Source organism: Streptomyces sp. NPDC052682, assembly GCF_040678435.1.
Lineage (GTDB): Bacteria > Actinomycetota > Actinomycetes > Streptomycetales > Streptomycetaceae > Streptomyces.
In genome coordinates this window covers 1-56,372 of record NZ_JBFATS010000029.1, presented here as the reverse complement: position 1 = coordinate 56,372, position 56,372 = coordinate 1, and the positions used below count along the sequence as shown (strand labels likewise).

Genomic DNA, 56,372 nt, shown 5'->3' with positions numbered 1-56,372 from the left:
CGAGAACGGCGAGCTGCGCGGACTGGTCACCGACCGGGACTGGTCGTGCGCGTGGTGTGCGCGGGCGGGAACATCGAGGACCGCAGCGTCGCCGACGCGTGCAGCAAGCAGCTGGTCAGCCTCTCCCCGGACGACGACATCAGCCGGGCGGTCCAGCTCATGCGCCAGCACGCCGTGCGGCGCCTGCCGGTAATAGAAGAGGGCCGGCCGGTCGGCATCGTCTCCCTAGGGGATCTGGCTGTCGAACGCGACACCGACTCCGCCCTGGTCGACATCAGGGCCTCCGAACCCAACGAGTAACCAGGTCCCTTCGCCGGACCCGCTCACCACGGCGTCAAACTGGCACACTGCGACCGGCAGCCCATTTGTGCGTTCGTGAATCAGGTTTGCCTGGGCAAGCTGGCCACGGAGACGGTATCGCTGCACCCGTACGCCTCCGCGTGCGGGCCGGGCCTGCCACCCGGTCCGGCCCTGTACGGCCGGAGACCCGCAGACGCGATGCCCCCGTTCCGCGCGTGATCGTGGCCATCAGGGACTCCGTGCAGCGCCGCGGCTACCCGCCGTCGATGCGCGAGATCGGCCAGGCGGTCGGCATCTCCAGCACCTCTTCGGTGGCCCACCAGCTGATGGCACTGGAGCGCAAGGGTTTCCTGCGCCGCGACCCGCACCACCCGCGCGTACGAGGTGCGCGGATCCGACCAGGCCGCCTCCGTGCAGCCCACGGACACCACGGGCAAGCCGGCCGCGTCGTACGTCCCGCTGGTCGGCCGGATCGCCGCCGGTGGCCCGATCCTCGCGGAGGAGTCCGTCGAGGACGTCTTCCCGCTCCCCCGCCAGCTCGTCGGCGACGGTGAGCTGTTCGTCCTGAAGGTCGTCGGCGACTCGATGATCGAGGCCGCGATCTGCGACGGCGAAGCCACCGTGAAGCGTTTCAAGCGCAAGGACGGCCACGTCTGGCTCCTCCCGCATATCTCCGCGTACGAGCCGCGAGAAGGACCCTCTTGGCGGTGCGGCGGATGCTCCCGAGGTGAGTTGAACCAGTCGAAGATTGACTCCATGGAGTCGTCGGCGGCCAGGATGCAGCAGACGGAGATCTGCAGAAGCTGTACCAGAAGTCGGGGAACTCGACGCCGCGCTGCTCGAAGTTGACCGAGCGCCGTCGCGCCAGTTAGTCATGACGACGTCACGGCGCTCCCAGGCCACTTCGTCGGGTGCACATCGGGGGTGGTGTGGATGCACCCGATACGCAGTCCCTTGGTCACCTGCTGCCCCTTCCTGGGCAGAAGCACCCAGCGGTCAAGGGAGGCGCGATCAGGCCAGAATGCCCTCCGTAAGCAGCATCCGAGCTTCGGTATCAAAGGCCGGTTGTCAGTGCTTGCTGTCACCATGGGCGGTTGCGCGGTCATTTCGCTTCGAGGGGGAGGCTTGTATGCCTTGGGTACGGCCGTACGTCCGCTCTGACGGCACGCCGGTTAAGGGGCACTCGCGGTGGGCCCCGGGTGCACGACGAGAAGTCACGATCTTCGCTCTTTTCGCGTTAGCCGTGGTCGGGTTCGGCAACGGGAACGCCTCGGCGGGTAGCACAGGGAACGGTACGGCTCCGCGTCCGCAGTCGACGGTGCAGTATCCGATCCGGTTCGATGACACCCCAACGCTGCCCATCCAGAAGCCGCGGCCCACAGTGTCGTACCCGATCCGGTTCCCCTCTGCGGAGGGGCAGCGATGACGCGGCGGCGTACGCGGCGGCCCAGCAAGCGGCAGCAGCAGCGGGACGCGCTGCTCGTGGGCTTTGTCATGGTGGCGGCCGCGGTGATCGGCCTTGTGGTGATGGTGGTCAACTGGCTGCTGGCGCACCGGTGGGTGCTCGTGGTCGCCCTGGTGCTCGCCGTACTGGCCGGCGTCGGCTGGCTCTGCAACCGTCAGCAGCAGGCCCGGTGGGAGGCCGTCCGCGCCCAGGGCCTGCGTTATGGGCTGTCCCAGCTGGACGCGCTGCACCACTCAGCCTTTGAGGAAGCAATACGGGACCTGATGCGCCGCGACGGCTGCCGGGACGCTCAGCGGGTCGGCGGCGGGGGCGACCTGGGCGCGGATGTGAAAGCCACGGACCCCTTCGGGCGGCGCTGGGTTATCCAGTGCAAACACCGCCGCAGCGGCGCCCGCGGCTCAGCGGTGGGCACGCCGGATCTGCAGGTCCTCAACGGGACCGCACGGCCCGTGCACGGGGCGGACGTCGCAGTGATCGTGACGAACGGCAGGGTGACCGCGCCAGCCCTGGCGTTCGCCAAGCAGCAGCGGCTGTACGTGGTGGACCGGCAGACCCTGGGCGTGTGGGCATCGAACTCCCGGCCGCTGTGGGAGCTGCTGCGAGCGGTCCCTCCGCCCCGCAAACCGACCGCTCTGTCCTGAACCACAGCACATCGCCAAATGGCAACCGCTGCGCAGGGGCCCGTCTTCGACAGGCCCCTGCGCCCTGTCTGCATGTCATGCCCAAAGGGCGGCGCGGCTGCCCGTCCGCTTGGACCAGGCGAGACGGCACTGGGCCTGGTTATGTGCGTGACTGCGGGAGCCATTTCGATGTGACTGTGGGAGTCACCATCTGACCGAGTTTGCGAGGTCAGTTCGTTTTTGACGTCACTTGAGGGCTTGCGGTGTGACTGTGAGGTGTGCTTCTCCCGCTTGGGCCTCGTGGGTGACTCGCAGTCGAAGGTCGAGTTGTACGCGGCGATCCGCCGGGATCACCGGATCGTTCCAGACTCGGGCAAGCACCGACCGCTACTCATGCTCGGACAAGCGGATCCCGCTACTCCGAGGCGTCTGCCAGGTCGACGGAGGGCTCTTGTCCACGCTGGAAGGCACGGCCGAAGTGTTGCCCGGAGCTGCCGACGGGCAGGAGGTCCGGGCGTTTGGCCACGCGACCGTCTCCGGAGGAACGCCTACGCACGCGCCTGCCGATCCACGGACCGAGGAATCCGGCGACCCAGCGCACCTCGGCTGACGCGGCACGCAAGTATCGTGCCCGACCCACCGGCAGGGCGGGCAACGGGTGCGTCCAGGAGTCGTCGGTGTCCGGCAGGTTGAGCGAGTGAGCGAGCGCCGCCGCGATCCGCTGGTGGCCGAGAGGGCTCGAGTGGAGGCGGTCCTGACTCCACAGGCGTGGATCCGTGGCCACCGGATACAGGGTGACGTCGGCGACGACGACACCATGCCGGTGCGCCGCCGCGCGAACGCGGTGGTTCAGCGCCTCAAGACGCGGCCGGAGCGGACGGGCCAGTGGAGTGACGCGCGCGATGTCGGGAAAGGTGAGCGTCGCCACGCGCGCCCCCTGGCCGGTGAGTGCGGCGAACATCGCCTCCAGATGCGCGGCCACCTCATCCGGATCGAAGCGGGGGCGCAGCATGTCGTTGACTCCGGCCACGACCGTCGCGAAGTCCGGCCGCAGCGCAAGCGCCGCGGGCAACTGCTCCGCGTGGACCTGCCCGGCCAGACGGCCCCGTACGGCGAGATTGGCGTACCGGAGCTGCGGGCTGTGGCGAGCCAGGTGCTCGGCGAGCCGGTCCGCCCACCCGCGCAGGCCTGTCACATCGTCGCCGTCGCCGACCCCTTCGGTGTGGCTGTCCCCCAGGGCCACGAACCGCAGATAGCGGGTCTCAGTGCCTGACATGAGCGGCTGGCTCCTTGTTGCGATCAACGGAAGAGCCACCACTCTAGTCAATTTGTTGAGTAATTTTCTTGGCGCGCTGGTCGAGCCTGCGCAACGCCATGTCGCCCCACTGGAGGTTCTCCCGCTCGAACGCCATCCCGCGCAGCAGAGTGAGGTACGGGCCGATACGCTCGGCCTCGGCGAAGTACGCCTCCTCCGAGCGGCCGCCCAGCAGTCGTTGCCGGATTCTCTCGTAGCGGGCCAGCTTGGCCGTGGCCCATTCCATGCGTTCGACGACGGCGGCGCGTACTGCCTCGATGTCGCCGGCGTCCACGCACTGCACCTTGACCAGCAGTTCGTCCCTGATGACCGCGGGCCGACCCGGGGGCTCGGCCGTGTAGGCGCGCACCGCCTCCCGCCCAGCCTCCGTCAGGGAGAACAGCCGTTTGTTGGGACGACGCCGCTGCTCGACGAGGCGAGCGGTGACCAGCCCCTCGGCCTCCATGCGCTCCAGCTCCCGATAGAGCTGCTGAGGCGTCGCCGTCCAGAAGTTCGCGACCGTCGCGTCGAAGCCTTTTGCGAGGTCGTAGCCGGACGCCTCGCCCTCCAGCAGCGCGGTCATCACCGCGTATCGCAATGCCATGGGAGCAAGGTACGGCCCAGCCAGCGTTCAGTGATGAGCACCTCCGAAGCGCCGCACCCTCGACAAGCGCCGGAGTCGCCCCTACCCTCCTTCACACATATGCAACTTGTTGAGTATAGAGGTTGATCATGCATCCCTTCCGCAAGGCCGTCGAGAACGGTGACCTGGACGCCGTGGCCGCCCTTCTGGCCGACGACGTCGTCTTCACCAGCCCGGTCGCCTTCAAGCCGTACCCGGGCAAGGCGATCACCACCGCGATCCTGCGCGCTGTGACACAGGTCTTCGAGAACTTCACCTACGTCCGGGAGATCGCGAACCCCGACGGCCGCGACCACGCGTTCGTCTTCACCGCGAGCGTCGCCGGAAAGAAGCTCCAGGGCTGCGACTTCCTCCACTTCGACGAGGACGGCAAGATCGACGACTTCACGGTGATGGTGCGCCCGCTGTCGGCCGCCCACGCGCTGTCCGAGGCCATGGGCGCCCAGTTCGAGAAGATCGCCCGAGAGGCCGCCGAGCAGTGAGCCCCACGACCGACGCGGTGGTATCGGTGCGGGACGCCTGACTGACCGCCACCATCCAGCATGCGGACGACGCACCACTGTCCGTATTCGAGCCGTCCTGCACACGCTCACGGCATCGGGGTAGGCCGAAGACCGAGAACACGCCTTGGCCCGGTTTTCCCTGTTCCTCTTGCGGTCGGTGAGCCGTGTCAGGTAGTTCGTCGTGCCGTACTTGCCCGGCAGTCCGGTGGCCTGCGCATCCTTGATGTGATCGGCAACCTCCAACTAGCGCTCCAGCAGCCAGGTGATGGCGGGATGAAAATGGGGTAAGTCTCTCGCCACACGCCCGCTGCCGGCGGGCACTTGACGCGGGGGGCATCGTGATCACAGGCCTGGTGCTGGGCGCCGTCGTACTCTGCGCGTTCACCCTGGTACTCAGACGCGAGATCCGTTCCGCCCGTGGTGCGATGGCCCAGGAGCGGGTGATGCGTGCGCTCGCGTCGCGTCCGGGCTGGGAGCTGGAGGACCGGAGACGGCCCACCGGCGGCGAGGTGATGCTGCACTTTCCGTGGCTGGCGGCGGACCGGGGCACCGTCGTCAAGGGTGCGGTCGGCGCGTACCCGGTCACGGTCGTCAAACTGTCCAAGATCGACACCAGGCGCGGAGAACACTGGCTGGCTGTGTTCTATGACCTGCCGGACAGCCATCCCTCCCTCAGCCTGCAGCGCGCCTGGAGCGTGGCTCATCTGCGCCTTCACGTGCCACCTGACCGGTATCTGCCGATGAGCGGTGACGTGGAGGCCCTGAGCGGCAGGCTCACCGGCACCCCGTTGCTCGAGCGGCTGACGGAACTGGGCGCTCCCGCGGTGTCGCTCCACGAGAGGCAGGCGTGTTTCCTGTACTACCCGCTGCCCCGGATCACCGACCTCGAAGAGCTGGTCACCGCGCTGGCGGACCTGCTGCCGACGCTGACAGACCTGGCCGGTAGCTCGCCCTCGGACGGCGTCCCCAGCTCCTGACCCGACGGTCAGCCAGCTCCCGATGGCCGACGCCATCCGCAACCGACTCGACGCCCAGGCCCCGGACGTCACCCTCAAGTTCAGTCGCGCGTCTGTGGGAGCCGTTGGCAGCGATCAACATGGGGATGCCGAGCAACCTCTGGCCTGGTCTCAGGGCCGCGCATGATACGTCCCTCCGAGGATGTCGCCCGCGCTGGTGGGCTCGTCGATCCAGGGGGACCCTCGGCGAGCGCGGTGGTCCACTCCCTCGCCGACGTTCCAGCACTCGTGGGCGTCGACGGCGATACGGATGCCGTCGCCGACCGCGGCACCAGCGATACGCAGCCACCGGATGCCGTCGCCCAGGCCGACGCCGACCTGCAGCTTGATCTGAGTCAAGACATGAGTAAAGGCGACAACGAGGGTACGCCCCGGGATACTCAGGCAAGCCCTCGCGCTCCAAGGGAAAGCTTGCGACGGGGCAGCCGCGCCGGCGTCCGAGCCAGCCGTCGGCCTTCAAAGCCTGCACCGCCCCCTCCAGGTGCTCCCGATCCCGGCGCTCGCGATCGGCCGGGGCCGGCCGTCTGGTCATGATGGGCTGCCGGCCACGAACCGCGTCAGCAGCCGCAAGCGGCGGCGTTCCGGCCGTCGCGTACTCCGGCACAACGGCCTTCGTCTCACCGTGAGGAGTCGAGTGCCTTCCAGAAGGCATAGTGGTGGTCGGCCGCGAAGTCGGTCCGGCCGATGTGGCCGGCCGCGAGCCGCTGCACGTACGAGCCGCTGGTCGTGAAGCGTTTCCACGTGGGCATGCTGTACCTGTTCGCCTGCCCTGTGCTCGCGAACCGGCTCCAGTAGGCGGTCACCGTGTCCGAAAGCCCGGCTTGCGCGGTGTTGAGCGGCTCGAACAGGTCGTTGTCGAACAGATAGGCCAGGTCGATCATGTGGCCGGTGCCGAGCGGGAAACTCGCAGGCCGCGGCACGTTCTTGAAGTACGGGGCCTGGGCCTCGGCGAAGTCGTAGGCATAGACGGGGGTGTAGCGGGCCAGCGCGCGCTGGGTGTCGAGCGCCGCGGTCGACCACTCCCAGTCGGTCAGCACGGCCGACAGCGCCGCCCCGGGCGCCGGGTAGCTCGCGACGGGGTACTCGGCCAGGACCGCGGGAGCGTCCTTGCCGAACTGCTCGATGACCTTCTCGGTGTAGCCTTCGGCGGTCAGCGGCCGCCCTGTCATGATCTCGTCGAGTCCGGCCAGTCCGCTCATCTCGTCGTGAGTGGAGCCGTGCAGCACCGGTACCCGGGCGAACCGTCCGGCAGTGATCGCCCGTGCCGGGGCCTCGGGCAGCACCGTGCCGTCCACCACGGGCCGGTAGCCGTTGTGCCCGGAGAGGGATGCCTTGGTGAGCTCGGTGGTGGACCTGCGCCGCAGGCAGGAGTCGGCGGTGCGGGGATCCTCGCAGCCCGCGGCTTCGGCGACGGCCAGGCCGTTTGTCTCCGCCTGCTCGCGGGTGAACGAGCCGTCCGGTCCGACGCAGCCCGCGCTCTGGACGATCGCCTTGGCGAAGAGCCCGCGGGCTGCGGGCGAGACCAGCTGGGCGCAGACGCTGTAGCCGCCGCCCGACTGCCCCATGATCGTGACATTGCGGGGGTCGCCGCCGAAGGCGCCGGCGTTGCGGTTGACCCATTTCAGCGCGGCCTGCTGGTCGAGAAGGCCGAGATTGGCCGGTGCGCGCAGGCCGGGCGCGGTGAGGAAGCCGAACGCGCCGAGCCGGTAGTTGGTCTCCCCGCTTCCCAGTGCAGGCTGGAGAGCCCGTGGCGTGGCGCGGTGTGCGGCGGGAGGGCTACCGCGCAGGTCGACGGGAGGGCCGGCGGTCTCAGTCGGCATTGGCCGGTTCCGGCAGGGTGCGTATGCCGGGGGTGAGGAGCACCAGGAACTGGGGGAGGATGAAGCCGGCCGCGCACAGCCACAGGGTCTGACGGGCGCCGATCACTCCGATGAGCGCGCCTCCCAGGACCGCGCCGATCGGTGTCGCGCCCCACATCAGGCAGCGCATGGTGGCGTTGACCCGGCCGTGCAGGTGCTGCGGCAGCACCGCGAGGCGGTAGCTGAACTGGGCCACGTTGAACACGCTGCTGAACAGTTCGAAGATGCCGGCGCGAGAACGAAGAACGCCATCGCCCAGCCGTTGCCGGTGCAGGGGATGACCGCAATGGCGGGGACCGACAGCGCCGACGCCCACCACATCGTGCGGCCGGTGCCGATCCGGCCCACCACGCGCGCGGCCGCCATCGCGCCGAGGGTCCCGCCGACGGACACGCCGATGAGCAACAGGCCGTAGACCCCCGGGGAGATGCCCAGCTCGCGGATCATGAACACGATGCTGATGGCGTTCCAGGCGCCGAAGAACAGCATGGTGAGCGCGCCGTTCATGGCTGTCAGCCGGACGATCCGGTTGCCGGCCACACAGCGCAGGCCCTCGGCGATCTGCACCCGCAGCTTCTCGTGCCCGGTCCGCTCCGGCTGTTCCTCGGTGGCGCGGATCCGGCCGAGCAGCAGTCCGGAGAGCAGATAGCTGACTCCGTCGACGAGGAGGGCGAACGGTGCGGTGAAGGCCTGCACCAGCAGGCCGCCCAGGCCGGGTCCGCCCAGTTTGGCGACCTGGTAGACGCTCTCCAGCGCCCCGGCACCGCGGGTGAGTTCCTCGTCGGACAAGAAGACGGCCCGATGCCGATGACGGCCGCCACACAGAACATCTGACCGATGGTGAGCGTGTCGAAGGCCCAGGCGAGCGGAACGGAGAGCAGTGCCAGGCCGCGCACCACATCACTGACCACCTGAATGGGCCGGCGCCGCATACGGTCGACCCACACCCCCACGGGAAGCCCGAAGAAGACGAACGCCATCATTTCCACGGCGTTGAGCAGGCCGATCTGGAAGGGATTGGCATCCAGCGCCACAAGGGCCGCGACGGGCAATGCGATAAGAGTGACCTGGGTACCGACCTGACTAATGGTGTCGGCGCCGAGCAGGAACAGAAAATCGCGGTTTCGAGAAAGCCGGGAAGTCTGCTTTTCGTCGAACTCGTTCCCGCCCCGCACCGGACTTCCCCACCGGATGGCGTTCCTCGGGCTGGTCGGGGTCCAGCTGGACGAAGGCACCGCCGGCCCGCCAGACGGCCAGCATGGTGGTGACCAGCAGGGCCGAGAGGGCAGCCGGATGCCGACGACCACGTCGTGGGACACACCGTGCGCCGACAGGACCCGGGCCCAGTGCACGGCCCGGTCGTGGGCCTGCGTGAACGTCAGCCGCTCGGTGGCGCAGCGCAGCGCCTCGCAGTCCGGGTGGGCGCGCACCGTCGCCTCGAACAGCTCCCATCACCGTGGCGGGCGCGTCCGGATCCGCCGCCGCGGCCGCGGGTCCCCGGCCGAGCGCCAAGACCTCGTCCCGCTCGCGCTCGCAGAGCAATTTGACCTCTGCGACGGGTGCGTTGGGTTCCCGGCACAGGTGCCGCAGCAGGGTGGCGTAGGTGGTTGCCAGCCGCTCCACCGAGGGGCGCGAGAACCGGGCGGTGCTGTAGGTGAACTTCGGTAGAGGTGCTTGTCGAAGGCCGGTGCGCGACCGCCGTCGGTTCCACGTGGCCGACGGTCGGCCATCTGATCGCGGCGTTCGGGATCGTGGCAGTCTGCCAGGGTTCGTACGGCTCGGGCAGATCGCGGCACGGAGTGCTCTATGCGGAGTGCTCGTGCTTGGACTCCCGTGCAAGGCCCGTCACGAAACGGCTCAGCCGGTAGGTGGTCGGCACCGCCAGGCGTCCGCACAGGGTGTCGATCCGGATCATCGCCCCGTCGACTCCTGCTTCCCGAAGACGGCGCAACCTCGTACGCATCTCCGCCTGGTCCGAAGTCTCGAGGACCACTTCCCACTGTCCCGCGTCCGGCGCGGTGCGCGCAGCAAGCCGCTGCCGCGCCTCCTCTTGCCGCCGCCTTCTTCTCCCCTGCCCTGGCACCTGCCCAGAATCACTGACCGGCGTCGGAACGGCAAGGCAAGGGGACCGACCACGCACACGTTCGACCGTTGGAGACGTCCCGTGCCCTCAGCCGGAAGGGGTGTGCTCGGTGAACTTGATCGTGCAACCGGACGAAGCCGGCGGCGAATGGCTGGATCGAGTGGCGGCAGTACGCCGCGAGCTCACCGAGCACGGGCCGCCGCAAAGTCCCGAGAGCGGCCCGGACTTCGCCACCGTCCCGCTGCCTGAGCGCGACGCTGATCAGGTACGTGACCTCCCGGACGGCATCGCCGAGCTGGTGACCGAACCGTCGCAGCGGTTCCTTCCCCGGTTGGCCGACGCGGGTTTCACCGCGGCCATAGTGGGCGCTCTGGCCGAGGGGACCGCCGACCCGTCCGGCGGTCGGCCCCGGCTGGGCGCCTACCGGCTGCCCGATCCGCGCCCGACGCCGGACTTCAGGGAGTTCCGGCCGTTCTGCTGATTCGGGGGTTGGTGAGGCCCACTGCGGCCGCCGCTCCCCCGGATCACCGCGGGCGCCGCCACAACCGTCTCAGGCCTTGGTGCCACAGCCCGGTCGCGGCTGGCCGCCGCGTGGCCGCGCGGAGGTACGCGATGCTCTGCAGGACGCGCGGTCCGACGTCGGAGGCGCTCGGCGCCAGCTCATGCTCGGCTTCGCACAGGAAGGTGACCGCTTCTTCCCTCCGCCCAGCAGCGACCAACGCCGTAGCCAGTCCGACACCGGCGAGGGCACGGCCACGTCGGTCCGCGAGCTCCTCCCACACGGCAACGGCCTCTCGGTGGGCGTCCACCGCTTCGGTCGTCCGCCGGGTCCGCACGAGGGCGTCACCCACGTCCTGCAAGATCTCCGCAAGGAGAAACAGCCGTCCGTCGCGGCGGCAGCGAGTAGCCGCGTCGCCGAGCACGCGGACACCTTCCTCCGCCCGCCCCCGCTCGACAAGGCTGGTGCCCCACAGGGCCAGCGCCTCCACCGGATGCGCGCAGGGACCTTCGCGCTCCTCCACGATGTCACGGAGTGTGGCCTCCACCTCGGCGCGCCCACCCTGCTGGTCCGCGGCTGCGGCGAGTGCTTCCACCCCGTGGAGTTCGGCGCGTACGTGCTCCACACCGGACGCGGCCAGAACGCTCGCCCGGTGCGCCGTCTTCCACAGCACCGTCAGAGCCACGGCCTCGTTTCCCGGTGCTCCGAGGTCCCTCTGCAGCGTTGCGGCTTGCCGTAGAGCCGAGCAGGCTTCCAGGAAACGATGGGCACGGGCCAGCGCGACACCCTGGTGGTACAAAGACGCGGCCCACGGGACTTGGTATTCCGCCCTTACCGGGCCCCGGGTCATCAGGTCGTACCACTGGCCGTCCTCCACGTAGATGGCGCTCGCGGCCTCGTGGGCGGCAGCGGCTTGGGTGTGGAGGTGGGCAGCGCACTGAACGGCGGCGCGCCGGTCGTACGCGGTGGCGAGGGAATACCGGTAGGCCAGGGGATCTCGCATCTCGCGGTACGCGCGGCCGTGGGCATCGGTCCGGCGCTCCTCGGGCGGACACCGGATCAGCCTCTCGTAGACCGCCACGGCTTGTGCGAACGCGGCATCGGCTTCCGCGAAGCGGCCGAGTCGTCCGAGGATCTCGCCGCACCCGAGCAGGGCCCACGCCAGAGCGTCGCGGTCGCCGAGCGTCCGGGCAACGGTGACACAGCGGTCGGCCAGGGCGAGTGTCTCGTACGGGCGATCCTCGTGGGCCAGGTGCTGCAGGACGCAGCGGGCGGCGGCAAGAGTGCGGCGGTCGGTGGGGTCGGCCGCACCCACGAGCACGGCCACCAGGTTCTCCCGGTCCTTGGTCAGCGGCAGGTTCGCGTCCTCTGTTCCGGCCGGGCCGGCCTGACGTTGTGAAGCCTGGTTCTCCCTGCACATGGCGAGCAGGGCGGCGTCACGTTCATAGGTGTCCAGGAGGCGGGAGACCGCGAGCGCTTGGAAGCCGTCGTTCCCGGGTTCGTCGTGCTGCAGCAGGCAGTGCCGGATCAGCGGGTGCATCACGTACCGGATCTCACCGTCCGCGCCCTTTGCGGGTTTGATGAGACCGGCCCGGACGAACTGGGGGACCCGGGCAGGCAGCGCGGTCAACGTTCCGCCCCACGCGGTCAGCTGGAGACTGCCGTGATCAGGGCCGGGGTGCCGCGCCATGCGCACGGCCATGCGGAGGTCGGACTCCGGCAGGCAGGAGAGGACCAAGTCGACGCTCGCCCGGACCGCGGCATGGGCCCTGCCCTGCGCGTCGACCGCAGCGCGGACACGGCTGCGGGCTGCTGCGTGCGGGGCCGCGCGGCTGTCCAGTGCCGCGGCTCCTGCGGCCAGTTCCGCGGCCAGTGGAATACCGTCGCAGAGCCGGGCCAGGGCAGCTACGTCCTTCGGCCCCGGTACGGTCAGCCCGTTGCGCGCCGCTACAGCAGTGATCAACTCCTCCGTACGCGGGGGCGACAGCGCGGTCAGCTCGACGGCGGTCAGAGAGCCGACGGCGGCCGGTCGGCCGCGCGTGGTCACGAGCAGCCGACCGGTCCCGGGCGGCAGCAACCGCTCCGCAGACGCCACTTCTTCGACGTCGTCCAGGATGAGCAGGACCTGGCGGCCGGCCGCGCTCTGCCGGGTCAGCCACCTGCGCAGGACGGCGGACTTCTCCTGCTCGGTCAGCTCCGTACCGTCGTGCAGGAGCCGCATGGCCCGTACCAGCGCACTCGCGGCCTGGCCCGTCGTCATGCGCCCCTCGCCACAACTGTCCCGTGCCTGGAGCAACAGGGCCCCGCCGGTGAACCAGCCAGGGCGTGCGACAGCGAGGCGGGCGACGGCGCGAGCCAGGGCCGTCTTGCCCACGCCGCCCGGGCCGTGCAGCAGACAGCCCGGAGCCGTCGCGTCCGGCGCCAGGAGCTCCAGCAGCATCGTCGTTTCCCCGGTACGCCCGACGAGGTCGTCCTCCGGCGTCGCTCGCCCAGGCCCAAGGACGTGCACCTGCGGCTCCCACCAGCGTCCCCTCACGCCCCTCGCCCCCTCGTCGTCACCGGCCGGGCAGCCGCTTGGCTAGGCCGGCTGTCGCGGTGGCCGGTGGCTCACCCGAAACGGTGTGCCGCCGTCGTCCACGACCATGCTGTACGTCTCGCCCTGGCTGACCACCTCCAGCTCCAGGTGCCAGTCGACGCACTGACTGCCGGTGTAGGCCATCACCTGGAACACCTCTGGTTCGCTCTGTGTCACCACATACGGGAAGTCGGGCGAGCCCTGCGGCACGAGTCGCGGCTCGCCGGCGTCGAGGTCTGCGAGGAACCTCCGGCATGACACCGGCCACTGCGGCGCGCCCGGCTCGAGGTCCAGGGCGGGATACCGGCCGTCCACGACCACGTCGAGCCGCCGCAGCAGGACCGCATGCGGCACGAGCGCCTCGACGCTCACCGTCACCTGAGCGCCGTGCACCTGGCGTGCCGCGCCGTCCTGCCCTGGGAGGCTGAGTCCCTGGTGGGTGCAGACCGCTTGGACAGCGACCGGGGACGCACCGCCCAGGACCAGTTCCTTGCCCTTGCCGATGCCCGACGTGACCAGCGCTTGCACTGCTCCGGCGATCGCCGCGGTCAGCCCCGCGGCCACGGCCGCCCAGCCGAGGGCGGACAGCTCCGGCACCCACAGCAGCAACGCGACGGCACCCGCGGCGAGACCGCCCAGCAGGGCGAGACGCACCGCAAGTTTCCTTCTACGACGGCCGGTTGGCCGGGAGTCCCCAAGCAGCACGTGGCCAGCCTGACACGGGACGGACCTTCAGCTCCACACCGCCGGAGGCGAGAGGAACCCCGGCCGTCGCACGGCCGGGGTTCCTCGAAGCGGTGCGCCCGTCAGGCCGCACCACGTCAGGTCACCGTGGATCGGGGAAGGTCAGCGCTGCAGGGTGAGGACACCCGGCCGCCACGGCAGTCGGTTGTAGTCGCCGCCCGCGGTGGGGGACTTGCCCTGGTAGAGGAACTGCAGGTTGCAGGGGTCGATGGTCATGGTCTGGTCGGGGTTGGTGCGGACCAGGTCACCGTGGCTGATGTCGTTGGTCCAGGTGGCACCGCTGTTGGCCTTGCCCGCGAAGGGGTTGCTCTCGGTGGCGGCCTGCGGGGTCCACGGGCCGTTCAGGCTGGAGGCGGTGAACGAGCGGAAGTAGCGCTGCTCGGTCGCGCCGCGCGCCTCGACGATCATGAGGTACTGGTTCTGGCCCTGGACCTTGTAGACCTGCGGCGCCTCGAACAGGTTCTTCGCCGTGTCGGTCATGACCGTCGTGTAGGACGAGCCGAAGTTGCCCGGGAAGTTGCCGATCGGCATGCTCGCCCGGTAGATGCTGCCGTTGTCACCGGCGAAGAACAGGTACATGTTCTTGTCGTCGGCGATCAGGGTCTGGTCGATCGGGCCGGTGCCGGAGTTGGGGATGCTGCCGGTGAACAGCGGCTGCGGCGCGGACCAGCCGTTGGGGTTGGTGGGGTCGCTCGACGTGCGGTAGATGAAGGGCCACTGACCCCACTGGTAGGCCAGCACCCAGATGTTCTTGGGCGCGAAGTAGAACAGCGTGGGCGCGACCGCGGACTGGCTCATGCCGGTCTGGCCGGCCGACGCCATGTCCGACCAGTTCGTGAAGGGACTGAACGCCATCGAGCCGTACGACGAGCCCGCGAAGTTCGACGCGTAGACCAGGTGCTTGCCGTTGTACGTGACGGTGGTGAAGTCCTTCAGCGAGTACCACCCGTTCGCCGGCTGCGCCAGCGGGCCGGTCGAGCTCCACCGGTACGTCGACGGAAGAGCACACGTGCCGCCCGGCGCGGACAGGCCGGTCCACTTCTGGTTGCCGGCGCCGTTGCACCTCCCGATCTGCACCGCTGTGCCGTTGGCCGTCCCGGCGCCCGCGACCTCCAGGCACAGCCCGGACTCCACGCCGACGACCGTGCCGTCGGAGTTGACCCGCCACTGCTGGTTGGCGCCGCCGGAGCAGGACCAGATCTGCACCCGGGTACCGGGCGTGGTGGCGTGGCCCGGGACATCCAGGCACTTGTTGCCGTACACGGTCAGCTGGTTGCTGTCCGTCCAGGTCCACTGCTGGTTGGTCCCGCCATGGCAGTCCCAGATCTGCAGGGATGTGCCGTCGGTCTGGTCGGCGCCCGGCACATCGAGACACCGGTTCGAGCCGACACCGCGCAAGGCGCCGGTGGTGGCCGCCTGGGCCGGGGTCGCGACGAGCATCGCCGCCAACGAGACCAGGACCGTCACCGCGGCGGCGAGCACCGCAGACGGATGTCTGCGGCTGAAACTTCCTCTGCGCATGGGGACCTTCCTCAACCTTGAGTTAGGCGGCTTGCGCGCGCCATGTTGACGAGTTCATGACATGCACATGCGACCGCAGCTCCTTGTGCGGCAAGAGACATGTTCGCGATATCGAACAGGGTTCGGAATTCGGGCAATCTGAATGATAGGGAGCCGATGAACGGCGTCAATCCCTCTCGCAAGTATCGCCGTGAATGCCGAAAGATTTCGTCGAGCCTACGAGATCAAACAGTGCACGGAGGCCTCTCGCCCGGAGCAGATCACGCCCGCCGTCCGCTGCACGGGGATTTCGAATCTTTCGGGACCGGAACGGAAACTTTTGCGTGCGGGGAGTATTGACGGCGACTCGGCGTACCTCAATCATCCCTGTCTGAGAAGCGGCCACAGTTCGAGATGTCGAACCACATCGGCCTTCCCGCGGTGCCCGGCGCTTGCGTGCTGCCCGGGTTCCGGCTCGCCCCGTCCGTCTGCCGAGCAGGGAGCGGACGGAAGCATTCCCGCGCTTCAGGTCCGCCGTGATGTCTATCTTGGAGGCACAGTCATGGGCTCGTATGCCCTTGTCAGACCCGTTGTCCGCCGGAAGAGGATCCGCGGCCTGGTGTGGGCGGCGGTCGTCGGCGTCCTCGCCACGGTCGTCGCACTGCTCGCGCCGCCGTCCGCACAGGCCGCCGAGACCACGCTCGGCGCCGCGGCGGCGCAGAGCGGCCGCTACTTCGGCACCGCCATCGCCTCGGGCAGGCTGGGCGACTCGGCGTACACGTCGATCGCGAGCCGGGAGTTCAACTCGGTGACGGCCGAGAACGAGATGAAGATCGACGCCACCGAACCGCAGCGGGGCCAGTTCAACTTCGCCGCCGGCGACCGCGTCTACAACTGGGCGGTGCAGAACGGCAAGAAGGTACGCGGCCACACCCTGGCCTGGCACTCCCAGCAGCCCGGCTGGATGCAGAGCCTCAGCGGCAGCGCGCTGCGCCAGGCGATGATCGACCACATCAACGGCGTGATGGCCCACTACAAGGGCAAGATCGCCCAGTGGGACGTGGTGAACGAGGCCTTCGCCGACGGCAGTTCGGGAGCCCGGCGCGACTCCAACCTGCAGCGCACCGGCAACGACTGGATCGAGGTCGCCTTCCGCACCGCGCGTGCCGCGGACCCGGCCGCCAAGCTCTGCTACAACGACTACAACATCGAGAACTGGACCTGGGCCAAGACCCAGGCCGTGTACGCCATGGTCCGGGACTTCAAGCAGCGTGGCGTGCCGATCGACTGCGTCGGCTTCCAGTCGCACTTCAACAACGACAGCCCGTACAACAGCAACTTCCGCACCACCCTGCAGAGCTTCGCCGCCCTCGGCGTCGATGTGGCCATCACCGAACTCGACATCCAGGGCGCCTCGGCCACGACCTACGCCAACGTGACCAACGACTGCCTGGCCGTGCCGCGCTGCCTCGGCATCACCGTCTGGGGTGTGCGCGACACCGACTCCTGGCGAGCGGAGCAGACCCCGCTGCTGTTCAACGGCAACGGCAGCAAGAAGCCCGCGTACACCGCCGTCCTCAACGCACTCAACGGCGGCACCTCCACGCCGCCTGCGGACTCCGGGCAGATCAAGGGCGTCGGATCGGGCCGCTGCCTGGATGTGCCCGGCGCCGGCACCACCGACGGAACGCAGCTCCAGCTGTGGGACTGCCACAACGGCACCAACCAGCAGTGGACGTACACCGCGGCCGGTGAGCTCAGGGTCTACGGCAACAAGTGCCTGGACGCCGCCGGCACCGGCGACGGCGCCAAGGTCCAGATCTACAGCTGCTGGGGCGGCGACAACCAGAAGTGGCGCCTCAACTCCGACGGCACCATCGTCGGCGTGCAGTCCGGCCGCTGCCTCGACGCCGTCGCGGGCGGTACCGCCAACGGCACCCTCATCCAGCTCTACTCCTGCTCGAACGGCAGCAACCAACGCTGGACCCGCACCTGATAAGCCCCCCACAGACGAAAGGGTGAATCGATGACGGCACACGGTCCGGCTTCCCCCGTCCCTCGCCGACGACATCGCTTATGGTCCCGGGTCGCCGCCCTGGTGGCGCTGACCCTGGCGATCGGCATGCTCGCCGTCGCGCATCCGGCGCCCGCCCAGGCGGCGACGGTGGACACCAACGCCTGGTACGTCCTGGTCAACCGCAACAGCGGCAAGGCGCTGGACGTCTCCGGCGCCTCCACCGCCGACGGCGCGCGGGTCAGCCAGTGGACGCGCAACGACCAAGCCAACCAGCAGTGGCAGTTCGTGGACTCCGGCGGCGGCTTCTACCGCCTCAAGGCCCGGCATTCGGGCAAGGTTCTCGACGTGGCCGGCGGCTCGACCGCGGACGGTGCCGCGATCCAGCAGTGGGCCGACTCCAACGGCGCCAACCAGCAGTTCCGCCTGGCCGACTCCGACGCCGGCCACGTCCGGCTCATCAACCGCGCCAGCGGCAAGGCGGTGGAGGTGCAGGGCGCCTCGACCGCCGACGGCGGCAACGTCGTCCAGTACACCGACTGGGGCGGCGCCAACCAGCAATGGCAGTTGGTCAAGCTGTCGTCAGGTGGTGGCGGCGGCGGATGCGGCAGCGCCCCGACTCTGACGAGCGGTACGCACACGATCCAGAGCGGCGGCAAGACCCGCAGCTTCATCCTCAGAGTTCCCGCCAACTACGACAACAGCCACCGCTACCGGCTGATCTTCGCGTTCCACTGGCGGGGCGGAACAGCGAACGACGTCGCCTCGGGCGGCACGAGCGGGAGCGCCTGGTCCTACTACGGCCAACAGGAACAGTCAAACAACAGCGCGATCCTCGTCGCCCCCCAGGGCCTCGGCAACGGCTGGGCCAATGCGGGCGGTGAGGACGTCACGTTCGTCGACGACATGATCCGGCGCATCGAGAGCAGCCTGTGTGTCAACCCGGCACAGCGGTTCGCCACGGGATTCAGCTGGGGCGGCGGTATGAGCTACGCACTCGCGTGCAGCCGGGCGAACGTGTTCCGGGCCGTCGCGGTCATGTCCGGTGCTGAGATCAGCGGCTGCAGCGGCGGCACCCAGCCCATCGCCTACTTCGGGATCCACGGCGTCAGCGACTCCGTCCTCAACATCGCGCAAGGACGCTCCCTGCGCGACAGGTTCGTCCGCAACAACGGCTGCGCCTCCCAGAGCCCGCGCGAGCCCGCGCCGGGCAGCCGGACGCACATCACCACGACCTACTCGGGCTGCCGTGCCGGATACCCGGTCCAGTGGGCCGCGTTCGACGGAGGCCACACACCCGGTCCGGTCGACGGCTCCCCCGGCGAGAGCGGCGTCGCCACCTGGACCAAAACAGAGATCTGGAGGTTCTTCGCACAGTTCCAGTGACACGCCCGCGGCACGCAGTGGAGCCAGGACGATCCTGGCTCCACGTCGCCGACGGTCCCTCCGCGTTCGGGAGGCGCTGTTGCGGGGCGGGAGCAGACCCTAGGCCGCATCCACGTCGGCGTACAGCAGATGGTGATCCGAGTACGGGGTCGGGACCACGCGGTGCCCGAGCGCGGCCACGTCGCGCAGGAAGACGTAGTCGAACTTGCTCTGCCAGTCGGTGGTCGGACGGCAGGCGCCGATCCGCGCGGGACGGCACTGCGGGTCCGCGTCCGCGGCCAGGGCCCACATGCCGGCCAGTTCGGGGGCGTCCGGGACGGCGTTGAAGTCGCCGAGCACGATCGCACGGCCGTGGCGGGCGACGTCCGCGGCCAGTACACCGACCTGCTCCGCCCGGAACTCCTCCTGACGCCGTTGCGCGAGATGGGTGTTGAAGACCCGTACGGAGTGACCGCCCACCATGGTGGTGACCGACATGTACCCACGGTCCTCGGATCCGCCGTCGGGGTACTCCACCGTCTCACGGTCCGTCATCGGCGCCAGCGACAGAACCGCCTGGCCGAAGGCGCCCGGACTCCACGGCGCTCCCCCACAGCGGCGCCAGCTCTCCAGGACCGTCCCGTACTCGACGCGGTACACCAGCCCGTACAGGCGCTTCAGATAGTCCCGGATCCTCTCGACATCCCGCACGCACGCTTCCTGCACGCCGATGACCTGGGGGGCGTACCGGGCGATCTCAGCTGCCCGGTCGACGTTGTTCACCTCGCACGGATTGCACAGGTTCCACGTCATGACCCGGTTCGCCACCGCATGCCGGACGTCCTCGACGGGCAGGGCCCCGGCGGCAGGCACGCCGCTCGGCGCGCTGGGGCCGACGAGCACCGCGCAGGCCACGGCCATGGCGCCCGCGAGCAGCCGCGCATGCCTTGCGAACACCATCGCCTCCTCACCGTGGACACAGGTGGCACCCGACGTCTTCGCCCCCGAGGTTATGCCACGGGGTGGCCGGCGCCGGGCGGCCCGCCCAGGGGTATCCCTGGCCGTGGTCGGTGTACCGATGGCCGGCCGGCATCCCGGGGAGGGTGCGCTGCCCGGGCCGCCGCTGCAGTCTGTTCCGTACCCTGGCGGCATGCGCATGCGCCCCACCCTGGTCTGGACCCCTGCCGAGGATGCGCCGCCGGGCAGCACGGACCTGACACCGGTCGCCGACGCGCTGAGCGCCGGCAACGTGCTGGTGCTCAGCGGGGCCGGCATCTCCACGGAATCGGGCATCCCCGACTACCGGGGCGAGGGCGGCAGCCTGAGCCGGCACACGCCGATGACCTATCAGGAGTTCATCGCCGGCGCGCGGGCCAGGCGCCGGTACTGGGCGCGCAGCCACCTCGGCTGGCGCACCTTCGGCCGTGCCGTGCCCAACGCCGGGCACCGCGCCGTGGCCGCGTTCGGGCGGCAGGGCCTGCTCGCGGGTGTGATCACGCAGAACGTCGACGGCCTGCACCAGGCCGCCGGCAGTGAGGGCGTCGTGGAACTCCACGGAAGCCTGGAACGGGTCGTCTGCCTGTCCTGCGGCGCCACCGGCCCGCGCCGTGAACTGGCCCGGCGCCTGGAGGAGGCGAATGCGGGCTTCGAGCCGGTGGCCGCGGGGATCAACCCGGACGGTGACGCCGACCTCACCGACGAACAGGTCGCGGACTTCCGTGTCGTGCCCTGCGAGGCCTGCGGGGGCATCCTCAAACCGGACGTGGTGTTCTTCGGGGAGGCCGTTCCGCCCGGGCGGGTCGAGCACTGCCGTTCACTGGTGCGTGCGGCGGACTCGGTGCTGGTCCTCGGCTCGTCGTTGACGGTGATGTCCGGCCTCCGGTTCGTCCGCCAGGCGGCCGAGGCCGGGAAGCCGGTGCTGATCGTCAACCTGGCCCCCACCCGGGGTGACCGGCACGCCGTCACCCGGGTGGCACTCCCCCTGGGAACGGCCCTGACGACCGTGGCCGGCCGACTGGGCATCCCGGTCGACGGCCGGGCGAACCCGTGAGCGCCCACCAGGACCGACAGCGCCGCGGCGACGAAGCCGCCCGTCACCTAGGGGCCCACACGCCAGGGCGTCCGCCGCCGTGCGGGCGGAAAATGCCTCGCGCCGCGGCCGGGAGGGGCCGAGACTCGTGTCATGGCTGACATGGAGGCGTTCCGGGACGCGGTCACCGCGTGGGCGGCGGGTGGTCCCGCGGACCCCGCGTACGCGTCGGCCGCGCGGCTGCCCGTCCGGGCGGCCGTTCTGCTCGAAGGGCCGAGCGACGTCGCGGCGGTCGACGCGCTGGCCAGGAGCCGCGGACGGGACCTCGCGGCGGAAGGGGTGTGCGTCCTGGCGATCGGCGGTGCGATGAGCGTCGGGCGGTATGCCCGGCTCCTCGGTCCGACCGGTCTGGGCCTTGCCCTGACGGGCCTGTGCGACGAGGCGGAGCGTCCGTACTACGCCCGCGGCTTCGCACGGGCCGGTGCGGCACGGCAGGACTTCTTCGTCTGCGCCGCGGATCTGGAGGACGAGCTCATCCGCGCCCTGGGCGTGCCACGGGTGGAGGAGCTCGTCCGGGAAGAGGGCGACCTGCGCGCCCTGCAGACGTTCCTGCGCCAGCCCGCGCAGCAGGGCCGCACCCCGCAGAGGCAGTTCAGGCGCTTCTTCGGGACGCAGAAGGGCCGCAAGATCCACTACGGCCGTGTCCTGGTCGAGGCCCTCGCTCCCGATCGCGTGCCCGCGCCGCTCGCCGGCCTGCTCGCCGGCGTCTGAGCGGGCGCGGCGACTGCCGAACCCGCCCGTGGACGCCGTCGGCGGCCGCTCAGGTGGACAGGCCGGTCAGGGAGAGGAACTCGGCCCGGGAGCGGGCGTCCTCGCGGAGGGTTCCGAGCAGGGTGGAGGTGAGGGTGCTGGAGCCGGTGGCCTGGACGCCTCGCAAGGTCATGCAGGTGTGTTCGGCCTCGATGACCACGCCGACGCCCTTGGGCTCCAGCTGAGCCTGCAGCCAGTCGGCGACCTGCTTGGTGAGGCGCTCCTGGACCTGTGGCCGGCAGGCGAAGTACTCCACGACGCGGGCCAGTTTGGACAGGCCGAGGATGCGGTGGCCCGGCAGGTAGCCGACGTGGGCGGTGCCGACGAAGGGCAGCAGGTGGTGCTCGCACACCGAGCGCACCGGGATGCTGCGGGCCAGCACCAGCTCGTCGTACCCCTCGTCGTTGGGGAAGGTCGTCAGGTCGAACGCGCGGGGGGTGAACAGTTCGGCGTAGGCGCGTGCCATGCGGCCGGGGGTACCGCGCAGGCTCTCCGTGGCGGTGTCGATGCCGAGCGCCGCGAGGAACCGGGCGGCGGCGTTCTCGGCTTCGTCGAGGTCGATGCCGTCGGTGTCGTGGACGACGCGCAGGGGGGCGGGGAGCGGGGTCTGCGGCCGGGGGATGCGCGCGGCACCAGGTGTGCCGGCGCTCGGCGTCGCGGGATCGGTGAACGGTGCGGCGAGGTCCATGACGTGACTCCTTGCGGGGTGGGTGAGGGCGGCGGACGGCAGCGGCGCGTGGTGGCTCAGGAGGTGGTGGCCGCGGGTGGGGCGGGGGCCGGTTCCAGACGGACGCAGCAGTGGCCGGGGCTGGGAGCCAGGCACGCCTGGCGGCTGCTGTCGCCGAGTCCTTCGAGGACGCCGCGGAGCAGATGGAGGTTCATGCCGCACACCGTCTGCGTGTGCTCGCGGGCGAGCGCGTGGAAGGGGCAGTTGCCCAGCACGATCGCGGCGCCGTCGTGGCGGGGCTCGAACCCGTACCGCTCCAGCAGGCCGAACACGTCCGTGCCGCCCTGCCCGGCGAGCCGGGCGCCGAAGTGGTGCGCCCTTCGGTGCAGGACGGCGCGGACCGGCTCGCCGGTGGCCTCCGCCTCCTCCAGGGCCTGGGCGAAGAGCCGTCCGGCCAGCTCGTAGCGCCGTTCGGGCAGCAGGACGGCGACCTGCTTGGCGGAGCGCTTGTACAGCTTGGCCGGCCTGCCCGCTCCCGGACCGGTGCGGCCGCTGCGCCGCTCGTAGACGACGTCCAGCAGTGACTCGTCGGCCAGCCGGTCCAGGTGGAAGGCCGCGGTCTGGCGCGCCAGCCCGAGGGCCGCGGCGGCTTCGTCGCGGCTCACCGGTCCCGGCTGGCGTACGACGTGGTCGTAGAGCCTCCTGCGGGTCGGCTCGTCCAGAGCCGCCACGGCGGAGACGTCGGAGTGGGGTGCTTCCTTCGGGTGGTCCACGAACACCAGTGTAAAACCCACAGGCGTTGACTAAAGAAGGTTCACGCACTTCTATTGTCAGTAAGAGTTGTCGATAGAAAGAAAGGGCGCGTCATGTCCACCGCACCCACCACCACCCCCTCCACCGCACCCCGGCGGGGCGCGCTCGCCGATCCCGGCTACCAGGCGTTCGTGATCCTGCGCACCGGGTTCACCGTGGCGCCGGTCCTGTTCGGGCTGGACAAGTTCACCAACCTGCTCGTGGACTGGCCCGGCTACCTCGCGCCGTGGATCGACGACGTCCTGCCGGGCAGCGCCCAGACGGTCATGTACGTCGTCGGTGTCATCGAGGTCGTCGCGGGCCTGACCGTCGCGCTCGCGCCGCGCTTCGGGGCCTGGCTGGTGGCCGGATGGCTGGCCGGCATCATCGTCAACCTGCTGACCATCCCCGGCCACTACGACATCGCCCTGCGCGACTTCGGACTCCTGCTCGGCGCGGTGGCCCTCGCGCGGCTGGCCCAGCGCTACCACACCGAGCGGCATCCGGGCTGACCGCCGACGGCGCAACGGCACAAGGCGACAAGGCGGGTGGGCACGGGAAGGCCCACCCGCCTTTTCAGGCAAATATCTCTTTTTCCTTGACAAGTCACCCCTTTCGGGCACTCAATGGAAATATCTAGACAACTAGATACATCCATGCGGGGGGCGGAGCGAAGGTAGACGGCATGTCTCGGTCGATCACCGGCGGACAGCTGGTCGTGAGGATGCTCGAGTCGTTGGGCATCCGGACGGTCTTCGGGGTGCCGGGCGGCCAGACGCTCGCCGTCACCGACGCGATTCTGGCCTCGCCGGTGATGGAGTTCGTCACCGCGCGGCACGAGAACGCCGCCGCGGTCATGGCGGACGCCTACGGGCGGCTGACCGGCACTCCCGGGGTCTGCCTCGCCACGACCGGTCCCGGCGCGACCAACCTGCTCACCGGCGTCGGCGGCGCGCTGCGGGACTCCAGCCCCGTGCTCGTCCTGACCTGCAACAACGCCGGTGAGAACATCCACCGGGACGACGCGCAGAACGCCGACCACGTCGAGCTGTTCGGCCCGCTGACCAAGTTCAGCCGCCTGGTGGCCCACGCCGGCGCCCTGCGGCAGGCGGTGGAGGAGGCGTATCTCAACGCCATGTCCGGCAACCCGGGGCCCGCCCACCTCGACTTCGCCCGGGACACGATCGAGGGGCCCGTGGCCGACGCCGACGCGGCCGTGCCCGAGGGCGAGCACCCGATGTGCCGGTGGGTGGTCCAGCGGCCCCGCGCCGACGCCGGGGCGCTGGCCGAGGTGGCCGCCCGGCTCGCGCAGGCGGAGCGTCCGGTGCTGTGGCTCGGCAACGGCTGCAACCGCTCCGGCGCCGGCGAGGCCGCCCTCGCGCTGGCCGAGTCCCTGCGGATCCCGGTGATCACCACGTTCAACGGCATCGGCACCGTGCCCACCACCCACCCCCTGGTCTTCGGGGCGCTCAGCCGGATGGGCACGCGGCTGTCCAGCCGTGTCATGGCCGACGCCGACCTGGTGCTCGCGGTCGGCAACAGCCTCAACGCCGTCTCCACGGGCCGGTGGCGGATGGAGTTGCCGCAGGTGATCCAGATCGATGTGGACCCCGCCATGCTGGGCCGCTACTACGGCCGCCGGACGACCGGGATCGTGGCGGACGCCCGGACCACGCTGGAGGAGCTGCACGCGCTGCTGGCCGACCGCGCCGGCGAACTGGCCGCGACCCGGTCCGCGTGGACGGACGGGCTGCGGCGGGCCGAGGAGCAGTGGTGGCGGGAGCCGGAGGCCGGCGGGACGGCAACGGGCGGGGACGGCCTGTCGCCCGCGGAGGTGGTACGGCGGCTGCGCACGGCCGCGCCCGACGACACCCTGCTCATCCCGGACGCGGGCAACCCGGGGGTGTGGTCCTACCTGTGGCAGATCCGGCGCGCGGGCAGCTACATCAAGCCGGTCGGGTTCGGGAACATGGGCTTCGCCGTGCCCGCCGCCGTCGCGGCCGTCGTGGCCGACCCCGAACGCCCGGTGCTGGCCCTGGTCGGGGACGGTTCGCTGGGCATGAGCCTGGCCGAGCTGGAGACCCTGGTGCGGGTCGGCGGACGGGTCGCCGTCGTCGTCCTCAACGACGCCGGGTACGGCAACATCCGCCAGGAGCAGATCGTCCACTACGGCAACCGGACCGTCGGCGTGGACTTCGGCCCCTGCGACTACGCCCTGGTCGCCCGCGGACTGGGCCTGCCCGCCGAACGGACCACCGGCCTGGAGGAGCTCGCCAAGCGCGTCGGGGAAACCCTGGACGGCCGCTCCCCCGCCCTCTTCGACGTCCCCATCGACCAAAGCGTCAACGCCTGGACCTATCCCGCCTTCCGCCCCTACGAACCGGAAGAGGGCTGATCATGACCGACGGGACCGCCCACGACGCCGCCGCACCCGGGGCGCTGAGCGGCGTCAGGGTGCTGGACCTGTCGCGGTTCATCGCCGGGCCGCTGTGCTGCCAGATCCTCGGCGACATGGGCGCGGAGGTCGTCAAGATCGAGCGGCCCAGCGGCGAGGACGCCCGCAAGCACGCGCCGTTCCACCGGCAGCAGAGCGTCTACACGATGGTCTACAACCGCAACAAGTACGGGGCGACGCTGGACACCCGGCGGCCCGAGGCGCTGGCGCTGCTGGAGGATCTGGTCCGGCGCAGCGACATCGTGGTCGAGAACTACCGTCCCGGGACGATGGAGGCGATGGGCCTGCCCTACCGGCGGCTGGCGGAGCTGCGTGCCGACGTCATCCTGGTGTCCATCTCCGGCTTCGGGCAGACCGGGCCGCTGGCGCGCCGCGCCCTCTTCGACGCCATCGCGCAGGCCACGTCGGGACTGATGAGCCTCACCGGTCCCCCGGACGGCGACCCCACCCTGACGGGCACGTACATCGCCGACTACATCGCCGGGTTCCACGGCGCGATGGGCGCGCTGCTCGCGCTGCTGCACCGGGAGCGCACCGGGCAGGGACAGCACGTGGACGTGGCGTCCCTGGACGCGCTGTTCGCCTCCCTGGGGACCCGGCCCAGCGCGTACGCCATGCTGGGTGAGCATCCCCGCCGCAACGGCTCCCGCGACCTGCTGACCGGGCCGGCCAACCTCTTCCCCGCCACCGACGGGTACGTCTACATTCACGCCGGCACCGACCCGCTGTTCCCGAGGCTGTGCCGGGCGATCGGCCGCCAGGATCTGGCGGACAGCGAGCGGTACTCCTCGGTCCCGGGCCGCATGGCGCACATCGAGGAGCTCGAGGAGGCCGTCGCCGCCTGGACCAAGAGCCGCACCTGCGAGGAGATAGCGCAGACCCTCGGGGCGGCCGGGATCCCCTTCGGGAAGGTCAGCGACATCCCCGAGGTCGTGGAGTCGGAGCAGATCAGGGCGCGGGAGATGATGCTCGACGTCGAGCACCCCGCACTGGGCACGCTCCGGCTGCCCGGCATCCCGATCAAGATGACCGCCTCCCCCGGGTCGGTGCGCAAGGCCCCGCCCCTGGTGGGCGAGGACAACGAGCACGTCTACGGACGGCTGCTGGGACGCTCCCCGCAGGAGATCGCCCGCCTGAAGTCCCTGGGGGTGATCTGAGTGACCACGCCGGCGCACCGCCCCACCGGCCTGCGCATCGCCCCCTCCGCTCTCGCCCTGGCCGGGGAGGGCCGCGTGTTCGACCTGTCCTCCGGCTGGTGGCCCGGTATGCCGCTGGCCCCCGGTCACCCGCCGTTCCAGGTCCTCACCTTCCGCACCCCCGCAGGCGAGCGCGCCCAGGGTCCGCACGGGGACCTGGAGTGGCTCGGGGACAACACCTCGCGGTTCGGCTTCATCTCCGAACTGCTGTCGTTCTGCGCGCACTCCGGCACCCACATCGACGCCCTGGCGCACATCACGTCCGGGGAGAACGACGAGTGGTACGGCGGCTACTCCGCGCACGAGTACCTCGGCGACCACGGCCCCCTCACCCACGACGCCTCGACGCTGCCGCCCCTGCTGGGCCGGGGGGTCCTCGTGGACGCGCCCGGTGCCCTGGGGCTCGAGACACTGCGGGCCCGTCAGCACATCGACGAGGACCTGATCTCCCTGACGCTGGACAAGCAAGGCGTGGCGCTCCGGGAAGGCGACGTGGTGCTGCTGCGCACCGGAACGATGAAGCACTGGCCCGACACCCGGGCGATGACCGCGGTCGAGGGAGCCGGGCTCGACCTGGACGGTGCCCGCCTGCTGGCCCGGTACCGGCCGGCCGCCGTCGGCAGTGACACCGCGGCCGTGGAGGTCGCCCCCTCCGGTGTCGCGGGGGAACCCCAGCCGGTGCACCGCCTGCTGATCCGCGACCTCGGCATCCCGCTCATGGAGTGGGTCCATCTCGAGGAGCTCGCCGCCGCGGCGGTCCACGAGTTCCTGCTGCTGTGCCTGCCCCTGCCCATCACCGGCGCGACCGGTTCGCCCGTACGGCCGGTCGCGATCGCCTGACCCCCCACCCGTCCGTCGCAGGAGACGCGCCATCATGAACAGCACACGCGGACGACGCCTTCGCCACTCGGTCCTCGCCCTTCCGGTCGCGGCGGTCCTCGCCGCGGGCAGCGCCTGCGCGGGAACCGGATCCTCCGCACAGCACACCTCCGGTGCCGGGGCCGCTACGGACGCCCGCAACGCCGCGGCGGCCGGTCCGCGCGCCGACCAGTGGGACGACCTGCACCGCGCGGCCACCACCGAGTCGCCCGCCAAGTACCAGGGCCCGAACCAGCCGGTCACCGCGCCCAAGAACGTGAAGGTCGCCGCCATCACCTGCCTGAGCATCCTCAGCGGCTGCGTGTCCCCCGCCACCGGTGCCCAGGAGGCGGCGAAGAAACTCGGCTGGCAGGTCAGGGTCTTCGACGGTGGCGGTACGCCCGACAAGCAGAACGCCCAGATGCTCAACGCCCTTTCGTGGGGCGCCGACATCATCCTCAACATCGCCATCGACCCCAACGCGGTCCAGGACGGGCTCAGGGCGGCGAAGCGGGCCGGTGTGCCGGTGGGTGCCGGATCCAACGGTCTCGACTCCCCCAACCCGCCCGTCAAGCCGACCGGGAACAACCTCGGCTACGCCTTCGACGTCGGCCCCGACTACGCCGCTCTCGGCAAGAAGGCCGCGCAGTGGGTGGAAGCCGACTCCGAGGGCAAGGCCAACATCGTCGTCTACTCCGACAAGGAGTTCCCCTCCGTGCTGGCCCTGCAGAAGGGGCTGCTGGACGAGCTGAAGAAGTGCAAGGACTGCACGGTGCAGCCGCTTCGCTACTTCACGGGCAACCAGGTGGCCCAGGTGCTGCCGCAGTCGGTCGTCAGCTACCTGCGGTCGAACCCCGACGTCGACTACGTGTTCATCCCCTACGACCCGGCGGCGGCAGCGGTGGTGCCGGCGATCGCCCAGGCCGGACTCGGCGACCGGGTGCGTCTGATCAGCGTGCTCGGCAGCCAGGAGAACCTGAACTTCGTCCGCGAGTCGCGGGTCCAGGTGGCGGACGCCGCCTACGACAACCGGTACATGGGCTACGCGATGCTCGACCAGACGGCCCGGCTGCTGACCAAGAAGCCGCTGGCCCAGCCGCACGGCGAGAACCTGCCCTTCGTCGTGCTGGACAAGGACAACGTGCCCGAGTCGGGCGCCGACTGGCACGCCTCCTTCGACTACCCGGGCACCTTCGACGGGCTGTGGAAGTGAGGTGCGATGACTGCCGCGCTGCACGGCGTCACCAAGCGGTTCGGGACCTTCACGGCCCTGAGCGAGGTCTCCCTGACCGTCGAGGACGGTGAGATCCACGCCCTGCTGGGCGCCAACGGCAGCGGCAAGTCGACCTTGGTGCGCGTGATGACGGGCGTGTACGTCCCCGACGGCGGGCGGATCCTGATCGACGAGCGGGACGTCACCGGCGGGTGGAGCCCGGCCGCCGCCGCGGCGGCCGGGGTGCGGGTCGTCCACCAGGAGGCCCCGCTGGTGGACCGCCTGTCGATCGCCGAGAACGTGGCGCTGTTCGCCGGTTACCCGCGCGGCGCGCTCGGCCGGATCGCCTGGCGCCGGCTGCGGGGCGACACGCAGCGGCTGCTCGACGACCTGTCGATCGGGCGGGGCAGCCGGGAGCTGGCCGGGCGCCTCACCGGTGCCGAGCGGGCCATGCTCACCGTGGAGCTCGCCGTGCGCACCGCCGGCGAGAACCTGCGGCTGCTGGTCCTCGACGAGGCCACCGCGGCCCTGCCCGAGGCCGAGGCCGAGCCGTTCCTGCGGCACGTGCGGGGCATCGCCGACCGCGGCCTGCCGGTGCTGGCCGTCACCCACCGGCTCGCCGAACTCGCCTACGCGGACCGGGTCAGTGTCCTCGACGCCGGCCGGGTGATGATCGAGGGACCGGCCGCCAAGGTGGAGCGCTCCGAGATCGTACGGGTCATGCGGGGCACCGCGCCGGCGGCCCGTTCGCGGGGCGGCACGGGCGCCGGGACGGGGGCCGGCGCCGCCCGGGACGCGGGCGGGATCAGCGCGCTGTGGCGGCGCGAGGCCGGCGGCCGCGACGGCGTGTCCCCGCCGACGGCCGGCCCCGTGCTGCGCGTGCGGGACCTGCGCGGGCACGATGTCGACGGCTGCGACCTCAGCCTCGCGCCGGGCGAGATCGTCGGCGTCATCGGGGTGCGCGGCAGCGGCCTGGAGGAGCTGCCGCGCCTGCTCACCGGTGCCGAACAGCGCCTCGGCGGCACCCTCGAGGTCGCCGGCCACCGGCTGCCCGGCACGCTGCCGCCGCGGGTGGCCATCCGCCACGGCGTGGTGTTCCTGCCCGCGGACCGGCTGCGGGAGGGCGGTATCCACACCCTTCCGGTCACCGACAACCTGATCCTGCCGCAGGCACGGACGTTCTGGCACCGGCGGGCCGAGATGCGCACGGCGATCCGGCAGGTCATCTCCTACCTGGACGTGCGGCCCACCGACCCGGCCACCGTCTTCGGCCGGCTCTCCGGCGGCAACCAGCAGAAGGTCATCCTGGGCCGGCTGCTGCGCATGCGGCCCCGCGTCCTGGTGCTGGCCGACCCCACCTACGGCGTCGACCCCGCCGCGCGCGAGGTGATGTTCGGCGCCATCCGTGACGCCGGGGCGAGCGGCATCGCCGTGCTGATGACCTCCACCGAACCGGAGCAGATGGCGGGCCTGTGCGACCGGGTCCTGGTGCTGCGCGACGGGCGCGTCGCCGAGGAGATCTCCGGGCCCGCCATGACCGCCGAGAACCTCATGACGAAGGCCATGTGATGAGCGACAAGACCATCCGGCACATCGACGCCCCCGCCTCCGGCCGCACCCCGCGTGCACGCCTCACCCCCGGCCGGCTGCTGTCCTGGGTGAGCGGTTACGAGACGCTCGTCCTGCTGGCCGTGCTCATCGTGGCCTTCTCCCTTGCCTCGGACCGGTTCCTGACGGCCGACAACCTGCAGAACGTGGCGCTGGTGCAGGCCGTCACGGCGACCATGACCCTGGCCGTGCTGATGCCGTTGATCATCGGCGAGTTCGACCTGTCCGTCGGGTATCTCATCGGGTTCCTGGTGATGCTCGAAGCCGTCGTGGCCCAGCACACCTCCAATCCGGCGCTGATCATCGCCGCGGGCCCGGTGGTCGGCCTGCTCGTCGGTCTCGTCAACGGCGTCCTGACGGTCTACTTCAAGATCAGCTCGTTCATCGCCACGCTGGGCGTCGGCATCCTGCTCAGCGGGGCGACGCAGGGCATCAGCAACGGCAAGGTCATCTTCGAGAACATCCCGTCCTCCGTGACGACCCTGGCGTCCGAGGACTTCCTGGGCCTGTCGCTGGCGGTGTGGCTGACCCTGCTGCTCGCCCTGGTCCTGTTCTACGTACTGGAGCACACCCCGCACGGCCGCTTCTGGTACGCCATCGGCGGCTCGGAGCGCGTGGCCTATCTCGCCGGTGTCCGGACCAACCGGATGCGGATGACCGCTTTCGCCGCCGCGGGGCTGATCGTGGGCTTCGCCGCCAACTTCGCGCTGGCGCAAGCCGGTTCGGCCAACCCGGGCTATGGTCCGGAGCTGCTGCTGCCCGCCTACGCCGCCGCGTTCCTCGGGGTGTCCACCTACCGGCCCGGCTACTACAACGTGCTGGGCGCGCTGGTGGCGATCATCCTGCTGGCCATCGGGTTCAACGGGCTGAGCCTGCTGGGCGTGCCGTTCTGGGTGCAGCCCATCTTCAACGGAAGCGTACTGATCATCGCCGTCCTGGTCGCGCGGCAGGAGACCCGCCAGGTGCGGACCGGATGACGACGGACGAGGAGGACGGGATGCGGTCACAGACGGCGGGACAGGACCCGGCGACCGTCCGCGCACTGGGCGAGGTCCTCGCCGGGGCCCGCCTGGTGGATCTCAGCCGGACCCTGGAAGAGGGCATGCCGACCTATCCCACCCATGCCAAGTACTTCCAGAACCGGTGGCTGGCGATGGGCGACGTCGCGCGCATGCACCAGCTGGTGCTCGGCGAGCACACCGGCACCCACGTCGACAGCCCCTGCCACTTCCCCCTCCAGGGCCCGCACGCCGGGGTGAGCGTGGCGGAACTGCCCCTCAGCGCGCTCACGGGACGCTGTGCGACCATCCCCCTGGATCCGCCGCCCGGGCCCGACGAGCTGATCGGCCCGCGGGCCGTGCGCGACTGGGAGGCACGTCACGGGCCGCTGCGGGCCGGGGACGTCGTGCTGCTGGACTTCCAGTGGGCCCGCACCCGCTGGGGCCTGCACGAGGAGGGCTTCGCCCATCTGGAGAGCTGGCCGGGCATCGCGCGCGAGACGGCCGAGCTGCTGCGCGAGCGGTCCGTGCGGGCCGTGGGGACCGACTGCGTCAGCCTCGACAGCGGCGACGGCGGGCGCGGCGAACTGCCCGCCCACTACGTGCTGCTGTCCGCCGGCGTGCTCATCATCGAGAACCTGGCCAACCTCGACCGGCTGCCCCCGCTGTCGTTCTTCCTGGCGTTCCCGCTGCGCATCGCGCACGGTACCGGCTCGCCGCTGCGCGCGGTGGCCGTCGTCTCCGGAGCACAGCGATGAGCGGGCATCCCGCGGCGGTGCCGGGCCGCAACCTCACCGACCCGTCCCGCGCCGTGCACGACGAGGACCTCGAGGCGGGCCTGAAACCGCCGGTGTACGAAGAGATCGTCATTCCCGAGGAGTTCGGGCCGGTCGAGGTGGTGGTGGACGACCTGAAGGTCAGGCGTTTCGCGTTCACGCAGGACGATCACGGCGACTGGTACCTGCGTTCCGGGCCCGACGGCCCGCGCATCGGTCACGCCGGGCTGCTCGCCAACGACCTGCTGCAGCTGTTCACCCTCCACTACGCGGCGAGCCAGGTGGTGGGGCTGCACACCGAGGAGGAGCTCTGGTTCGACCGGCCCGTGCGGGTGGGGCAGCGGGTGCGGCTCGCCGGGCGCTACGTGGACAAGTACGAGCGCCGGGGGCAGGGCTACGTCGTCATGGAGGCCGACGCCCGGGACGAGGACGGCCGCACCCTGGTCCGCCACCGCGGGGTGGAGATCATGCGGACCGCGCCGGCCGAGGTGGCGGGCCGCGGCTCGGCCGGTGGCGGCGGCGGCGGCCGCAGGGTCAGCGACGCGTACGACACCTCCCTGCCGCTCGCTCAGCGGCTGGGCGCAGGGAGCCTGCCCGGGACGGGGCTGGAGCCGCTGCGCAAGGAGATCACCTTCGAGCAGATGGCGGTGTTCTCCCGGATCGGGGAGTTCGTCACCAACATCCACGACAGCCTGGGCACCGCACGGGCCGCAGGGCTCGCGGTGCCGATCGTGCAGGGACAGCAACTGGTGTGCTATCTGGCCGAGTTGCTCACCCGGGTGTTCGGTGCGGAGTGGTTGTGGACCGGCTGGCTGCGGGTGAAGTTCCTGCGGCCGGTGAGCGCCTTCGACACCATCGAGGCCGCCGGGGCGGTGCGCGAGGTGGAGCGGGACGGCTCGCGGACCCGCATCGGCCTGGACGTGTGGGTGCGCCGCGGCGACGCGAGCCTCGCCGCGGTCGGCTGGGCGCGCGGCGAGGTCCCCACCGACAGGCCGGTGCGTGGCATCCTGCCGTTCGCGGACCAGGGGTGACCAGGCGCGCGAACCATGACAGAGGGAGGCACCGCATGGCACGACTGCCGATGTACGAGGTGATCTACCGCGACCTCGACAGGCAGCTGTCCTGCGGCACGCTCCAGCCCGGTGACCGGCTGCCGTCCGAGGGCGAGATGGCGGAGCACTACGGCGTCAGCAGGATGACGGTCCGGCAGGCCGTGGGGCGGCTGACCGACGAACGCCGGCTGGTCCGCCGCCGCGGCGCGGGCACCTTTGTCGCCGACCATCCCGCCACGTACCGCAAGGTCCACACGCTCGGGCCGTTCAGCGAGGACATCGGCCGCGGGGACGCCGCCGTCGACACCCAGGTCCGCGTCCGGCAGGTCACCGACGCACCGGACGAGGTCGGCGACAGGCTCGGGCTCAGGCCCCGGCAGAAGGTGATACGGCTGCTGCGGGTCCGCGTCGTCGACGGCCGGCCGGCCGCCATCCAGGACTCCTGGATCCCGTACGGCATCGCCCCCGCCCTCGCCGACGAGGACCTGCTCGGCGGGTCCCTGTACCGGACCCTGGCCGACCGTTTCGGCGTCCGGCTGACCTGGGCCGAGCAGGAGGTGTCGGCCGCCGCGGCCAGCGCCGAACAGGCCGCGCTGCTGCAGGTGCCGCCGGGCACGCCGCTCATCGCCATCACCCGGCTCACCCACGGTGAGGGGGCCGGGCCGGTGGAGTTCGCGCACAGCTGGAGCCGGCCCGAGTTCCCCCTGCTGATCCGGCTCGAGAGGTGAGGGGCGATGGCGAGCGACGACGTCGTGTGTGCCGTCGATGTCGGCACCTCGGCCGTCCGGGCCGCCCTGGTGAGCGCCGAGGGCCGGCGACTGTGTCACGCCCGCGAGGAGCGAGGCCCCGACGAGGGCGCCGAGACCTTCGACGCCGAACTCCTGTGGGACGGCCTGTGCCGCGTCCTGCGCCGGATCACCTCGCAGGCACCCGCGCGCTGCCGCCCGCGGTGCCTCGCCGTCGCCGGACACGTCGGCCAGGTTTTGGTCGACGAGCGGTGCCGTCCGCTCGGCAGGGCCGGGGGGTGGGCCGACTCCCGCGGTGTCCGCGAGGTCGCGGCCCGGTGGCCCGACGCGGCCGCCGCCCTCCGCCCGGCCGGCCGGCCCGCCGTGACGGGCGGAGCGGTGCCCTTGCTGCACTGGCTGAAGGACAACGAGCCGTCACTGCACCGGCGGGTCAGGTGGGTGCTGTCCCCCAAGGACTTTCTCGTCCTGCGTCTCACCGGCACGGCCGCCACGGACGTGACCAGCGCGGCGTACACCCTCGGCAGCGACGTCACCCGCCGCGTCTGGGACCCCGACCTGCTCGCCGTCGGGGGCAAGGGCCCCGAGCACTTCCCCCCGCAGCACGCGGCGACCGACGTCGTCGGCACGGTCACCCGGGCCGCCGCCGGCGCCACGGGTCTGCCGTCCGGCCTGCCGGTGGCCGCCGGAGGTCCCGACGGCACGGTCGGCGCCGCCGCCGTGGCGGGCTCCGCCCCCGGCGCCGTCGTGGACGTGGCAGGCACCACCGACGTCCTGACCCGGGTGATCACCTCCCCCGGTCAGCGTCCTGCGGCGGCGGTGCTCAACCCCTTCCTCGTCGCGGGCCTGTGGACCTGCGGCGGGGCGACCGGGATGACGGGCGGAGCCGTGGCGCACTGGGCCCGCCTGCTGGGGCTCGGCGACGCCGCCACCGCCCTGGAACGGCTGGGTCCCCAGATGCGCGCCCTGCCGCCGGGCAGCGCCGGGCTGTCGATGTCGCCGCTGCTGACCGGCAGCCGCTTCCCCGACTGGAACCAGCAGGAGCGGGGCGGGCTCTGGGGCCTCGGCGAACACCACGGCGCCGCCCACATCCTGCGCGCCGCGCAGGAGTCCGCCGCCTACGTCGTACGCCAGGCCGTGGACACCCTCCTGGCCGGTGAGGCTCCCGGCCCGCCCGTCCTGCTGACCGGCGGGCCGTCCCGCTCCCTGGACGTGGCGCAGTTGCGGGCGGACGTGCTCGGCCGGCCCGTGCACACCAGCGCGGAGGCCGACGCCAGCCTGCACGGTGCGGCGCTGCTCGCGCTGGTCGCCGCGGGGCTGGAGCCCGACCTGCCGACGGCTCAGGCGCGCACGCGCCCTGCTGTGCGCCGCTTCGCCCCGCGGGCGGCACTGACCGCGCGCTACGACACGCTCTACCGGCAGTGGCAGCAGACCAAGGGCTGATGCCCCGGTCGTCCTGGTCCGCCTTCCGGCGTGCCGGTCAGTGGCGGTTCTCGAACGCGCGCCGTACGGCGGCGCCCTCGTCCTCCACCAGTCCGGCCGGGTCCGGCAGTTCGAGCACGCCGGCACAGTGCCCGCACAGCATCGCCCCGCCCGCGTCCGGCTCGGCCGGCCTGCTTCCGCAGGCCTTGCACATTCCCTCGTCCTGGCCGCCGTCGCCGATCTTCCGCTGCTCTTCCATCGGTGCCCTTCCTCCCGCTGCGCGATGCCGGTGTCCGCGTCGTTCGTGCCGGCCGGGTGCCCTGGAAGGGGGACGGCCTATCAGGCCCGCTGAGTGCGGGATCGCGTGCACGGTGCGCCAGGGCGGCATTCGCACGCTCAGGCCAGGGCGTTCACCACGGTCGTGAACAGGCCGGGCAGGTGTGTGGCGGCGGGCACGATGCGGGGTGCCAGTGCGGGCCGCTGACAGGCCCTGAGCAGGGCGCCTGTCAGGAGGCGGTGGCGTCGGGTGGCGCGGCGCCAGTCGGTCTCGTAGCGGCTCACCGTGCCGCGCCGTACGTTGGCGACGAGGGCGCGGGCGCCGGCGAGGGCCAGGAAGACGCCTTCGCCGGTCAGCGCGTCGATGTATCCGGCGGCGTCGCCGACCAGCAGGACCCGTCCGTGGACGCGGGCCCGGGCCTTCTGCCGCAGGGGCCCCGCGCCCCGCACGCTGGTGACGGCCGCCTGCGGCGGAAGGCGGGCCGACAGTTCCGGGAAGCCGGCCAACTGGGTGGTGAAGGGCGCTTTCACGGCCGTCAGCAGGGCGACACCGACGAGTTCGGGGCCGAGGGGCGTGACGTACGCCTCCGCGTGCGTGCCCCAGTGCACCTCGACACAGGAGGACCAGGGGGGCACCGCGTAGTGCCGGCGCAGCCCGTAGCGCGGGGTGCCGCCGGTCGCCGCGTGCAGGCCGAGGGAGCGGCGCAGCGGTGAGTGCAGGCCGTCCGCGGCGACCAGCCATCGGGCGCGCAGGCCGGTGCCGGGGACGGTCACGCCCGTGGCGTCCTGCCGTACGTCCGTCACCCGTAGAGGCAGGACGGGTACGCCCGCGTCCAGGACGGCCCGGTGCAGGGCGCCGTGCAGGTCGGTGCGGCGCGCGCCGAGGCCAGGGCCGTGCGTGAACTCGGCGTGTGCCCGGCGGGGTCCCTGGATGTAGCGGATGCCGGTGATGACATGGCCCGGGACCCGCAGGCCGAGGCCGGTCAGAGCGCGCACGGCACCGGGCATCAGCCCTTCGCCGCACGCCTTGTCGACCGGTGCCGGGCGCGGTTCGGCCACCACGGCGTCCAGACCGGCACGGGCGGCGTACAGCGCGGTCGCGAGGCCGGCGGGTCCGCCGCCGGCGATCAGCAGGTCGGGGCGGCCGGTCACGCGGGCACCGCCTGGGTGAGCGCGGTGTTCTCGCAGCGCAGCCGGACCCTGAGCAGCAGCGCGTTGGCGAGGGAGAACACCGCTGCCGTCAGCCACGCGCAGTGCACCAGAGGCAGGGCGGCCACCTCCACGAAGACCGCGAGGTAGTTCGGGTGCCGCAGGAAGCGGTAGGGGCCGCCGCGTACCAGGCGCGCTCCGGGTACCACGATGACCCGGGTGTTCCAGTAGGGGCCCAGGGCGGTGATGCACCACCAGCGCAGGGCCTGGGCCAGGGCGACGAGGACCAGCATGGGCCAGCCGAGCGGCGGCAGGAACGGCCGGCCGGCCAGGACGGGTTCGCACAGGCAGCACACGAGCAGGGCGGTGTGCAGGGCGACCATGAAGGGGTAGTGGCCGCGGCCGGACTCCACTCCGGCGCGGGCGAGCGTCCAGGCCGCGTTGCGCCGGGCCACGACGAGTTCGGCGACCCGTTCGGCGGCGACGAGCAGGACGAGGAGCGTGTACCAGGTCATGAGGTCTCCTCACCACCGCAGCAGGACGAGTTCGGAGCAGAATCCGGGGCCCATGGCCATCAGGAGGCCCCAGGTGCCGGGCTCGGGCCGCTCGGACTCCCGCAGGCTCTCCAGGATGTGCAGGACGGACACGGACGACATGTTTCCCGCCCGCGCCAGTGAGCACCGGGCGGCGTCCAGGCGGTCGCCGGGCAGGCCGAGCGTGTCGGTCACGGCGGCGAGGATGCCGGGGCCGCCCGGGTGACAGACCCAGATGCCGATGTCCTCGGTGCTCAGGCCGTGCTCCGCGAGGAAGGCACGCAGGTGCCGGCCGAGGTGCCGGCGCACGATGCCGGGCAGGCCGGCGTCGATGACGACACGGAATCCGGTCGCCGCGATGTCCCAGCCCAGGAGCTGTTCGGTCCCTGGATACAGGTGGCTGCGCGTGGCGACCACCGAGGGTCCGGCCGCCCCCGGCCGGGCGCGGTCACCGTCACCGGCGCCGCCTGTGCCTGTGCCTGTGCCTGTGTCTGTGTCTGTGTCTGTGCTCGTGCCTGTGCCGCTGCCGCTGCCGCCGCCGCGTGCGACGAGCGCCGCCGCGCCGTCGCCGAACAGCGCGCCGGCGACGAGGTTGGCGCGGGAGTCGTCGCGCTGCTGGAGGGTCAGCGAGCACAGCTCCACGGTGAGCAGCACGGCCGTGTGGTCGGGGTGCCCGAGCAGGTAGTCGTGGACCCGGGCGAGTCCGGCCGCGCCCGCCGCGCAGCCCAGGCCGAACACCGGAAGCCTCTTGACGTCCGGGCGCAGGCCCACGCGCCCGGCCAGCCGGGCGTCGAGCGACGGGGCGGCGACGCCGGTGATGGAGGCGCACAGCAGCAGGTCGACGTCGGCCGCCCGGAGTCCCGCCTGGTCCAGTGCCCCGGTGAGGGCCTCCTCGGCCAGGTCGAGGCCCACCGCCATCCAGGCGTCGTTGCTGCGGCCGAAGTCGCCGAGGGCGGCGTAGCTCTCGATCGGCAGGGAGAGATGCCGGCTGCGCACCCCGGCCGACGCGTGCAGGCGGCGCAGGACGGTGCGGTCCGCCCCCGGGGGCAGGCACAGGTCGCCGATCGCTTCGGTCAGTTCCTCCTGGGCGTAGCGGTGCGGCGGCAGCGCGGTGCGCACGGCGACGACCGTGGTCACCTCGGCGGGCTCGGCGGTGCGGCGCGCTCGGTCGGGCGGGGACGCGGCGGCGTCGATCGTGGGGACACGCATGTCGGTGATGCCTTCCTCGCATCGGGCGACCGGCTACCGTGCCCCCGTGTCCCTCCACCCGTCTGGAGTTCTCCCGCGCACGCCCCGCCCTGTCCGTGCGTTGCTGCGTTCCTGCCATCCGGAGCCGGCGCTCGCCGTGACGGTCTTCGTCACCGCCCTGGCCGTGGCGGCGGGCCGTGGGGTGCCGGGGTCGGCCGTGGTGGCCGCGGCCGTGCTGGCCGGTCAGCTGTCCGTCGGCTGGTGCAACGACGCGGCCGACGCCTGGCGCGACACGGCCTGTGAGCGCCGGGACAAGCCGGTGGCCCGGGGGGAGGTACCGGCCCGGGCCGTGGCGGTCGCGGCCGGGGCGGCGCTGGGGACGTGCGTGCCGCTGTCCCTGCTGAGCGGCGCCGCAGCGGGCGCGGCACACCTGGTGGGTGTGGCGGCCGGCTGGGCGTACAACCTGCGGCTGAAACACACGGTCCTCTCGCCGTTGCCGTACGCGGTGGGTTTCGGTTCGCTGCCGGCCTTCGTCACCCTCGGTCTGCCGTCGCCGTCCTGGCCCGCGTGGTGGGCGGTCACGGCGGCCGTTCTGCTGGGCGTGGGGGCGCATCTGGCCAACGTCCTTCCCGACATCGAGGGCGATCTCGCGACGGGGGTGCGCGGGCTGCCTCAGCGGCTGGGCCCGTCGGCCTGCCGCCGGCTGGCCCCGGTGACGATGCTGGCGGCCGTCGGCGTGGTCACCGCCGGTCCTTCGGGCGCGGCGGGCAGCGGCACCCGGGTCCTGGCCGGCGTGGCCGGGGCCGTCGCGGTCGCGGGGACCGCCGCGCCGTCGCTCGTCCCGGGCCGGTGGCCGTTCCGGGCCGCCCTCGTGGTGGCCGGCCTGGCGGTGACGGAGCTTGTGCTGCAGGGCTCCGGCATGGCGTGAGGCAGCCGGTCCCCGCGGGGGGCGGAGCGTGCGCCGGGGGCTGGTCCGGTGACGTTCCGGCGCGCCCTGTGGTGTGCGCCGGGCCCGCGGCCGCCGCAGGGGTGCTCCCCGGCGGGCGCGTCCGCGGGCCGTGGCGGTGCGGCGTACGTCCGGCGGTGCTTCCGGGACGTCGCGCGGCCGGCAGGCCCCGGCCGGGTCAGGGCCGGCGGGACGGGTGCCGGCGCCGGATGCGGTGGTGGAGGACGAGTGCGACAGGTGCCGCCGTGAAGACGGAGGAGTACGTGCCGACGGCCAGGCCGACGAGCAGGGCCAGCGCGAAGTCGGTGAGGGAGGATCCGCCGAGCACGGCGAGGGCGGTGAGGATGAAGGCGGCGCCCATGCCGGTGTTCACCGTGCGGGGCAGGGTCTGCAAAATCGCCTGCCCGGTCACAGCGGGCAGCGGCGTCCCGGGGGACCTGCGGGCCAGTTCCCTGACACGGTCGAAGAGGACGACGGAGTCGTTGACCGAGTAGCCGATGACGGTGAGCAGGGCGGCCAGGAACACCCCGTCGACGGGCTTGCCGAGCCAGGCGAAGACGCCGACGAGGATCACCACGTCGTGGGCGAGGGCGACGACCGCGGCGGTGCCGAGCACCCACCGGAAGCGTGCCGTGAGGTAGACCAGCTGTGCGCCGAGGGCCACGGCGAGCGCGATCAGGGCTCCCCGGCGCAGCTCCTCGCCCAGGCTGGGGCCGATCAGTTCGTCGCGGACCTGGTGCGCTCCGCCGGCCAGGTCGCGCACGGTGCCGGTGACCCGCGCCTCCTCGGCGTCGGTGAGCCGGTCCGTGCGGACGGTCAGGCCGGTGTCCCCGGAGGACTGCACGACGGCCCGGGGGAATCCGGCGTCGGCGAGGGCGGTACGGGCCCGGTCGGCGCTGACGGGGCCGGCGGTGGCGTACTCGATGAGACGGCCCCCCGTGAACTCCACCCCGAGGTCGACGCCGCGTACGGCGATGCCCGAGCCGGCCAGGAGAAACACGAGGGCGGAGGTGGCCAGCCAGCGGCGTGGGCGGCGCATCAGGCGGGGTTCGCGCCGGGCCAGGCGGGCGCGGACGGCCCCCGTGGTGGCGATGCCCGTGAGGCGGGGGCGGCGGCGCAGCCGGGCGCGGCCGAGCGCGGACTCGGCGAGTACGCGGGTGATCACCAGGGCGCTGAACATGGAGGCGAGCACGCCGATGCCGAGGGTGACGCCGAAGCCCCGCACGGGCCCGGAGGCGAGGAAGAACAGCAGGGCGGCGGCGATCAGCGTGGTGATGTTGGAGTCGGCGATCGCGCTGAGGGCGTTGCGGAACCCGGCCGCCAGCGCGGAGCGCGTGCTGGGGCGGCGGCGGGCCGCGTACTCCTCGCGGGCCCGTTCGAAGACCAGCACGTTGGCGTCCACGGCCATGCCGATCGCGAGGACGAACCCGGCCAGGCCCGGCAGGGTCAGGGTGGCGCCGAGCGCGGCCAGGGCGGCGTAGGAGACGAGGCCGTAGCAGGCCAGGGCGACGACGGCGAGTGCGCCCGCCAGCCGGTAGACGGCGATGATGAACAGCGAGGTCAGCGCGGTGCCGATGGCCGCGGCCCAGGCGCTGGCGGTGATGGCCCGCGCGCCCAGGGTGGGGCCGACGGTGCGCTGTTCGACGGTCTCGACCGGTACGGGCAGGGCGCCGCCGTTGATGAGCAGGGCGAGTTCGCGGGCCTCCTCGGGACCGAAGGAGCCGGTGATGCGGGTGGCGCCGTCCTGGATGCCGGTCCGGCAGGGGACGGACGGGTCGACCTGCGGGGAGGAGATGACCTTGTCGTCGAGGACGATGGCGACCCGCCGCGCCGGGGAGCCGGCCGGGTGGCAGGCGGCCTGACCGGTCAGCCGGGCCCAGCCGTCGCGGCCGGCGCCCTCGAAGTCGACGGTGACGTGCCATCCGGCGCCGTCCTGCTGGTCGAGGCGGGCTGCGGCCTCTTTCACGTGCTCGCCGGTCAGGGCCGCGGCGCCGAGACGCAGCGGCGTGCCGGACTCGTCGGGCAGCACCCTCTCCCCGGAACGCTCGGGCAGGGGGCGGGCGGTGCCGGCGGCGCCGCCGGTGGTGCCGAGGACCGGGTGGAAGGTGAGCTGCGCGGTACGGCCGAGGACGTCGGCGGCCTTCCTCGGGTCCTGCACACCGGGCAGTTCGACGAGGATCCGGTGGTCACCGGAGCGGACCAGGGTGGGTTCGGCGACACCCAGGGCGTCGATGCGGCCCCGCAGCACCTCCAGTGTGCGGTCGGTGGCCTCGCGGCCGGCGTCGGTGGTGGGGGTGGAGCGGGTCTGCAGCACGATCTGGGTGCCGCCGCGCAGGTCGAGTCCGAGGCGGACCGGCACGGTGACGGCGATGTACAGCGATACGGCGATCACGGCGAGGGCGAGCAGCGCTCTCACGCGCTGAGAACGGGTCAACGGGGCCTCCGGCAGGCACACCCCGGCCACGGCGGCGGCCGGAAAGGCCGCAGCAGGGCGGGGGGGACGGGTGGGCGGACAGGGGTCAGCTGCTGGAGGTCGCGGGAGGTGCCCGCCCACGGTCCTGGGGTGATGCGGGGCCGGGGCGCGGGAGGTGCCCGGTCGGTGCCGGGAGCGGCGCCCGAGCGGGCGGGGTGAGGAGCGTGTCGTGGGGGCCGGTGGCCAGGTGTCCGCGCGGTGCGGGCTGCTCGCTGTGCGGGGCCGGGCGGGTGGCCGCCTGATCACCGCAGGCGGTGTGCCCGTCGGCGGCTCGCGGCCAGCCGGCCGACTGCGGGGCGGTCGCGGCTCGCGGCACGCCAGCCCGCTGCCGGGCGGCCGCAGCTCGCGGCACGCCAGCCCGCTGCCGGGCGGTCACAGCTCGCGGCACGCCAGCCCGCTGCCGGGCGGTCACAGCTCGCGGCACGCCAGCCCGCTGCCGGGCGGTCACAGCTCGCGGCCCGCCGGCCGGCTGCCGGGCGGTCGCCGTCGTGAGCCTCGGCTCGCCCGTCGTGCCGTGCGGCGGACCGGCGATGCCGAGGGCTGTCAGCAGCACCAGGACAACAGCCGCCGGCACCGCGACGGCCAGGCGCCGCAGACGGCTGGGGCCGGGGGCGGTGCGCGCGGGGCGGGGGCGGTGCGCGCGGGGCGCGGGCATGCGCCGTCCCCCTCTCGTCAGGGTGTCAAGTGCCGGGCGGTCCCGGCGCCGGCCGGGAGGTCAGGGTTCGATCAGGCCGACGCGAATGGCGTACCGGGTCAGGTCCAGGCGGTCTCGCAGGCCGAGTTTCTGCAGCAGGTTGGCGCGGTGCCGTTGCACGGTCTTGACGCTGATGAAGAGCAACTCGGCGATCTCCTTGGAGGAATGCCCCTCGGCGACCAGTTTCAGGACCTCCTCCTCGCGCGGGGTGAGGATCTGGTCGGGGGTCTCCTCACCCTGGCGGACCCGGTCCAGATAGGTGCGGATCAGCGCGGTGACCGCGCCCGGGTACAGGAAGGGCTCGTCGCGCATCGCGGCCCGGCAGGCGGCCACCAGGTCGCGGTCGGCGACGGACTTCAGGACGTAACCGCTGGCGCCGGCCTTCAGGGCCTGGAAGAAGTACTGCTCGTTGTCGTGCATGGTGAGCATCAGGATCCGCAGGCCCGGCTTGAGCGCGGCCAGGTCGCGGGCGGCCTGCAGCCCGGTCATGCGGGGCATGGTGATGTCGAGGACGGCCAGGTCGACCTCGTGGGTGCGCGCCAGTTCGATGGCCTCGGCGCCGTCACCGGCCTCGGCCACCACCTTCAGGTCGGGTTCCTGGTCGAGGATGAGCCGCACGCCGCGGCGGACCAGCGCGTGGTCGTCGGCGAGCAGGATGCGGATCGGGTTCTTCCGCGGCAGGGGGGACGTGGTCGCGTCGGGCATGGTCAGGGCTGCTTCCTGGCGAGAGGTGCGGTGAGCCGGACCCGGGTGCCGGTGCCGGGGGCCGGGGTGATCTCGAGGGTGCCGCCGACGAGCAGGGTCCGCTCGCGCATGCCGCGGATGCCGGCGCCTTCCCGGGGTGCCCGGATGCCGGAGCCGTCGTCGGTGACGGTCAGCACCAGGCTGTCTCCGCTGCGGCGCAGGCCGACCGTGACCCGTTCGGCGTCGGCGTGCCGGGCAACGTTGGTCAGCGACTCCTGGGCGACGCGGTACAGGACCAGCTCGGTCTCCGGGGCGACGGCGGGCAGGTCGGCGTCGAAGCGGCGGGTGACCTGAAGCCCGGTGTGGGTGGCGAAGTCCTCGGTGAGCGAGGTGAGGGCGCTGACCAGGCCCAGGTCGTCCAGCACACCGGGCCGCAGCCGGCGCACCAGGTGGCGCACCTCGTCCAGGCTCTCCCGGGTGATCTCCTGCACCTCGTGCAGCTCCTTGCGCAGCGGCTCCGGGGCGTGGTCCGCGGCGCGCTTGAGTCCCAGCAGGATCGCGGTCATGCTCTGGCCGACCTCGTCGTGCAGCTCCTGCGCGATACGGCGGCGTTCGGCCTCCTGGGCCAGCAGGGCCCGGGCACTGCTGGTGGCCCTTTCCCGTTCCAGCCGCTCCAGCATGGCGTTGAACGTACGGATCACCTCGGCGACCTCGCCGCCGCCCGACGCGGGCAGACGCTGACCGGGGCGCAGCAGGTCCACGGTGCACATCAGCTTCGTCAGCCGGTCCAGCGGCGCCAGGCCGAGCCGCAGCAGCGCGGCGTTGGCGACCAGCATCACGGCCAGACCGGCGACCAGGATCACCGCCTCGGTGAGCAGGACCGGTACGGAGACGGTCACCGGAGCCCACAGGAGCAGGGCCGTGGCCGTACCGAGCACCACGGCGTTGAGGGCGAAGATCCGCCAGAACAGGGACACCGGCCCTACGCCTCTCTTTCCACGTCGTGTCGTTCCGCTGCCGGGCAGCGCGGGCCCCCTGCGCCCCAGGGTGCGGGGTGCTCGGGTGCGCCCGCGGCCAGCCTGCCCCGGTCCGAGTGCCCCGTCGATGGGTTCCGGTCCCCATTTCCCGTGGCGCGCGGCACCCACCGGGCAGCCGGGTGCATCCTTCGACGCCGCGTAAATGGGGTCCGCGCCCGATAGGCATCCGCCGCCGGCCCGGCCAGGGTGGAGGACACCACGCCGAAGAGAAAGGGACCGATCATGTCGCTCGATGTCACGCGGGCCGAGCACCCCGCGCACGAGGCCCGCCAGCGCCTGGAGCACGCCCGGGCCTCCCGGCTGGCGCAGTTGCAGGCCCTCGACGAGAGCGGGCAGGGCGACGCTCACCTGCTGTCCGAGCAGAGGACCGCGATGCGGCGCGTCCTGAAGGAGATCGACGAGGCGTTCGCCCGCATCGACGAGGGCACCTACGGCACCTGCCAGGGGTGCGCCAAGCCCGTCCCGGCCGAACGGCTGGAGATCCTCCCCTACACCCGCTACTGCGTCGCCTGCCGGCGCCGCGCCCTGTGACCTCCGCCCGTTGCGACCCCCGCGTCCCGCTCCGAGAGGGGTGAAGTGGTGAACCACCAGACCATCGGCCGCGGCCCGGCACACCTGTCGACCGAGGACCTTGCCGCGCTGCGCGAGAACCTGCACGAGCAGCGGTTGTTCCGCCAGGAGCAACTGCGCGAGCTCACCGGGGCGGTCGCCTCCCGCGTCGAGGACCGGCTCGGGCAGCGGGCCGCCTCGCAGGTCGAGGTCCGCGTCAGGCTGGCCGCCTCCGCCCGCATGGTCCTCGCCGACGTCGAGGCGGCCCTCGCCCGCATGGACGACGGCACGTACGGCATCTGCCACCTGTGCCGGCGCCCCGTCGAACGGGAACGGCTGCGGATCGTCCCGCAGGCCCGTTACTGCGCCCGCTGTCAGCAGGTCAGGGAGACGGAGCCGTGAGCGTCGCCGGCCGCCCGCACACCGCGGCCCGGCACCGGCCCTGGCCGATGTGCCGACGCTGCTGCGGCGTCGCCCTGGACCTGGGAAGCGCCCGCACCCGCGCCTGGATCGCCGGCACGGGCGTGGTGGTCGACGTGCCGACCGAGGCCGTCCCCGGGACCGGCGCGGGCCGTCCCGTCCAGCGCGGCGCCCTCGTCGACGTCGCCGGGTGCGCCGGGATGCTGGAGCAGGTGCTCGGTCCGCGGCTGCCCCGCCTCCTGCGCCCGATGGTCATCCTCACCACTCCCGCCCTGGGCGGGGTCACCTACCGCGCCCGGGCCCGTACCGCGGTCGGTGTGCTGCGGCCGGTCAGCGTCCTGACCGTGCCCGGCGCCCGGGGCATCGCCGGGGCCGCCCGCGCGGACCTGTCGCGCCCGCTGCTGGTGGTGGACCTCGGCGCCCACCTCACCGAGGTGGTGCTGCTGTGCGACGGCGCCGTCACCGACGCGCGCCGCGCGGCCCTGGGCACGGCCGACCTGGACGATGCCGCCACGCCCGAGCAGATCGCCGGGACGGTGGCCGAGATGCTGGCCCAGATGCTCCGGCAGGACCGCACCCCGGTCACGGCCGGTGCCCTGCACCGCGGCGTCCTGCTGGCGGGCGGGGGCGCGCTGCGTCCCGAGATCACCCGCCCCCTTACCGGCCGGCTGCACGCCCCACCGCGGGTGGTCCCCGCCCCGCAGACCGCGGCGGTCCGGGGCGCCGCCGAGCTCCTGCAAGCCGCCCACACCCATCCCTCCGGCTCCGGCGCCCTCCCGCCCGTCGCCCACCCTCACTAGCCGGTCGTCGCGGGCGGGCGCGACGCCGCCGGCGGCCGGGCTCCGGCCGTGCTCTCGTCCCGCACCTCGGCGGCATCGTCCGCCGCGTCCACCCCCGCAAGGAGGACCTGTGTCCGGCCGCGTTCCCACGCCCCAGCCCGGGCGGGTCGTCCTGTGGCGGTTCCGGCGCAACCCCCTGCGCCGGCGCAGCGACCTGGCCCAGGCGTGGATCGGCCTCGGCCTGCTGGTGTCCACGGCGGTCGCGACTGCGCCGGCCGTGGTGGTGGTCGAGGACGCCGCCCTGCGCCACTACACGCGCACCGCGCGGCAGCAGGCCGAGACCCGCCAGCGCACCACCGCGGTCCTGCTCCAGGACGCCCGTCGCCACCCCGAACCCGGTTCCGCGGAAGCCAGGACCACCCGCTACCCGGTGAAGGTGCGTTTCACCGACCCCCACGGGCACCGCCGCACCGCCACGGCCGAGGTCGAGCCGGGACTGCCCGCGGGCAGCACCGTCCGGGTCTGGGCCGGCACGGACGGACAGCTCACCGAGGCACCCCTGAGCCCCGGCGAGGTCCGCGACCGCGCCAGGGGCTGCGCGGTCCTCGCCGCCCTCGGCGTCCCCGCCACCGCGGCCACCGCCTACACCGTGGCCGGCCGCGTGATCCAGCGCCGCAACCTGGCCGCCTGGGCCACCGCCTGGGCCGCCACGGCACCCCGCTGGACCGCACCGCCCTGACGTCCCACCCCGTGGGGGCCTGGCGGGGGCACCTCGGTCGGCGCCACGGGCGCTCCGTGGGCCCCGGTCCGGCCCGGTCAAGGGGACTTCGGTGGTCTGATCCAGTCCAAAGACCGCTCGACCGCTCGCTTCCAGTTGTCGTACTCGGTGTCCCTGCGGACGGGGTCCATGGACGGCAGCCACTGGGCGGCCCGGTGCCAGTGGCGGCGCAGCACCTCGAGGTCCGGCCAGTAGCTGGCGGCCAGTCCGGCGGCGTAGGCGGCGCCGAGGGAGACCGTCTCGGCGACCATGGGGCGTACCACGGGGATGTCCAGGACGTCGGCCACGAACTGCATGAGCAGGTTGTCCGCCGTCATGCCGCCGTCCACCTTGAGCTGCTCGAGCGGGCCGGAGAAGTCGGCGTTCATGGCGTCGACGACCTCACGGGTCTGCCAGCCGGTGGCCTCCAGCACGGCGCGCGCCAGGTGCCCCTTGGTGATGTACGAGGTGAGGCCGACGATGACACCGCGTGCGTCGCTGCGCCAGCGGGGTGCGAACAGGCCGGAGAACGCGGGGACGACGTAGCAGCCGCCGTTGTCCTCGACGGTACGCGCGAGGGTCTCGATCTCCGCCGCGCTGCTGATCAGTCCCAGCCGGTCCCGGAACCACTGGACCAGTGAGCCGGTGACGGCGATCGAGCCCTCCAGGGCGTAGACCGGGGGCCCGTCGCCGATCCGGTAGGCGACGGTCGGGAGCAGCCCGTGCCGGGAGCGTACGAGTTCGGTGCCGGTGTTGAGCAGCAGGAAGCTGCCGGTGCCGTAGGTGCACTTCACCTCGCCCGGGGAGAAGCAGGTCTGGCCGAACAGCGCGGCCTGCTGGTCGCCGAGGGCGGCCGTGAGGGGCACACCGGGCACGACCGCGCGGGCATCGCCGTACCGCTCGGCCGAGGAGCGGATCTCGGGCAGCATCGGGCGGGGCACGCCGAAGAGCGCCAGCAGGTCCTCGTCCCAGGTGAGCGTGCGCAGGTTCATCAGCATGGTGCGGCTGGCGTTCGTGGCGTCGGTGAGGTGCAGACCGCCGTCCGCGCCCCCGGTGAGGTTCCAGATCAGCCAGCTCTCCATCGTGCCGAACAGCACCTCGCCGTCCCGGGCGCGCTGTTCCAGACCGGGAACGTGGTCGAACAGCCAGCGGATCTTCAGCGCCGAGAAGTAGGTGGAGGGAGGCAGACCGCACCGGTCGAGGAAGTACGCGTCCCCGGGGCGGCGCCGCAGCTCCTCCACGAGCGGTGCCGTCCGGGTGTCCTGCCAGACGATCGCCCGGCCCACCGGGACGCCCGTGCGCCGGTCCCACAGCACCGTCGTCTCCCGCTGGTTGGCGAGACCGATCGCGGCGACCTCCTCGCTGTCCACGCGGACGGCCGACAGGGTCTCGGGCACCAGCCGCTGCAGATCGCGCCATATCCCGAGGGCGTCGTGCTCCACCCACCCGGGCCGGGGGAAGTGCTGCTGGTGTTCGCGCTGGGCGACGGACACCAGCCGCCCCTGGTGGTCGAACAGGATGCAGCGGGTGGAGTTGGTGCCCTGATCGATGGACATTACGTACCGTGCGACCATGTCCGGGTCTGCCTTCCGCTAGGTCGAGGGCCCCGTTACCAGCGCGTCGCCCCCAGGTCCCTGGAGATGGCCCGTGCCGCCTCCCGCAGCAGGGTGATCAGGCTCGGCCGGGGATGCCCCTGGCTGTCGCAGATCCTCTCGACCGGGCCGGACAGTCCGATCGCCCCGACGACGAGACCGCCGTGTCCGCGGATCGGCGCGGCGACCGAGGCCTCGCCCATGCTCAGCTCCTGCACCTCGGCGGCCCAGCCCAGTTCGCGGATCTCGGCGAGCGCCCGGGTGAGGTGCTCGGGGACGACCAGGGTGTGCCGGGTGTACGTCTCCAGCCCGGCGTCCAGGGCGGACTGCAGGGGCGCGGTGCCGAAGGCCAGCAGGACCTTGCCGAGCGAGGAGGCGTGCAGCGGCAGCAGGGAGCCCACGTCCAGGGTCTGCAGTGTGTCGTCCGGCCGGAACACGTGGTGCACGACGAGGACCTTGCCCTCCAGGGGGGTGCCCAGCCGGACCGCTTCGCCGCTGCGGGCGGCCAGGGCGTCGGCCCAGTTGATGGAGCGCGAGCGCAGTTCGTTGACGTCGAGGTAACTGGTGCCCAGGTGCAGCAGGGCGGCGCCGAGCTGGTATTTTCCCGTCGCCTCGTCCTGTTCGACGAAGTCCACGTGCTGGAGGGTGCGCAGGATGCCGTGGGCGGTGCCCTTCGCCAGCCCGAGCGAGGCCGCCACCTCGCCGAGCCCGAGCCGGCGCGGCCCGCCGGCGAGCAGACGCAGGATCGCCGCCGCCCGTTCGATGGACTGGACTGGGCCGGCCATAAGGCGAGCCTAGTACCGGTATGGTCGGTGGGGCGCCCGCAGCGGTGGCCTTTTCCTGGCGATATGAGGCATCGTTCGGTAATGCCGACCGTCATTCGTTGACCCGCCTGCGCGGGGTTCCCTAACGTGCACGGTGGCCGGGCTCCGCGCCGCCCGGGGCGGGCTTCGGCCCGGGCACCCAGCACCCACCGGAAGCGAGCAAGGATGGCGACACAGCTCCGCACGGCACTGCCGGACGTGCGGGAACACGTCTGTCCGCTGCCGCATGCCCCCGAGGCCGTCCCGGCCGTCCGCCGGCGCACCCGGGCCGTCCTCGCCGACTGGGAGGTCTCGCCGGAGATCGCCGAGGACTCGCTGCTGGTGGTGTCGGAACTGATCACCAACGCGGTGCTCCACGCCCTGCCCCCGGCGCAGCTGCGTTTGCGCTGGAGCCGCTCCCAGGGCCCCGGCACCCTGCGGGTCGAGGTCACCGACGCGGGCCCCGCGGGTGCGGCCGGGCAGGTACCGGCGGGAACCGACCCGGACGAGCACGGCCGGGGCGTGGGCATCGTGCGCGCCCTGGCGACCCGGCACGGCGTGCGGATCCACTCCGGCGGCATCACCCGGTGGGCGGATCTCGTCGCGGCGTGAGCACACCGGCCGGGCGCCGGCCGGACTCGGCCGCGTGTCCGGGTGCGCGAGGAGCGCCGGCTCGCCGGCGGGGGCAGGTGCCCGGCGTGCGCTAGCGGCCGGCCGGACCGTGGCCCGTTCCGTCGTACGGTCCGGAGGTGGCGGGCTGCTGGAGCAGCAGCAGCGCCGCGTCGTCGTGCAGGCGCCCGCCCACGTGGGCCAGCAGCTCGTCATGGAGGGCGGTGAGGGTGCGTTCCGGCTCGTCGCCGACATGCCGGGCCAGACGTTCGGCGAGCGGATAGAACTCGCGGCCCTCGTTGCGCGCCTCCGTGACCCCGTCGGTGTAGAGGAGCAACTGGTCGCCCTCGGCGAACGGCACCTTCTGCAGGCCGGGGGCCTCGCCCGACAGCGCCCGCAGCCCCAGCGGCGGGGCCGGATGTGCGGGGTCCACCGCCACGACGCCTCCCGAGGCGCGCACCAGCAGCGGCGGCGCGTGTCCGCAGTTGACCATCTCCAGGTGTCCCGCGTCCCGGTATCCCGCGATCACGGCGGTGACGAAGTCGTCGCGGCCGAGGTTGCGGGCCAGGCTCCGCTCGATGCGGTCCACGACCGCCGGCAGGTCGGGCTCGTCGTAGGCGGCTTCGCGGAAGACGCCGAGCACGAGTGCGGCGGTCCCCACGGCAGGCAGCCCCTTGCCCCGTACGTCCCCGACGATCAGCCGGACCCCGTGCGGGGTGGACACCAGCGCGTAGAGGTCTCCGCCGATACGGGCCTCCGCCGCGGCGGCGCTGTAGCGCACGGCCACCCGGAACGGGCCGACGGTCTGCGGTACGGGCTTGAGCAGGGCGTGCTGGGCGGTCTCCGCCACCGAGCGGACGGCCGCGAGGACCCGTTCCCGGCGCCCCCGCAGGGCGCTGGCCAGGCCGCTCGCCAGGGTGACGGCGACCAGGGCGGACAGCACGGCCGCCAGTTCACGGCCCGGGACGTCGTGCCGGGCTCCCAGCACCGCCCCCAGCACCACCGCGAAGAGACCGACCCACACAACGCCACGCGGCCGGTTCGTGGTGGCGGCCAGGGCGGGCCCGGCCGCCAGCAGCGGCAGCCAGATCATCCCCGATCCGCCGCACAGGCCGACCAGGACGACCGCGGAGACGATCAGTCCTGGCAGGACGGGCGTACCGGCGGCCAGCTGGCCGCGTCCCCGGGCCGGCTGCGCCAGACGGGCTCGCAGGTGCACGAACGGCCGTATCGGCCGGGGGTCGCCGCCATGATCTCGGCCCTCACTCATACTTCTTCCGCAGTCCTCATCTTTATGCGTGACACGCATGCCGGTACCGATGCCCGGCATGCCCGTTTCATCCAGGAAAGGTGGTCGAGGCCGGGCGCCGCAAGGTCCGGGATTTCAGATAGTGAGCGACAGCGTCCTCGTCACACGGCTCGCGACCGGCAGAAGCCGCGCCCGGATCTCGGGCAGCCGGGAGAGCCGGTCCGCCGGCAGCGACACGCCGAGCGAGCCGAGCACGTCCCCACTGCGGACCGGGACGGCGACGCAGACCGTGCCGAGGGCGTACTCCTCCAGGTCCGTGACGGCCGGGGCGACGGGCGAGGCGTCGATGTGCCGGAGCAGTTCCCCAGGGCTGGTGATGGTCCTGGGAGTGAGGTCGGCCAGATGGTGCCGCGCGAGGTAGTCCTTGCGGGACTCCTCGTCCAGTTCCCGCAGCACCGACTTGCCCAGGGCGGTGGCGTGCCCGGCGTCCGCGAATCCCACCCAGAGGTCGACCCGGGGGGCCCGGGGGCCGTCGACGATCTCGGCGACCCGGATCTCGCCGTCCTCGTAGAAGGTGAGGTAGGCAGCCGTCCCGAGGTCGTCGCGCAGTGCGGCGAGCGTGGGGCGGACACGGCCGAGCAGCGCCTGCCCGCGGCCCGCCCCGTGCAACGCCTGGAGCTTGTCGCCGAGGACGAACCCGCCGTCGTCCAGCTTGCGGACGTAGCCGTCGTGCACGAGTGTCCGCAGCAGGTGATAGGCGGTGGCCAGGGGCAGGCCGGTCTCCCGTGCCAGCTGCTTGGCCGGCGCGCCGTTGTCGTGCCCGCTCACCGCCTCCAGCAGCCGCAAGGCCCGCTGCACGGACGTGATGAGCGTCGGCCCGTCGCCCGCACCCATACCCTCCAGCGTGCGCCGGGCGCGCGCGGTGGGCAAGGTGCGTACCCCGGCGTCGTGGCACAGTGGCGCTATGTGCGGCCGCTATGTCTCCACCCGCAGTCCGCAGGAACTGACCCGGCTCTTCCGGGTCGCCGACTGGCGCCCCGAAGAGACCCTGGCGCCCAGTTGGAACGTCGCCCCGACCGACGACGTCTACGCGGTCCTGGAACGCTCCCCGCGCCGGGAAGGCGACGACGCGCCGGCCCGCCGGGAACTGCGGCGGCTGCGCTGGGGGCTGGTGCCCTCCTGGGCACGGGATCCCAAGATCGGCTCGCGGCTGATCAACGCGCGGGTGGAGACGGTGCACGAGAAGCCCGCCTACCGCCGCGCCTTCACCCTGCGCCGCTGCCTGCTCCCGGCCGACGGGTTCTACGAGTGGACCCCGCTGAAGAACCCCGCCACCGGCAAGACCCGCAAGCAGCCGTACTACATCCACCCCGCCGACGGGCAGGTGCTGGCGCTCGCCGGCCTGTACGAGTACTGGCGCGACCCCCGTGTCCCCCGCGACGACGATCCCGCCGCCTGGCTGCTGACCTGCACGATCCTTACCACCGAGGCGACCGACGCGGCCGGCCGCGTCCACCCGCGGATGCCGCTCGCCCTCTCCCCCGGCCACTACGCCGCCTGGCTGGACCCGCACCGCCGGGACCCCGGCGAGCTGCGCGCCCTGCTGACCCGGCCCGCCGACGGCCATCTCGACGCCCGCCCCGTGACGACCGCCGTGAACAGCACCGCCAACAACGGCCCCCACCTCTTGGACGAGGCGCCCGCGTAGCCCTCCGGCGACCGCGGCATACGGCCGGCCTCCGCCCCGGAAGGCGAAGGCCGGCCGTGAGGGCTCGCGGTGTGGCGGCGTACTCTGGTGCGTATGGTGCTACAAGATTCTAATTCCAGACATATAGGGATTGAATCGTCAACACGTGTGAGCACCCCCGTGTTCGTCGACTCGTCGGGCCACCGTGCGCGCGTCTTCCGGCGGACCGGATACGCGCTGGCCGGGCTGGCCGCCGCGTACCTGGCCGTGCTGGGGCTGAGCCTGCTGGGGGCGACGCCGTTCGCGCCGGGGACGATCCTGCCCGGTCCCGGCGACGCCGCGGCGCCCGCCGCGCCGGATCGGTCCACCCCGGGGCGTACGCCCTCGCCGCCCGGCGACGCGGCCGCGCCCGGTCGGCCGGGGCCGGTCGGCCCGGCGACCGGAGCAGGACCGAGCAGCCTGATCATCCTGCGGCTCCCCACGCCCGGCACGGCCGGCCCTCCCCCGTCCCCGTCCGGGAGTCCCCCGGCCGGCGGCCCCCCGTCATCTGCGGCCCCGTCGGACCCCGAGGCACCGCAAGCGGCTCCTTCGGCTCCGGTCACCCCGGTTCCGGTTCCCCCGGCTCCGGCACCTTCCGCTCCGGCACCTTCCACTCCGGCACCTTCCGCTCCGGCGCCTTCCGCTCCTGCACCTTCCGCTCCGGCACCGGGCACGGGCAGCGCCCCGCCCTCTCCCCCGCCGTCCCCCCTGCCCACGCCCACGGCCGGCACCCCCTCCGCCCCACCGGCCCCCGATCCCTCGGTGCCCAGCCCGCCGGCCACCACGCCACCCACCCCCTCGCCCACCGCGCCACCCACCTCGCCGGCGGCCGGCCCCGCCGCATCAGCCGGGGACGGGGCCTCGGGCACGTCCCCGGTCCCGGACACGGCGGCAGCCGAGGCTCCCTGATGCGGCGAGGGCGTCACCGGCGGGTCCGCCGCTCACGGGCGTCGTCCGGTCCGCGGCGGGTCCGGGATCCTGCGGGCCCGGCACCGTCCCCGTCTGGCCGTTCCGTGCGTCCTGCTCGCCTTCGTCCTCTCGGTCCTGTTCGTCGAGGGGTACACCACCAGGGGCTTCTCCGGCGACCAGGTCGGGCGCGCTGAGCGTTCGGCCGCCGGTGTGCCCCGGGAGGTCACCCACGGTGGCCCGGTCGTCGACGTCACCGGTGATCACCTGCGCACCTACCGCACACCGGACAGGACCGTGGTGCTGACCTTCGACGACGGGCCCGACCCCACCTGGACGCCCCGCGTACGGGCCGTGCTCGACCGGCACGGCGTGCCCGGCACCTTCTTCGTCACCGGGCAGCAGGCCGCCCGCCACCCCGGGGTCCTGCGCGACGTGCTGCGCTCCGGCCACGAGATCGGCGTGCACACCTTCTCCCACCCGCACCTTAGCCCCCGGTCCTCCGGCGACCTCGACCGTGAGCTGGCCCTGACCCAGCTCGCCCTCGCGGGGGCCGCCGGCATCAACAGCTCGCTGATGCGGATGCCCTACTCCTCCACCCCCTCCGCGCTGGACGCCCCGACGTGGTCCGTGGCGCGGCGGCTCGGCGGCAAGGGGTACGTCCTGGCGTTCATCGACCAGGACACGCAGGACTGGCAGCGGCCGGGTGCCCGGGCGATCGCCGACGCCGCCGTGCCGCGTCCCCCGGGCAAGGGCGCGGTCGTGCTCCTGCACGACGCGGGAGGCGACCGGTCCCAGACCGTCCAAGCGCTCGAGATCCTCATCCCCCGGCTCCAGCACCGGGGTTACCGTTTCACCACGCTCGCCGGCATCGTCGGGGCGGAACGCTTCACCCGTCCCGTCGGCACGGCGGCGCTGTGGCAGGGCCGGGTGTTCGTCACCGCTGTGGCCGTGTCGGGGACCGCCGTGTCGGTCGTCAGTGTGCTGCTGCTGGTGGTGGGGGCGCTCGTCCTCGCCCGGTGTGTGCTGCTGCTCGTCCTGGCCCGGCACCACGCCCGGCGGCTGCGGCGCCGTACCGGCACGGGCCCGCCCGTCACCCGGCCGGTCAGCGTCGTCATCCCCGCGTACAACGAGAGACCGTGCATCGCCAAGACGGTTCTCTCCCTCGCCGCGAGCGACCATCCCGTCGAGATCATCGTCGTCGACGACGGCTCGCAGGACGGGACGGCCGACGTGGTGGAGTCGCTCGCCGTCGCGGGTGTCACCGTCCTGCGCCGCCCCAACGGCGGCAAGCCCGCCGCCCTCAACGCCGGTCTGCGGCGCGCCGCGTACGACCTCGTCGTGATGCTGGACGCCGACACGGTCTTCGCCCCCTCGACCGTGCGCCGTCTCGTGCAGCCCTTCGCCGACCCCCGGGTGGGCGCGGTCGCCGGGAACGCCAAGGTGGGCAACCGCCGACGGCTGCTCGGGCGGTGGCAGCACATCGAGTACGTCATGGGCTTCAACCTGGACCGCCGCATGTACGACCTGCTGCGCTGCCTGCCCACCATCCCCGGTGCCGTCGGCGCCTTCCGTGTCGCGGCGCTGCGGGACGCCGGCTGGATGAGCGGGGACACCCTCGCCGAGGACACCGACCTCACCATGGCCCTGCACCGGGCCGGCTGGGAGGTCCGCTACGCGCACGACGCGCTCGCGTGGACCGAGGCCCCGGCCTCGCTGCGTCAGCTGTGGCGCCAGCGCTACCGCTGGAGCTACGGCACCATGCAGGCCGCGTGGAAGCACCGCCACGCGCTGTTCGAACGCGGCCACGCGGGCCACTTCGGCCGGCTCGGGCTGCCCCTGCTGGCGGTCTTCCAGATCCTCATCCCGCTCCTCGCCCCCCTGATCGACCTCCTGACCGTCTACGGCCTGGTGTTCGGCAACCCACTGCGCACGGTGCTGGCCTGGACCGGTGTGCTGGCGGTCCAGTTCGTCTGTGCCGCCTACGCCTTCCACCTCGACGGTGAGAGGCTCCGGCCCCTGTGGGCGCTGCCGGTGCAACAGGTCGTCTACCGGCAGGTGATGTACCTGGTGCTCACCGCGGCGTGTCTCACCGCCGTCAACGGCTACCGGCTGCCCTGGCAGCGGCTCAAGCGCACCGGGGAGGTGGCGCTGCCCCCGGCCGAAGCCGGTCGATGAGGCACAGGCGGCACCGGCGGGCCCGGTCCCCGGCGACGACCAGGGCGGCATGACCGGCCACCCGGCGCCAGGCCCGCCAGGCGAGCGCGGCTCCCCTGGGCCGAAAACCGGTCGACTCGCCCGCCGCGCGCACCTGCAATGGCTAGCGGCAGCTCAGCGACTGAAGAGCCAGGGGTGGGCTGCCGTGAGTCACTGCGAGAAAACCGCAGCTCAGCAGGAATTTCAACCCGTCACCAGCGACCGAAGCGACTCAACGACGGACACAGACTAGCGAACACGGCTGGTGAGGGTGTGGAGCCGGTGCGAAAAGAGCCTTGTCGTCGTGTCGATGACCGGGCCGGTTGGGGTCTGCCAGCGACTGAACGGGATGGACAGCGACGAAGCAAGGTCCGGTAGCTGCCCATCGGTAAACATACAACCGCAGGTGGGACGGCCCCCCTGCCACCAATCAGCGACTGAAGCTTCCTATATATGATGCCCACGCACGCACGTGAATGTCTTTAGACCTCGTTCTTTTGGTGAGGCGAGATTCATCAGGGCGCCTGAGGGACCCTGATGTCTGTTCTGTATGGCAGTCTCCCGTCATGACTTACGATCTCGCCGTGTGGGAGGGTGACCGTCCGGGCGATAACGCCGCTGCGGGGCAGCTCTTCAGCGAGCTTTACGGTCGGTACATAGACATCGACACCGGCATGGATCACCCGCCGAGTGACCGCATAGCGGCG

At 72.4% G+C, this 56,372-nt stretch carries 50 protein-coding genes and 4 pseudogenes (1 of these 54 running past the window's edge); 29 read left to right on the top strand and 25 right to left on the bottom strand.

Going from position 1 to position 56,372, the window contains the following annotated elements:
• Positions 1–300, top strand: a pseudogene (locus AB0K80_RS31890) (CBS domain-containing protein); it begins 122 nt to the left of the window's first position.
• Between the two features lie 212 nt (positions 301–512).
• Positions 513–987, top strand: a pseudogene (lexA, locus tag AB0K80_RS31885) (transcriptional repressor LexA); the annotation flags it as partial.
• Positions 988–1,108: 121 nt separating this feature from the next.
• Here the strand turns inward: lexA and AB0K80_RS31880 are convergent.
• Positions 1,109–1,289, bottom strand: a pseudogene (locus tag AB0K80_RS31880) (hypothetical protein); the annotation flags it as partial.
• A 433-nt stretch (positions 1,290–1,722) separates the two neighbouring features.
• Here AB0K80_RS31880 and AB0K80_RS31875 point away from each other — a divergent pair.
• Entirely contained in the window at positions 1,723–2,406 is a 684-nt protein-coding gene (locus tag AB0K80_RS31875) for a restriction endonuclease (RefSeq protein WP_365675691.1), read from the top strand.
• Between the two features lie 394 nt (positions 2,407–2,800).
• On the opposite strand, the gene AB0K80_RS31870 is transcribed toward AB0K80_RS31875, so the two are convergent.
• The gene (locus AB0K80_RS31870) at positions 2,801–3,661 is read right to left on the bottom strand and encodes an SGNH/GDSL hydrolase family protein (protein ID WP_365675689.1); all 861 of its coding nucleotides are present in this window, start codon (positions 3,659–3,661) and stop codon (positions 2,801–2,803) included.
• A 43-nt stretch (positions 3,662–3,704) separates the two neighbouring features.
• Positions 3,705–4,283, bottom strand: coding sequence for a PadR family transcriptional regulator (locus AB0K80_RS31865; protein ID WP_365675687.1), 579 nt, complete (start codon positions 4,281–4,283; stop codon positions 3,705–3,707).
• A 128-nt stretch (positions 4,284–4,411) separates the two neighbouring features.
• Here AB0K80_RS31865 and AB0K80_RS31860 point away from each other — a divergent pair, with 128 nt between their 5' ends.
• Together AB0K80_RS31860 and AB0K80_RS31855 are read left to right on the top strand one after the other, a co-directional pair.
• Positions 4,412–4,804, top strand: a complete 393-nt coding sequence (locus AB0K80_RS31860) for a nuclear transport factor 2 family protein (protein ID WP_067271159.1) — start codon at positions 4,412–4,414, stop codon at positions 4,802–4,804.
• 374 nt (positions 4,805–5,178) lie between these two features.
• A complete protein-coding gene (locus AB0K80_RS31855; protein ID WP_365675686.1) occupies positions 5,179–5,802 on the top strand; it encodes a hypothetical protein in 624 nt (207 codons plus the stop codon).
• Between the two features lie 150 nt (positions 5,803–5,952).
• On the opposite strand, the gene AB0K80_RS31850 is transcribed toward AB0K80_RS31855, so the two are convergent.
• From AB0K80_RS31850 to AB0K80_RS31830, 5 genes and pseudogenes are all read right to left on the bottom strand, one after another.
• Positions 5,953–6,180 carry an enolase C-terminal domain-like protein gene (locus AB0K80_RS31850; protein WP_365675685.1) on the bottom strand — a complete coding sequence of 76 codons (228 nt, stop codon included), beginning with the start codon at positions 6,178–6,180 and terminating at the stop codon, positions 5,953–5,955.
• A 278-nt stretch (positions 6,181–6,458) separates the two neighbouring features.
• Complete coding sequence (locus AB0K80_RS31845) at positions 6,459–7,661, bottom strand: carboxylesterase family protein (RefSeq protein ID WP_365675683.1); 1,203 nt, start codon at positions 7,659–7,661, stop codon at positions 6,459–6,461.
• Positions 7,651–7,896 carry a hypothetical protein gene (locus AB0K80_RS31840; RefSeq protein ID WP_365675681.1) on the bottom strand — a complete coding sequence of 82 codons (246 nt, stop codon included), beginning with the start codon at positions 7,894–7,896 and terminating at the stop codon, positions 7,651–7,653. Before AB0K80_RS31840 ends, AB0K80_RS31845 begins: the two co-directional genes overlap by 11 nt.
• On the bottom strand, positions 7,818–8,489 hold the full coding sequence (locus tag AB0K80_RS31835; protein ID WP_365675679.1) for an MFS transporter: 672 nt from the start codon (positions 8,487–8,489) through the stop codon (positions 7,818–7,820). Before AB0K80_RS31835 ends, AB0K80_RS31840 begins: the two co-directional genes overlap by 79 nt.
• A gap of 539 nt (positions 8,490–9,028) precedes the next feature.
• A pseudogene (locus AB0K80_RS31830) lies at positions 9,029–9,130 on the bottom strand (hypothetical protein); the annotation flags it as partial.
• A 762-nt stretch (positions 9,131–9,892) separates the two neighbouring features.
• On the opposite strand from AB0K80_RS31830, the gene AB0K80_RS31825 reads away from it, so the two are divergent.
• Positions 9,893–10,264 carry a hypothetical protein gene (locus AB0K80_RS31825; RefSeq protein WP_365675677.1) on the top strand — a complete coding sequence of 124 codons (372 nt, stop codon included), beginning with the start codon at positions 9,893–9,895 and terminating at the stop codon, positions 10,262–10,264.
• 43 nt (positions 10,265–10,307) lie between these two features.
• Here AB0K80_RS31825 and AB0K80_RS31820 read toward each other — a convergent pair whose 3' ends face one another.
• The 3 genes from AB0K80_RS31820 to AB0K80_RS31810 form a co-directional block, all read right to left on the bottom strand.
• Positions 10,308–12,791, bottom strand: coding sequence for a tetratricopeptide repeat protein (locus AB0K80_RS31820; RefSeq protein WP_365675704.1), 2,484 nt, complete (start codon positions 12,789–12,791; stop codon positions 10,308–10,310).
• Between the two features lie 69 nt (positions 12,792–12,860).
• Positions 12,861–13,511, bottom strand: a complete 651-nt coding sequence (locus tag AB0K80_RS31815) for a hypothetical protein (protein WP_365675675.1) — start codon at positions 13,509–13,511, stop codon at positions 12,861–12,863.
• Between the two features lie 192 nt (positions 13,512–13,703).
• Entirely contained in the window at positions 13,704–15,122 is a 1,419-nt protein-coding gene (locus AB0K80_RS31810; RefSeq protein WP_365675673.1) for a non-reducing end alpha-L-arabinofuranosidase family hydrolase, read from the bottom strand.
• A 541-nt stretch (positions 15,123–15,663) separates the two neighbouring features.
• On the opposite strand from AB0K80_RS31810, the gene AB0K80_RS31805 reads away from it, so the two are divergent.
• A complete protein-coding gene (locus AB0K80_RS31805; protein WP_365675671.1) occupies positions 15,664–17,097 on the top strand; it encodes an endo-1,4-beta-xylanase in 1,434 nt (477 codons plus the stop codon).
• A gap of 99 nt (positions 17,098–17,196) precedes the next feature.
• Positions 17,197–18,501, top strand: coding sequence for an RICIN domain-containing protein (locus tag AB0K80_RS31800; protein WP_365675702.1), 1,305 nt, complete (start codon positions 17,197–17,199; stop codon positions 18,499–18,501).
• Positions 18,502–18,600: 99 nt separating this feature from the next.
• Here the strand turns inward: AB0K80_RS31800 and AB0K80_RS31795 are convergent, their stop codons facing one another.
• The gene (locus tag AB0K80_RS31795) at positions 18,601–19,440 is read right to left on the bottom strand and encodes an endonuclease/exonuclease/phosphatase family protein (protein WP_365675670.1); all 840 of its coding nucleotides are present in this window, start codon (positions 19,438–19,440) and stop codon (positions 18,601–18,603) included.
• Positions 19,441–19,630: 190 nt separating this feature from the next.
• Here AB0K80_RS31795 and AB0K80_RS31790 point away from each other — a divergent pair, with 190 nt between their 5' ends.
• Together AB0K80_RS31790 and AB0K80_RS31785 are read left to right on the top strand one after the other, a co-directional pair.
• A complete protein-coding gene (locus tag AB0K80_RS31790) occupies positions 19,631–20,530 on the top strand; it encodes an NAD-dependent protein deacetylase (RefSeq protein WP_365675668.1) in 900 nt (299 codons plus the stop codon).
• Positions 20,531–20,662: 132 nt separating this feature from the next.
• Positions 20,663–21,280, top strand: a complete 618-nt coding sequence (locus AB0K80_RS31785) for a TOPRIM nucleotidyl transferase/hydrolase domain-containing protein (RefSeq protein WP_365675666.1) — start codon at positions 20,663–20,665, stop codon at positions 21,278–21,280.
• A 49-nt stretch (positions 21,281–21,329) separates the two neighbouring features.
• On the opposite strand, the gene folE is transcribed toward AB0K80_RS31785, so the two are convergent.
• Positions 21,330–22,007: a GTP cyclohydrolase I FolE gene (gene folE, locus AB0K80_RS31780; protein ID WP_365675664.1), complete on the bottom strand. Its 678-nt coding sequence runs from the start codon at positions 22,005–22,007 to the stop codon at positions 21,330–21,332.
• A 56-nt stretch (positions 22,008–22,063) separates the two neighbouring features.
• Positions 22,064–22,765: a helix-turn-helix domain-containing protein gene (locus AB0K80_RS31775; protein ID WP_365675700.1), complete on the bottom strand. Its 702-nt coding sequence runs from the start codon at positions 22,763–22,765 to the stop codon at positions 22,064–22,066.
• 87 nt (positions 22,766–22,852) lie between these two features.
• On the opposite strand from AB0K80_RS31775, the gene AB0K80_RS31770 reads away from it, so the two are divergent.
• From AB0K80_RS31770 to AB0K80_RS31720, 11 genes are all read left to right on the top strand, one after another.
• Entirely contained in the window at positions 22,853–23,290 is a 438-nt protein-coding gene (locus AB0K80_RS31770) for a hypothetical protein (protein ID WP_365675662.1), read from the top strand.
• Positions 23,291–23,463: 173 nt separating this feature from the next.
• Positions 23,464–25,173, top strand: coding sequence for a thiamine pyrophosphate-binding protein (locus AB0K80_RS31765; RefSeq protein WP_365675660.1), 1,710 nt, complete (start codon positions 23,464–23,466; stop codon positions 25,171–25,173).
• Between the two features lie 2 nt (positions 25,174–25,175).
• Complete coding sequence (locus AB0K80_RS31760; protein ID WP_365675658.1) at positions 25,176–26,390, top strand: CoA transferase; 1,215 nt, start codon at positions 25,176–25,178, stop codon at positions 26,388–26,390.
• Complete coding sequence (locus tag AB0K80_RS31755; protein ID WP_365675656.1) at positions 26,391–27,269, top strand: cyclase family protein; 879 nt, start codon at positions 26,391–26,393, stop codon at positions 27,267–27,269.
• A gap of 34 nt (positions 27,270–27,303) precedes the next feature.
• Positions 27,304–28,500, top strand: coding sequence for a sugar ABC transporter substrate-binding protein (locus AB0K80_RS31750; protein ID WP_365675655.1), 1,197 nt, complete (start codon positions 27,304–27,306; stop codon positions 28,498–28,500).
• 6 nt (positions 28,501–28,506) lie between these two features.
• Positions 28,507–30,069, top strand: a complete 1,563-nt coding sequence (locus tag AB0K80_RS31745) for a sugar ABC transporter ATP-binding protein (RefSeq protein ID WP_365675653.1) — start codon at positions 28,507–28,509, stop codon at positions 30,067–30,069.
• Entirely contained in the window at positions 30,069–31,085 is a 1,017-nt protein-coding gene (locus AB0K80_RS31740) for an ABC transporter permease (protein ID WP_365675651.1), read from the top strand. Before AB0K80_RS31745 ends, AB0K80_RS31740 begins: the two co-directional genes overlap by 1 nt.
• Positions 31,082–31,864, top strand: coding sequence for a cyclase family protein (locus tag AB0K80_RS31735; protein ID WP_365675649.1), 783 nt, complete (start codon positions 31,082–31,084; stop codon positions 31,862–31,864). The genes AB0K80_RS31740 and AB0K80_RS31735 overlap by 4 nt, the downstream gene beginning before the upstream one ends.
• On the top strand, positions 31,861–32,913 hold the full coding sequence (locus AB0K80_RS31730) for a hypothetical protein (RefSeq protein ID WP_365675647.1): 1,053 nt from the start codon (positions 31,861–31,863) through the stop codon (positions 32,911–32,913). Before AB0K80_RS31735 ends, AB0K80_RS31730 begins: the two co-directional genes overlap by 4 nt.
• 35 nt (positions 32,914–32,948) lie before the next feature.
• Positions 32,949–33,662, top strand: coding sequence for a GntR family transcriptional regulator (locus AB0K80_RS31725; RefSeq protein ID WP_365675645.1), 714 nt, complete (start codon positions 32,949–32,951; stop codon positions 33,660–33,662).
• A 6-nt stretch (positions 33,663–33,668) separates the two neighbouring features.
• A complete protein-coding gene (locus tag AB0K80_RS31720; protein WP_365675643.1) occupies positions 33,669–35,120 on the top strand; it encodes an FGGY-family carbohydrate kinase in 1,452 nt (483 codons plus the stop codon).
• 37 nt (positions 35,121–35,157) lie between these two features.
• On the opposite strand, the gene AB0K80_RS31715 is transcribed toward AB0K80_RS31720, so the two are convergent.
• The 4 genes from AB0K80_RS31715 to AB0K80_RS31700 form a co-directional block, all read right to left on the bottom strand.
• Positions 35,158–35,358, bottom strand: a complete 201-nt coding sequence (locus AB0K80_RS31715) for a hypothetical protein (RefSeq protein WP_365675641.1) — start codon at positions 35,356–35,358, stop codon at positions 35,158–35,160.
• Positions 35,359–35,495: 137 nt separating this feature from the next.
• On the bottom strand, positions 35,496–36,527 hold the full coding sequence (locus tag AB0K80_RS31710) for an NAD(P)/FAD-dependent oxidoreductase (RefSeq protein WP_365675639.1): 1,032 nt from the start codon (positions 36,525–36,527) through the stop codon (positions 35,496–35,498).
• Positions 36,524–37,039, bottom strand: a complete 516-nt coding sequence (locus AB0K80_RS31705) for an isoprenylcysteine carboxyl methyltransferase family protein (RefSeq protein WP_365675637.1) — start codon at positions 37,037–37,039, stop codon at positions 36,524–36,526. Before AB0K80_RS31705 ends, AB0K80_RS31710 begins: the two co-directional genes overlap by 4 nt.
• Before the next feature lie 9 nt (positions 37,040–37,048).
• Positions 37,049–38,194, bottom strand: a complete 1,146-nt coding sequence (locus AB0K80_RS31700; protein WP_365675699.1) for a 3-oxoacyl-[acyl-carrier-protein] synthase III C-terminal domain-containing protein — start codon at positions 38,192–38,194, stop codon at positions 37,049–37,051.
• A 208-nt stretch (positions 38,195–38,402) separates the two neighbouring features.
• Between AB0K80_RS31700 and AB0K80_RS31695 the strand changes: the two genes are divergently transcribed.
• Positions 38,403–39,173 (top strand): UbiA family prenyltransferase, encoded by a 771-nt coding sequence (locus AB0K80_RS31695; protein WP_365675635.1) that lies wholly within the window; start codon positions 38,403–38,405, stop codon positions 39,171–39,173.
• A gap of 196 nt (positions 39,174–39,369) precedes the next feature.
• Here AB0K80_RS31695 and secD read toward each other — a convergent pair whose 3' ends face one another.
• The 3 genes from secD to AB0K80_RS31680 all read right to left on the bottom strand — a co-directional run bounded on the left by secD (position 39,370) and on the right by AB0K80_RS31680 (position 44,019).
• On the bottom strand, positions 39,370–41,625 hold the full coding sequence (secD, locus tag AB0K80_RS31690) for a protein translocase subunit SecD (RefSeq protein ID WP_365675634.1): 2,256 nt from the start codon (positions 41,623–41,625) through the stop codon (positions 39,370–39,372).
• A 754-nt stretch (positions 41,626–42,379) separates the two neighbouring features.
• The gene (locus AB0K80_RS31685; protein ID WP_365675632.1) at positions 42,380–43,063 is read right to left on the bottom strand and encodes a response regulator transcription factor; all 684 of its coding nucleotides are present in this window, start codon (positions 43,061–43,063) and stop codon (positions 42,380–42,382) included.
• A 2-nt stretch (positions 43,064–43,065) separates the two neighbouring features.
• Positions 43,066–44,019, bottom strand: a complete 954-nt coding sequence (locus AB0K80_RS31680; RefSeq protein WP_365675630.1) for a sensor histidine kinase — start codon at positions 44,017–44,019, stop codon at positions 43,066–43,068.
• A gap of 282 nt (positions 44,020–44,301) precedes the next feature.
• Between AB0K80_RS31680 and AB0K80_RS31675 the strand changes: the two genes are divergently transcribed.
• The 4 genes from AB0K80_RS31675 (at position 44,302) to AB0K80_RS31660 (ending at position 46,566) form a co-directional block, all read left to right on the top strand.
• Positions 44,302–44,610 (top strand): TraR/DksA C4-type zinc finger protein, encoded by a 309-nt coding sequence (locus AB0K80_RS31675; RefSeq protein WP_365675628.1) that lies wholly within the window; start codon positions 44,302–44,304, stop codon positions 44,608–44,610.
• Positions 44,611–44,655: 45 nt separating this feature from the next.
• Positions 44,656–45,030 carry a TraR/DksA C4-type zinc finger protein gene (locus AB0K80_RS31670; protein ID WP_365675626.1) on the top strand — a complete coding sequence of 125 codons (375 nt, stop codon included), beginning with the start codon at positions 44,656–44,658 and terminating at the stop codon, positions 45,028–45,030.
• 47 nt (positions 45,031–45,077) lie between these two features.
• Positions 45,078–45,848 carry a hypothetical protein gene (locus tag AB0K80_RS31665; RefSeq protein ID WP_365675697.1) on the top strand — a complete coding sequence of 257 codons (771 nt, stop codon included), beginning with the start codon at positions 45,078–45,080 and terminating at the stop codon, positions 45,846–45,848.
• Between the two features lie 109 nt (positions 45,849–45,957).
• Positions 45,958–46,566 carry a hypothetical protein gene (locus tag AB0K80_RS31660; protein WP_365675624.1) on the top strand — a complete coding sequence of 203 codons (609 nt, stop codon included), beginning with the start codon at positions 45,958–45,960 and terminating at the stop codon, positions 46,564–46,566.
• A gap of 77 nt (positions 46,567–46,643) precedes the next feature.
• On the opposite strand, the gene glpK is transcribed toward AB0K80_RS31660, so the two are convergent.
• Positions 46,644–48,158 carry a glycerol kinase GlpK gene (glpK, locus tag AB0K80_RS31655; RefSeq protein ID WP_365675623.1) on the bottom strand — a complete coding sequence of 505 codons (1,515 nt, stop codon included), beginning with the start codon at positions 48,156–48,158 and terminating at the stop codon, positions 46,644–46,646.
• Positions 48,159–48,193: 35 nt separating this feature from the next.
• Complete coding sequence (locus AB0K80_RS31650; protein ID WP_365675621.1) at positions 48,194–48,961, bottom strand: IclR family transcriptional regulator; 768 nt, start codon at positions 48,959–48,961, stop codon at positions 48,194–48,196.
• A 204-nt stretch (positions 48,962–49,165) separates the two neighbouring features.
• On the opposite strand from AB0K80_RS31650, the gene AB0K80_RS31645 reads away from it, so the two are divergent.
• Positions 49,166–49,591 carry an ATP-binding protein gene (locus AB0K80_RS31645; RefSeq protein WP_365675619.1) on the top strand — a complete coding sequence of 142 codons (426 nt, stop codon included), beginning with the start codon at positions 49,166–49,168 and terminating at the stop codon, positions 49,589–49,591.
• A 91-nt stretch (positions 49,592–49,682) separates the two neighbouring features.
• Here the strand turns inward: AB0K80_RS31645 and AB0K80_RS31640 are convergent, their stop codons facing one another.
• Positions 49,683–50,807: a PP2C family protein-serine/threonine phosphatase gene (locus AB0K80_RS31640; protein ID WP_365675617.1), complete on the bottom strand. Its 1,125-nt coding sequence runs from the start codon at positions 50,805–50,807 to the stop codon at positions 49,683–49,685.
• A gap of 165 nt (positions 50,808–50,972) precedes the next feature.
• Positions 50,973–51,731 (bottom strand): IclR family transcriptional regulator, encoded by a 759-nt coding sequence (locus tag AB0K80_RS31635; protein ID WP_365675615.1) that lies wholly within the window; start codon positions 51,729–51,731, stop codon positions 50,973–50,975.
• A 70-nt stretch (positions 51,732–51,801) separates the two neighbouring features.
• Between AB0K80_RS31635 and AB0K80_RS31630 the strand changes: the two genes are divergently transcribed.
• Both AB0K80_RS31630 and AB0K80_RS31625 read left to right on the top strand, forming a co-directional pair.
• Complete coding sequence (locus tag AB0K80_RS31630) at positions 51,802–52,545, top strand: SOS response-associated peptidase (protein WP_365675613.1); 744 nt, start codon at positions 51,802–51,804, stop codon at positions 52,543–52,545.
• A 1,137-nt stretch (positions 52,546–53,682) separates the two neighbouring features.
• The gene (locus AB0K80_RS31625) at positions 53,683–55,647 is read left to right on the top strand and encodes a bifunctional polysaccharide deacetylase/glycosyltransferase family 2 protein (RefSeq protein WP_365675612.1); all 1,965 of its coding nucleotides are present in this window, start codon (positions 53,683–53,685) and stop codon (positions 55,645–55,647) included.
• Positions 55,648–56,372: the final 725 nt, after the last annotated feature.

What these genes read in the sequence shown, in the direction of transcription:
- AB0K80_RS31875 (WP_365675691.1), top strand. Translation starts at nt 1,723, where the DNA reads ATGACGCGGCGGCGTACGCGGCGGCCCAGCAAGCGGCAGCAGCAGCGG.
- AB0K80_RS31870 (WP_365675689.1), bottom strand. Translation starts at nt 3,661, where the DNA reads ATGTCAGGCACTGAGACCCGCTATCTGCGGTTCGTGGCCCTGGGGGAC.
- AB0K80_RS31865 (WP_365675687.1), bottom strand. Translation starts at nt 4,283, where the DNA reads ATGGCATTGCGATACGCGGTGATGACCGCGCTGCTGGAGGGCGAGGCG.
- AB0K80_RS31860 (WP_067271159.1), top strand. Translation starts at nt 4,412, where the DNA reads ATGCATCCCTTCCGCAAGGCCGTCGAGAACGGTGACCTGGACGCCGTG.
- AB0K80_RS31845 (WP_365675683.1), bottom strand. Translation starts at nt 7,661, where the DNA reads ATGCCGACTGAGACCGCCGGCCCTCCCGTCGACCTGCGCGGTAGCCCT.
- AB0K80_RS31810 (WP_365675673.1), bottom strand. Translation starts at nt 15,122, where the DNA reads ATGCGCAGAGGAAGTTTCAGCCGCAGACATCCGTCTGCGGTGCTCGCC.
- AB0K80_RS31805 (WP_365675671.1), top strand. Translation starts at nt 15,664, where the DNA reads ATGGGCTCGTATGCCCTTGTCAGACCCGTTGTCCGCCGGAAGAGGATC.
- AB0K80_RS31795 (WP_365675670.1), bottom strand. Translation starts at nt 19,440, where the DNA reads ATGGTGTTCGCAAGGCATGCGCGGCTGCTCGCGGGCGCCATGGCCGTG.
- AB0K80_RS31790 (WP_365675668.1), top strand. Translation starts at nt 19,631, where the DNA reads ATGCGCATGCGCCCCACCCTGGTCTGGACCCCTGCCGAGGATGCGCCG.
- AB0K80_RS31785 (WP_365675666.1), top strand. Translation starts at nt 20,663, where the DNA reads ATGGCTGACATGGAGGCGTTCCGGGACGCGGTCACCGCGTGGGCGGCG.
- folE (WP_365675664.1), bottom strand. Translation starts at nt 22,007, where the DNA reads ATGGACCTCGCCGCACCGTTCACCGATCCCGCGACGCCGAGCGCCGGC.
- AB0K80_RS31770 (WP_365675662.1), top strand. Translation starts at nt 22,853, where the DNA reads ATGTCCACCGCACCCACCACCACCCCCTCCACCGCACCCCGGCGGGGC.
- AB0K80_RS31765 (WP_365675660.1), top strand. Translation starts at nt 23,464, where the DNA reads ATGTCTCGGTCGATCACCGGCGGACAGCTGGTCGTGAGGATGCTCGAG.
- AB0K80_RS31760 (WP_365675658.1), top strand. Translation starts at nt 25,176, where the DNA reads ATGACCGACGGGACCGCCCACGACGCCGCCGCACCCGGGGCGCTGAGC.
- AB0K80_RS31750 (WP_365675655.1), top strand. Translation starts at nt 27,304, where the DNA reads ATGAACAGCACACGCGGACGACGCCTTCGCCACTCGGTCCTCGCCCTT.
- AB0K80_RS31745 (WP_365675653.1), top strand. Translation starts at nt 28,507, where the DNA reads ATGACTGCCGCGCTGCACGGCGTCACCAAGCGGTTCGGGACCTTCACG.
- AB0K80_RS31740 (WP_365675651.1), top strand. Translation starts at nt 30,069, where the DNA reads ATGAGCGACAAGACCATCCGGCACATCGACGCCCCCGCCTCCGGCCGC.
- AB0K80_RS31735 (WP_365675649.1), top strand. Translation starts at nt 31,082, where the DNA reads ATGACGACGGACGAGGAGGACGGGATGCGGTCACAGACGGCGGGACAG.
- AB0K80_RS31730 (WP_365675647.1), top strand. Translation starts at nt 31,861, where the DNA reads ATGAGCGGGCATCCCGCGGCGGTGCCGGGCCGCAACCTCACCGACCCG.
- AB0K80_RS31725 (WP_365675645.1), top strand. Translation starts at nt 32,949, where the DNA reads ATGGCACGACTGCCGATGTACGAGGTGATCTACCGCGACCTCGACAGG.
- AB0K80_RS31720 (WP_365675643.1), top strand. Translation starts at nt 33,669, where the DNA reads ATGGCGAGCGACGACGTCGTGTGTGCCGTCGATGTCGGCACCTCGGCC.
- AB0K80_RS31715 (WP_365675641.1), bottom strand. Translation starts at nt 35,358, where the DNA reads ATGGAAGAGCAGCGGAAGATCGGCGACGGCGGCCAGGACGAGGGAATG.
- AB0K80_RS31705 (WP_365675637.1), bottom strand. Translation starts at nt 37,039, where the DNA reads ATGACCTGGTACACGCTCCTCGTCCTGCTCGTCGCCGCCGAACGGGTC.
- AB0K80_RS31685 (WP_365675632.1), bottom strand. Translation starts at nt 43,063, where the DNA reads ATGCCCGACGCGACCACGTCCCCCCTGCCGCGGAAGAACCCGATCCGC.
- AB0K80_RS31675 (WP_365675628.1), top strand. Translation starts at nt 44,302, where the DNA reads ATGTCGCTCGATGTCACGCGGGCCGAGCACCCCGCGCACGAGGCCCGC.
- AB0K80_RS31665 (WP_365675697.1), top strand. Translation starts at nt 45,078, where the DNA reads ATGTGCCGACGCTGCTGCGGCGTCGCCCTGGACCTGGGAAGCGCCCGC.
- glpK (WP_365675623.1), bottom strand. Translation starts at nt 48,158, where the DNA reads ATGGTCGCACGGTACGTAATGTCCATCGATCAGGGCACCAACTCCACC.
- AB0K80_RS31650 (WP_365675621.1), bottom strand. Translation starts at nt 48,961, where the DNA reads ATGGCCGGCCCAGTCCAGTCCATCGAACGGGCGGCGGCGATCCTGCGT.
- AB0K80_RS31645 (WP_365675619.1), top strand. Translation starts at nt 49,166, where the DNA reads ATGGCGACACAGCTCCGCACGGCACTGCCGGACGTGCGGGAACACGTC.
- AB0K80_RS31635 (WP_365675615.1), bottom strand. Translation starts at nt 51,731, where the DNA reads ATGGGTGCGGGCGACGGGCCGACGCTCATCACGTCCGTGCAGCGGGCC.
- AB0K80_RS31630 (WP_365675613.1), top strand. Translation starts at nt 51,802, where the DNA reads ATGTGCGGCCGCTATGTCTCCACCCGCAGTCCGCAGGAACTGACCCGG.